We start from the raw sequence: 57,671 nt of genomic DNA on the forward strand, positions 1-57,671 counted from the left end.
GCGCCGCGCAATCCTGATGACCCGCGCGCTGGATGGCTGGACCGATCTGGACACGCTGTTGCAGGACTGGCACGAGCGGCCGGCCACCGAGCGTCTGGCGATTCTGCAGGCGTGCGGGCAACTGGCGCGCACGCTGCACAGGGCCGGTCAGGTGCACGGCTGTTTCTACCCCAAGCATATTTTCATGCGGGCCCGGGGCGGTGAGTACATGGCGCAGCTGATCGACCTTGAGAAGACGCGCAAGTCGATCTTCGGCCAGCGCGACCGGGTCAAGGACATTGAGCCTCTTCTGCGCCGCGCACCGGTCTGGAACGAAACGGAAATCCGCGAGCTGCTCGCCGCTTACCTTCATGCCCCGGTCGATAGCGGTCTGGTTGACACCTGGTGGCAGCGTGTCGCCAAACGGGGCAGTCACAAGCGCCGTGAGCGGTAAACAGAATTCCGGTTGAAATGCATAATCTGGGCTTGATCAAAGAGGGCGCCGATGCGTTTGTCTGAACTGAAAAACGCCGGTCGCACCCCGGCGCTGCCGATGAACATCGCGCTGGAGGATGCCGCCGGTCCTGCCGAGCTGCAATTGCTCAGCCTGCTGCGCGTCCTGCCCGGTCAACGCTATGTGGGCGCCGGCATCTGGCGTGGGCGCACGGTGCTGGCGAAATTACTGGTCGGTCCCAAAGCCCCTCGGCATTTCCAGCGTGAACGCGACGGCGTACAGGCGCTGGCGAAACAGGGCTTGCCAACGCCGTTGCTGTTGGCTGACGGGCTGCAGGAAGGCGAGGGCGGCTGGCTGTTGTTCGAGTTTCTGGATCAAGCCCAAAGCCTGGGCGATACCTGGAAATCAGTGGAAAACCTGCCACCGCTGGCCGATGAACAGCAGTCAGTGCTCGGCGATGCCCTGGCCGCGGTGGGTCAGATGCACGCCAAAGGCCTGTGGCAGGAAGACCTGCACCTCGACAACCTGCTGCGTCAGGGCTCCACGCTGTATTTGATTGACGGCGCGGGCATTCGCGTCGAAGAAGCCGGCAAGCCGTTGTCGCGGCAAAAGGTGTTGGAAAATCTCGGCGTGTTCTTCGCCCAGTTGCCCAAGTCGCTGGAGCCGTTCACCGAAGAATTGCTGGTCTATTACCTGCTGAGCAACGGCGAGCACGGCTTGCCGGTCGAGGCGCTGCAAAAGCAGATCGACAAGGTGCGCAGTTGGCGCTTGCGGGATTACCTGAACAAGATCGGCCGTGAATGCAGCCTGTTCAGCGTCGAAGACGGGCCGTTTGCCCTGCGTGCGATTCGTCGCGAAGAAGTCGCTGGAATGCTGCCCGTGCTGGAGCAGGCCGACGCGCTGGTGGATGGCGGTCATCTCTACAAGACCGGGGGTGCGGCCAGCGTCGCCAAGGTAGACGTCGCCGGCCGCGAACTGGTGATCAAGCGCTACAACATTAAGAACCTGGCCCACTGGCTCAAGCGTTTCTGGCGACCGTCCCGTGCCTGGCACTCGTGGCGTGAAGGCAATCGGTTGCGGTTTCTCGGCATCGCCACGCCCAAACCGCTGGCGCTGCTGGAAAAACGCTTTTTATGGCTACGCCGCGAGGCGTATCTGGTGACCGAGTTCCTGCCGGGGCCCGACATCATCGAGCGCTTTGCGCCCTACGTGGCTAACGGCGATGCGCCGGAAGCCGAGTTGCAGGCGCTGGATACGCTGTTTGCGCAGTTGATCCGTGAGCGCATCAGCCACGGCGATCTCAAGGGTCACAACGTGTTCTGGCAACAGGATCGCTGGTCGCTCATCGATCTGGACGCCATGTGTCAGCACGGCTCCCAAGCCTCGTTCGCGACGGCGTTCGCCAAAGATCGCGCGCGCTTCATGCGCAACTGGCCGGCGGACAGCGCGCTGCACCAAGTGCTGGAGCAGCGCATTCCGACGGTTTCAAGGACGCCGGACTGACCGTCAGTCCGCGTGCTTGAGGTTGATCTCCACCAGTGCGTCGATCAATGCCTGCACGTTATCGAACGGCTGGCGATGAACCTGCGGCCATGACTCGCGCTCGACGTAGGCTTTGCCAGCGGTATTGAACCGTACCGGCGTGTGCTTGAGGGTGCGGTCCCTTGAGCGATGCACGATCATTGGCCGCAAGGGGGCGGACTCATCGAGCAGGAACATGCCCGGACTGTGCAGTCTGTCGCCGACGGGCGCAGCGAGTTGAGGACGTGGTGGCAGTTCGATCTCCACGCGGAAATCATTCTGCACCAGCACTGGCTCATGACCCAGCCCCGCCGGGACCTGTTCGCCCGGATCGATCATGATGCCGTGGCCTTTGCCCTGCGCCACGTCCATCACCCGCACGCCAATCCCCTGTTCCAGCTCGGCAATGCCCGGGACGCTGTTTTTGAACGTGTTGGCATGGGTTTCACCCACCAGCGCCATCCACTTGTGCGGCCCCATCACCTCTTGGTGCTTGCGTATCGTGCGGGACGCAAAGTAGCTGAGCACCTGCTGGCGCGTTGTGTTGGAGTGGGTCGGCATATGGCGGATGAAGTAACTGGCGGCGCAGTCGATCGCGCGGATTTCAATGCCGTGCCGCCTGGCCTGGACCACCAGCCTTTCGAACGAGTAGAGGCCGGTCGGGTCGGTCCGGAACGTCTGGTCCATGCGCTTGAGGTCGTGCAGCAGACGTTTGCTCATCAGCCCCGTTTCAGCGAAGCGGTCCAGGTCGGCCTGATGGACGTCCGTCAGCAAATGTTCCATGTACAGCGTCTTCACGTCCTGTCGCGCCAGATGCTCCATGTTATCGAGGATGAAGCGCTTGCTGGCGCGTGCCGAATGGGATTCGCCAATGACCACTCCGGACGTGTTTTCGTACAGCTCGATGAACATGCTCAACGGCGTGTCGGCTTTTACCTCGGGCAGAGTCACCCGTTCAGGGAGGGCCAGGTTGAGCACTGAGCGCGCATCTTTCTGCAGCGTGTTCGCCAGTTCGAAGAACTTCTCACGCACCTCCACCAGATGACTTTCGATGAAAAAGTAATCGGGGTTGAGGCCTCTGTGACGGAAGTTGGCCAGGTCGTGAAAGATGCTCCGCATGTCGGCAGGCATCTGGTAGCGGTTGTCGATCAGCGACTGCTGAATGGCGCCCAGGGGGTAGTCGTTGCTCCAGGTCGCGGCATCGGCGCGGGTCCAGTAGCCGGCCGGGTTCCATTCGAAACCGTGATCACCGACGTAGGGGTTCACCTCGCTCCGGCGGTGGGAAACGATGGCGCGGCGATTAGGGTCCAGACCCCACTCCATGGGTGAACGTCGTTCGAAAAAGCCATACAGCGCATCGTCCATTGATGTGTCGGATGGACTGACGGGCGAGGCTGCGCCGGCCCCGTTATCGATATTCGGGTTGCCGATCTGTGCCTTGAAGTCCGCGCGCGACGCCGCGCTGCTGATGACGGCATCGCTGTCCACGGATATCTGGGTCGGCGCGCCCAACGGCACGTCTTCGACGCGCAGGCTGAGTACGCCTTGCAGTTCGCTGATGCCTGGCTGTTGCTGCCAGGTGTTGGCGGTGCGGTGGTCGAGCAGCGCGATCCAGCGCCTGCCCGGGTGCTGCTGCACATCGCCGCTGATCACTTTGTGACCAAAGAAAACCGCCATCTTTTGGGGCGCGAGGGCATCACCTGCAGCGGATGCCACTTCGTTGCCCGCGTAGTCATAGCTGACCGATGAACTGAACGGACGAACGTCGATGCCGTGGCGGTGGGCCGCTTTGATCAGGTGGTAATAGTCGTATTTTTCGCTGCCGTTCTTGAGCGCGCCCTCGTTCACGGTCTCCAGGTAGTGCTTGATCATGTGGGAGCCGCTGCGCGTCTTGCTGCCGAGTGCCTTGTATTTCTGCAGCTTGTGCGTGTGCTGGTCGGTCTGCAGATGCTCGATGTACAGCACCTCGACCTTGCGCTCCGCCAGCAACGGCATGTTGTCGATCAGCAGTTGTTTGCTGGCGATGGACGTCGGAGCTTCGCCAATCACCAGTCCGTTGGATTTTTTCAGTGCGGCGTCGAAAAACGCTTGAGTCGTCATGTCATCGGCCAGCACCGGCAACTCGGGTTTACCCGGAAGGGGGGGCTGCTCGAAGAATGCTTTTGCATCGCGGTACAGATTCTGGCGCAACGTCTTGTAGGTCGAACGACCGCCCTGGAAAATGTCGTCGAAAAACTCATGCAGACCAAACGGGCCTTCCTCAAAATGTTCAGCCTGCCTTGGGCTGACGATCCCGAAGACGTAGGGCTGCAGCGATTCCGGCATTTCGTAATCGCTTAAGTCGCCCACCGCCGTGGCGGGGCCTGCGGGGGTTTCGTCCAGTCGGCTGAACGAAGGCAGAACGCCGCCTCGCAAGCGCGCAGGCTCAAGCAGCTGCCACTGGCCCTGGCGGTTGAGGCGCACCGTCTGGCGGCCAAAAAAGGCGAACGGGTTGCGCGGGTCGACGATCTGCCAGACGGCCAGCCTGGCGTCGTACTGGACTTGGTACGTCTGGCCCTGCATGGCGATGTAAAAGTTGCCACGAACGACGCTGACACCTTGCCCGTGCGGGCGGCTCAGGGGGAGCGCGTCTGTCAGCGATACATCTACCGCGTGCAGCGGAGGTGAGACGGTATTTGCGACCCGCACCGGCGGGGTGTCCTGCTGCAATGCCCTCCATACGCCGGTCACATCGGTTTGCGCATAACGCCCGGTGGGCTGAAGGGTTTCGGGGATCAGCGCGTGGGTCCGGTACAGCGGGACATGGCGGTTGGCAGACTGAGGCGCGGCCCAGAAGAGTTCGTTCTCCACCGCGACCGGCTGCAGCGTCTCATCGGTGGCATGGGCAACCGAGCGGGCGTACCTGCCGGCGGTTTTTTGTCCGGTCAGATCCTTCAAAATGCCGCCGAGCCCTTTCATTCCCGAGTGCAGATCGCCCGCAGCGCCCGCCGTGTTGAGCCAGGCGCTGAGCACGTAGAAGCTGGCGGTGGCGTGATCCCGCTCGTCGAGTGCTCGCAGCGCGCGATAACCATCAGCGCTCGCGATGATCATGCCGACGGCAAAGCTGGCAGGCGGGAAGGGCAAGGTCACGGCGGTCGCGATCAGCTCGAGGCTGCTCCAGACCTGTCGGCAGAGCATGTCTGCACGGCCGATCGTGGTGTCCTCGACATCCTGGATCTTGCGCTCGATCACTTGGTTGAAACACACGTCATACAGGTTGCTGAACGGCGCCCTCGGCAGCACCGGTTTGCGACCACCGCCTTTCTTCAGTTCAGCCAGGGCGAATGCCAGCGGCATGCCGGCCTTCACCCGGGCGCGGCTCAGGTAGTAATCGCCCATGCCTTCGCTCAGCAGCGTGTTGCCGAACGCGCTAAGTGGTCGGAAGGCGCGGCCGTCCGGTGCCTGCGGCGTATACAGCAGAACCTGCTCCAGCGTGCTCGCCTCAGGCGGCGTGAGCAGGAAGCAGCCGTGAATGACCTCTGCACGAGACGCGATAGCCATCACGTCCACGCTCAATTGCAGTGGATAGACCCGATAGCGCAGGCGGTCTGCCGCGCTGCTCTGATGCATGTTGACGATGGAGAGGGTGAGCCAGTGCAGCTGGGTGGCGTCGATGTGGCCTTCGAGAAAGCTGCGCAAGGCGTCGGCGCGCATTTGCAATTGCGTCAGCAACAGGCTCTGTTGACGGCGCCAGTCGTAGCCCTCGCTGGCAGGCGCCAGCAGTTGCCCGCGAATCATCGCGATGTACTGATCGGCGACCCATTGACCGCGAACCGAGCCGGCGACCTTCTCCGGGCTCAGTGGTGTGAGATCGACGCCCTCGGGGCCGCTGAAAGTGGCGGTGGTATCGGCCGCCGGGTTGAGCAGGCCAAGGGTGTCGTCGTAACCGTCACGCAGCATCTGGGTGTAGGACAGGGTTTCGCGGGGCGTGTGAATGATGATCCGGTCAGGGTCCACCGTTTCCGGCGGCAGACCCAGCAGCGCGTTGATCTTGCGGCTGGCAGTCCGATGAACGTAGGCGTTGAAGTCGGTCACCCGAGTGTGTGGGGCGGCTTGGTAGATTTCACCCGCCGCCACGATCGTATCCTCCAGTGCCACCATTTGCTGACGCTGCTCGGCGGATGCCCGCAGGATCCAGTCCGGGGTATGCAGCCGTTGCTCCGAGAGCATTACCTGCACGCGCGCCGACACCAGCGCACGCACACCGCTGTTGTAATCGGGGAGGGTGGCGTAGCTGATCCAGTCCTGGGCAGGCGCTGGCTTTTCACTCAAATCATGCAGCTGGTCTTTCAGGGCGGCTCTTCTGCCGGCGGTGATCTGCGCCAGCAGGAAGTGGTTCATGTCGGCGGACCGGCTCCAGCTCACCAGCTCACCGAGCAACTGACGCTCGTTGTCGAAGCGTTGGAAGTGCCGGGCGCGCGGGTTGTCCGGGGTGAACATCAGCAACCCGTCCGACTGCCCCGAAGCGTCGAGCTTGCGCAACAGCAGCACGCTGCTCAATACGTCGTGACCGTTCAGCTTGACCTGCTGCAAGGCCACGGCGGGATTTCGCGGCGCGGCGGTGTCCGGATTCAGCGACTCGATCAGGCTCAGGTCGGAAGGCAGGATATGCCCCTGCAGTTCAGCGCCAAGGGCCTGGGCGATGAGCTGATGATGCATCGCTTCGCCCATCAGGCGCTGGATGGTCGGCGAGCCGAGCGCTTGGCGTTGCGCGGGGCCGAAACGCGTTCGCAGGTCTTGCTCGTTGATGACGTCGGCGAGGTAGGCCAGCGTCATGTCGCTGTACTCAGGCTCAAGCGGCAGGCCGTTGTGAGTGATTCGGCTATGGGTCTGGAAGGCCGAATCTGGCGCTGTGTCGCCGGGATGCAGGCCGTAAAGTGCCAGATGCGTCAGCGTTCGGCGGACGGAGAAGGTTTCACTGGTGATGGGCTGCGTCCGTTCGGTGCTGATCAGGACCTCGTCCGGATCGAGATCAATACCCAGATCATTGGCCAGTCGCGCGCGCAGACGGCTTCGCGCGAATTGCTGCGGGGACGCGGCGCCGTCCATGACGCTCATCAACGCATTGCGCGATCGCTCGTAATTCATCAGGCCCGAGGCGTAGCGCTCACGTTGCTCGGTGCTGGCCATCTCCAGCCAGTCGGGGCGTGCGCGGCGCTCATCTCGCTGGGCGCGACGATCCTGCGCAGCGGCTATGGCGCCGCCCGGGCCCCAGGATTTCGGCTGGTGGAGCAGGTCTTGGAGTCGGGCCTGAAGGGTCTGAGGCGACAGGTTGTGGGCGTTACCGAACAGCTTGTCAATGTCCACACGCTGCCTGGCCAGCAGGCGATCAAAGGCATGGTCGTAGGGCGATCCCTTGATCGGCTGCAGTTGAAAGTCCGAAGGGTGGGTGGGCTCAAGAAATACATCACCGCCGGAGGCAATCTCGAGCCAGGCGTCGCGCGTGCTGTCCTGCATAAGACGCAAGAGTGGCAGGCGCAGGAGTGGGTGATTGATGCGGCGGGCGAGTGCTTGCTGCAATGCCTCGTTCGACACGAAGCCTTCGACGGCCTGGCCGGGCAACCAGAGCAAGGTCTGCCCCGGCTGGGCGGTTGCGACCAGCGCCCCGGCCAGCTCAATGCGACGTTCCGCATCAAGTTGCAGCTCGAGCGCGCTGAACACCACATGCTCCTGGGCGTCCATGCCCGGCAGGCAGCGCGCATAGTCGCGGTGCAGCTCGCCTTCTTCGATGTTCAGCAGCAGGTCGTCACGCAGGGTCAATTCGATGCAGGTCACGAAGAGCTCGCGGCGTGAAATATCACGCGCACTGGCTTCGGCCCAGAAGCGAGTGATGGCCGAGTGCAGCAGCGTTTTCTGCTCCGGGCTCACTGGCAGCGGCGGGGTGTTGAGGCAGGCCTTGGCATCCGGAAGATGCTGAAGCTCGGCGTCAAGTACAGAAGCCAGCGTGGTCAGCCGATCAAGCGCAGGCGGGTTGGGTGAAAAGGTTTCCATGGCGTACAGCATTCCTGAGTGATCTCCGCGCAATGAGCTTGCGCAAGAGCCGGGCAAGCAGCCCGATGATTCGTCGAGCGATCAATCAATCAGAACGCCGGGGCGCGTGGTGCTAAATAGTTAACGCACGAGGTGAGGCGCAAACGTGTAGGACCGGCTTCAGCCGGGAAGGCGTCATTCGCAACGCCGCAGGATTGAGGGCGCTGACACTGGCCTCTTCCCGGCTGAAGCCGGTCCCACCGAGGCATCGCGGGGCAGTTCATTCCCTGCGACCACTTCCAGAGCCATTACGCTATAATCCCGCCCTTTAGCTGTCTGCCGCCGTGGCGCCAGACACACCTTATTTGTCAGGCGCGTGATGCCTGCATGCAGACTTAAGAGGCTAGACCCTAGTGGCATTGACGATCCTTGGCCTGTCCGGCGCCCTTAGCCATGATCCTTCCGCAGCCCTGTACATCGACGGCAAGCTGGTTGCTGCGGCCGAAGAAGAGCGTTTCGTTCGCGACAAGCATGCCAAGAACCGCATGCCCTACGAATCAGCGAAGTTCTGCCTCGAACAAGCGGGCATCAAGCCTTCCGACGTCGACGTCGTGGCCATTCCTTTCGCGCCCATCAGCCTGTTCGGCGAAGCGCGCTGGCACTACGCCAAACGTTACTGGTATGCCCCGGACCGCGCCCTCGACGCGATTCTGATGGGCAACCGCCGCTACAAGCGCTATCGCAACAAAATCGTCTGGTGCCTGGAACAACTGGGTTTTGATCCGAAAAAGATCAAGATCGAGCCCGTCGAGCACCACCTTGCCCACGCTTCCAGCGCCTACCACTGCTCCGGCTTCCAGGAGAAAACCGCGATCCTCGGGATCGACGGCAAGGGTGAGTACGCCACCACGTTCTTCGGCTACGGCGAAAACGGCAAGATCCACAAGATCAAAGAATTCTACGACCCGGATTCCCTCGGCGGGCTGTATGGCGCGATCACCGAATTCCTCGGCTTCGAGATGCTCGACGGCGAATTCAAAGTCATGGGCATGGCGCCGTACGGCGATGCGACCAAATACGATTTCTCGCGCCTGGCCACCTTTGAAAACGGCGAACTGGTGATCAACACCGAATACGCCAACGTCATCGGCCTGCGTCGTTACAAAGAGAAGGGCAAAGGCTTCTACTTCTCGCCGAAACTGATCGAGTGGCTGGGCCCCAAGCGCGAAGGCGACATCGCCGACGAGCCGTACATCCATTACGCCGCCAGCATGCAGGCGCTGTTCGAGAAGCTGTCGCTGCAGATGATCGACCACTATCTGGGTGACATCCTCAAGGAAACGGGCAAGCTCGCTTTCGCCGGTGGCTGCGCGCTGAACGTCAAACTGAACCAGAAAATCATCGCGCGCCCTGACGTCAAAGAGCTGTTCGTTCAGCCAGCGTCGGGTGATGCCGGCACTGCCGTCGGCGCTGCCGCCTACGTTTCCCACGCCCGCGGCGTGCCGGTCGAGAAGATGGAACACGTCTACCTCGGCCCGTCCTACAGCAACGAAGACGTTATCGCCGCCTGTGCCCGCCACCCGAGCAAGCCGGCCTGGCGCCAGATCGACAACACCCCCGAGCGCATCGCCAAAATCATGGTCGCGGGCAACCCGGTCGCCTGGTTCCAGGGCCGTATGGAATTCGGTCCTCGTGCCCTCGGTGGTCGTTCGATCATCGGCTGCCCGAGCATTGCCGGCGTCGCCGATCGCATCAACCATCAGATCAAGTTCCGCGAGCGCTGGAGGCCTTTCTGCCCGTCGATGCTCGACACCGTCGCCCCGCAGATGATCAAGATCGATCACCCGGCGCCGTTCATGACTTTCACGTTCGAAGTGGCGGAAGAGTGGAAAACCCGTGTGCCGGAAGTCGTCCACGAAGACGGCACCTCCCGCGCCCAGGTGCTCAAGCGCGAATACAACCCGCGCTACTACGACATGATGAAGGCGCTGGAAAACCTGACCGGCAATGGGGTTTCCCTCAATACGTCGCTCAACCGTCGCGGCGAGCCGATGATCTGCTCGCCGACCGATGCGCTGAATATGTTCTTCGGCTCCGATCTGGAGTACCTGATCATGGAAGACATTCTGGTGGTCAAAGACGGCGTGGACACCCATGACACGCTCAGCTGAGCGCCATGTTCTCCAGTTCTGCCACGGCTATGACGGGCCGTTCCTCGACTGCGCCCGTCAATACGCCAGCCTGTTCGTGGGCAGGGGATACCGTGTCACCACGGTATTCCTGACCGGCGCCGCCGATGCCGAGGTTGCAGCCAGTTGCGCGTCGGACGAAGTGCTGTTCATGGAGTACAGCTCCAAGGCCATCGGCGGCATGAAGGTGGGAGCGATCCGCGATCTGCGCAAGATCGCGGCGTCCCGCAGTTTCGAGTTTTGCATCACCCACCGTTTCAAGCCGACCTACATCGCACTGGTCGCGACCCGCTTGCCGGTGATCGGCGTCCATCATGCGTTTGGTGATTACCGGCGCCGCAGCCGCAAGGTGCTGGCGAACCTGTTCCGCTCCCGCCTGAGCCTGCTGGGCGTGTCCGATGCCGTGCGCGATGACATTCGCGCCTGCCTGCCGAAATGGCCGGTCGAACGTATCCAGACCCTCTATAACCGCATCGATGTCGATCAACTGAGCGCCACGCTGTTGTCCCGTGAGGAGGCCCGCGACGCGTTGGGTCTGGCCCAGGAGGCGTGGGTCGTGGGCAATGTTGGGCGGCTGCATCCCGACAAGGATCAGTCGACCCTGCTGCGCGGATTTGCCCAGGCGTTGCCGAACCTGCCCGCCGACAGCCAACTGGTGATTCTCGGTCAGGGTCGGCTGGAACAGGACCTCAGACACCTGGCGGCCGAACTGGGTATCGGCCATGAGGTGATGCTGGCGGGGCAGGTGACTCAAGCCAGCCGCTACTTCAAGGCGTTCGACGTGTTCGCACTGAGCTCCGATCACGAACCCTTCGGCATGGTGCTGCTGGAGGCCATGGTGGCCGGCGTGCCTCTGCTGGCAACCGCCTGTGGCGGCGCGAAGGAAGTGGTTGAAGGCGTGGGCATACTGTTTCCCCTGGGCGGAGCCGAGTCTTTGGCTCAGGGGCTGATCCACCTTTCGCGGATGGACGCCGAGCTGCGGCAGTCCTGCGCGGATGCGATGCTGCAACGGCTGCACGACCGTTTCAGCGATGAGGCGGTAAAAGCAGTTTTCTGGCAGCTGCCGCAAGTCGTCGCGCTCACCTCGGAAACCTGATTTCATTCGAACCGCTGGCAGCCATTGGCCTCTGATAGCAATGAACACCCGGCTGCATAGCACAGGATATGGATTGGAATGGTTGTAAAAAATTTGCCGGCACGTGCGGGGTACATCGCAGGTTTACTGCTTGCGGTGGTGATGCTGATCATATTTCTCGGGCCGTTCTGGTGGCCCGGTGAGTCAAGTTCCTGGGCTGCGTTCATTCGCGCGGCGCTGGTCGTTGCCTTGCTTTGCGCAGCGCCGGCGCTGAGTAGGCGATCATTTTCAGTCAGCCCGCTGACCTACACCGTCCTGCTGCTGTTCGCCTATCTGCTGATCAACAGCTTGATGTCAGACGACGACATGAAATCCCTTCGTCGGCTTCTGCTCATCCTTGTGTTTTTCATCGGCGTTGGCGTGATTAGGGCGAGGGGCACATTCGATTGGGAAAAAATCCTCAAGCTGTCGGTCGTGGTGGTTGCGCTGTTCGCCACATTTTCCATGCTCAATCTCGCCATCCACGGTGCGTTCGTCCTCGGCTATCGGCAGATGTCACTGGCTGGCTCGGGCGTAACCGATGTGGCCGACTTTGGCAACACCATCGTTGCCGGCATGAACTACGGCTTGTTTCTGCTGGCCGGGATCTGGCTGACGTTACGCTCAAGGCGCCGTGCCGAAATCGGCCTCTGGCTGCTGTGCTGCGCCCTTGTCGCCACGTACATCTACTTCACTTTCGCGCGCAGCGCCTGGCTGGCTTCATCGGTCGGCGGGCTGGTGCTGCTTGGCACGATGACCAGTGGCAAGCTGCGTCGCAATATCCTGATTCCTGCGGCCATCGTCGTCGCGCTTGTGCTCATTTTCGGCTTCAGCGAGCTCGCTTACGAAGTGCAGACCCGTGGCGTGACCGGGCGCAACGAAGTCTGGCTCGCGGTATTCGAGCGCCTGGCCGGCCACTGGTGGTTCGGGGTTGGCGCGGGTACGCCACTGGGCGAAGTTCACCTATCGACCGGGCAAATCGTGCGCAACACCCACGGCCTGTATTTCGAGGTGCTTTATCAGTTCGGCATCGTCGGTCTGGCGCTGCTGCTGGCGACGATGCTGCATGCTGGCGCGTGTCTGGCCCGAGCGCGCAAGACCTCGGAGATCGCTCGGCTCTGGCTGGCGATCCTCTGCGCCGGTGGCGTGGTCATGACCGTGGAACTGCACACCTTCGTTGGGTCACCCAATCTGGTGTGGGAATGGCTCTGGCTGCCCCTCGCTGGCGCGGTCGCCATCTCGCGGGAGGCGCGGCGTGCTGAGGATTGAAGCGCGGGGCGAGCAACGCTGGCTGGTAGGGCATGATCTGGAAGTGTGCCTGCAGGACTTTGCGCAATCCCGCGGTTCTGTTACAGGTCCGGTATTGCTGCTGGCGTCCGGCCCCTCGGCGAACGAGTTTCCGCTGCACAATTACCGGAGCCTGCCGGTCGTCGCCATGAACGGCTCGATCGTGCGCTGCGTCGACGAGGGCATCCGGCCTTTCTACTACCTGTGCGACGATCCGAATTTCGTCATCGGCCGGCCAGCGCTGGCACTGATGGGGGTTCGCCACGGCGAGCATCTGGCGATGAGTCTGGATGTACTTCAGGCGATTCATTCGGCCTACGCCACTGCGCTGAACGGCAAGAAGATCTATCTGCTGGAGCGGGTCAATCGCCAGGAAGGCAAGGCCGTCATGTCGGATCGAGCCTACGCGTGGTCAATCCGCAACGACGACGAGCTGATCTCCAACTTCTCCCTGCTGCGTCGCAAGCCCAACCGCATTGGCTTCAGCCTGAACCTCAAACGCGGCTATTTCGGCAGTCGAACCATTCCCTTCGGCGCCTTGCAGCTGGTCTGCCATCTGGGGTTTCGTCAGGTGTTCGTGGTCGGGATGGACCTGCGTCAGGGCGGGGGGCGTTTTTACGAGAAGGGCGAAGCGGCTTTGCCCAGCAGCCTGGACGAGGATTTCGAGCAATACATCCTGCCAAGCTTCACGTTGATGACTCGCAAGATCCTGCCGCGAACTGGCATGCAGGTGTTCAATCTATCCAGTGTCAGTCGCATGCCGGAGCGGGTCATTCCCAAAATCACCCTGCAGCGCCTCGACGAGCTGCTGGGCGTTCAACCCGACCCTTCTACGCAAACAGCGCCTTCAACCGCGCAGTGAAGTGGGCGCTCCGGCCTTGGGTGTAAGCTGAAATAAAGGCCGTGCCCCCATCGCTTTCCACCAGCCACGCGCGATCTTCCTTATACCTGAGCAGGTGCTGGAAATTGCGCAGCCGCTTCGAATCGCTCAGCGCGCGACGCTGGCACTTCATGTCAGAGATATCGATGAGCCCCAGTTTCGCCTCCGGGGTGAGGATCACATTGCCCATGTGCAGCGAGCGAAAGTAGACGCCGCGATCATGCAGGTGGGCGATAAACGTACCCAGTTCAGCCCGCAGTGGCGCGCTTTCACCGTGCTCTTTCAACACCTGGCGGATGGTCAGGCCGGGCAACGGCGTGTAACGCACGGCATCGCGGCTGATGCTGGCAATTCGGTAGGTGGCGATGACGTCGGGGCAGGGAATGCCGCGTTTTTTGAGGGCGTCGATGTTGTCGGCGAAGCGTTGCGCGTAGGGAAACAGCAAGGCCGAGCTGATCAGGCGCTTGCGGCGGAACAGTTTGAGAATGGTGCCGTCCTCAAGCAACAGAACCTTGTCCCCGGATCCGTCCGCTTCGAGCACGGTGGCGTTTTCTCGCAAGGCCAGATAGGCGCTGTGTTCCATTGGGTGCATCGGCATACTTACCTGAACAAATGCGGCATGTTACCCGAGTCGGCCCCGCTTGGGTCGCGGCAGGGGTCGACAAATATGGGTTGTGCTACCATGCCCGCCTAATTTTTTCGTGCGGATTCCCATGAGCAGTCCTGATCCTCAAGCTAAAACGACCCTGGCGATTTACTTTCGTCTATTGACCTATGTGCGGCCGTACATCGGCCTTTTCTGCTTGAGCATTGTCGGCTTTCTTATCTTTGCGTCCACCCAGCCGATGCTCGCCTACATCCTCAAATACTTCGTCGATGGCCTGGCCAATCCCGAAGCCAGCCTGTTCCCCGGCAACCCTTATATTGGTCACCTGCAATTGCTGCAGGCGGTGCCGCTGATGATCGTTCTGATCGCGGCCTGGCAGGGCGCCGGCTCTTATTTAGGCAACTTCTTCCTGGCCCGCGTTTCCCTCGGGCTGGTGCACGACCTGCGCGTCGTGCTGTTCAACAAATTGCTCACGCTGCCCAACCGCTTCTTCGACAACAGCAACTCAGGGCACCTGATCTCGCGCATTACCTTCAACGTGACCATGGTCACCGGCGCTGCCACCGACGCAATCAAGGTGGTGATTCGCGAAGGCATGACGGTTATCTTTCTGTTTGGCGCGCTGCTGTGGATGAACTGGAAACTGACCCTGGTGATGCTGGCGATACTGCCGCTCATTGCGGTCATGGTGAACAGCACCAGCAAGAAGTTTCGCAAGCAGAGCAAGAAGATTCAGGTGGCCATGGGCGACGTGACCCACGTGGCGTCCGAGACAATCCACGGCTATCGCGTGGTCCGCAGCTTTGGCGGCGAAGACTACGAAAAGGCCCGCTTCGAAAAGGCCAGCCGCAGCAATACCAAAAAGCAGTTGGCGATGACCAAGACCGGCGCGGTTTACACGCCGATGCTGCAATTGGTGACCTACAGCGGCATGGCCATCGTGATGTTCCTTGTCCTTTACCTGCGCGGCGACTCGTCGGCGGGTGATCTGGTGGCCTACATCACCATGGCCGGCCTGCTGCCCAAGCCGATCCGTCAGTTGTCCGAAGTCAGTTCCACCATCCAGAAAGGCGTCGCCGGTGCGGAGAGCATCTTCGAGCAACTGGATGAGCAGACCGAGCAGGACTTGGGCACCGTAGAGCGCGACAAGGTTTCAGGCCGTCTGGAGGTCAAAAACCTCACGTTCACCTACCCAGGCACGGAAAAGCGCGTGCTCAATGACGTGAGTTTTGTCGCCGAAGCCGGCCAGATGGTCGCGCTGGTGGGCCGCTCCGGCAGCGGCAAATCCACGTTGGCGAGCCTGATTCCGCGCTTCTACGATCACGTGCAGGGCCAGATTCTTCTCGATGGCGTCGAGACTCAGGACTACACCCTGCGCAGCCTGCGTCGTCAGATCGCGCTGGTGAACCAGAACGTCACGCTGTTCAACGACACCATCGCCAACAACATCGCGTATGGCGATCTGGCGGGCGTGCCGCTGGAAGAGATCAAGAAAGCCTCGGCCGATGCCTACTCGGACGAGTTCATCGACAAGTTGCCTCAGCAGTACCAGACCCTCGTCGGCGAGAACGGCGTGCTGCTGTCCGGGGGCCAGCGCCAGCGTTTGGCGATTGCCCGTGCGCTGCTGAAAAACGCGCCGCTGCTGATTCTCGACGAAGCGACCTCGGCGCTGGATACCGAGTCCGAGCGCCATATCCAGAAAGCCCTGGAGAAGGTCATGCAGGGCCGCACCACGCTGGTGATCGCCCACCGCCTGACCACCATCGAAAAAGCCGACGTCATTCTGGTCATGGACGAAGGCCGCATTGTCGAGCGCGGCTCCCATGCCGAGCTGCTGGCGCAGAACGGCTACTACACGCGCCTGCATGCCAAACAGTTCGAAGAAGACGAGCCAGTCGAAATCGATCGGGCAGTCGATGCATGCTGAGTCACTTGCGCGCATGGCGTGAGCGAGGCTGGACCCCGATTGATGCGACCACCTACGCCACCGCGTGGCAGCAGTTCGGCGGCAGCGTTGCCACGCACCCGCATGTGATCGAGCGCCTGGCCGGGCTGGCTGACATTCCGGTTCGGTATCTGGGTTGGCTGCAAGACGGCAACATCGTTGGTGCGGTGGCCTGCTGGGGCCGGGAGCTGGCGCTGGCCAAGAAGGTACTCAAGCAGCGTAATCGGCGGGTGTTCGATCTGGGCAATGCAGAGATCATTCTGCCGATTGCGCCCGGCGTGACAGTGCCGGTACGCCAGCGCATGAGTTACGTGTCGGAGTTGAACGCCGGTCAGATCGACACCCTCAAGCCGCAAGCCGAGAGCCTGGCCATCGCCCGCGCGCCTGAGGACTATTCCAAGAAATTCCGCTACAACCAGCGCCGTGAACAGCGTTTGCTTGAGGAGGCGGGCGGGGTCGTGCAGCCGATGCTGGATTTCACGTCCGAGGAACAAGCCCGCATTTACTCCAGCCTGTTTCATGCGCGCTGGGGCTTCGACGTGCCGGGCAAGGATCATCTGGCCAAGGTGTTCGAGCTGATGCGCGAGTTCATGACCGGCTCGATGATCCTGCTGGAAGGCAAACCCATTGCCGCTCAGGTGCTGTACAGGGTCGAATCGCCACACTGGGTGTCGGTGGAATACATCAACGGCGGTGTCGATCCGGCCCATCAGGCGTTGAGCGCCGGCAGCGTGCTGAGCTTCGTCAACACCCAGAACGCCTGGGCTGATGCGAGGGCGGTGAACAAGCCTTTGCGCTACTCCTTCGGCCGCTCCGATCGCGAATACAAAGACCGCTGGTGCCAGACGGTGCCTGTCTACAAGGTTGGATGACATGTCCGGGCGCAAGCAGCAGCTTCTGAAACGACATCGGCGCAACAAGCGTCTGGCGCTGATCATCGGTCTGGTGCTGCTGATCGGCATTGGCATCTGGGTCGCGTGGTGGCTGGTGCCGTTGCTGATCGTCGCCGCCTGGATCGCCCACGAAGCCTGGTTCTCCGACCATCTGTTTTATTCGCCCAAGAGCGATTACCACTACCAGTTTCCTGACGCGGCCCAGGCGCAGCCTGTTTCTGTCGTCAACGGCATGCTGCAACTGAGCGAGCCTTTGGGCGAAGGCGAAACCCTGCTGCTGGAGCTCGACCTGCGCAGCACCTGGCTCGGTCGCTGGCTGGACCCCTACGTGTTGGCAGGCGACGACCGCCAGGATTTCGAACGAGGCTTTGCCGGGCGTCGCTACGTGAACCTCACCGGGCAGCGGGACGTCGTCGCGGACAGCACGCTGCGCCTCAAAGGCGGCTTCTGCCGCATCGCCAGCGCCGCCCGCTTATACGTATTGAGCAACCCGGATTACCGGCAGCAACGGTTGATGATCCTCGCGCCCCACGCCGACGACGCCGAACTGGCAGCCTTTGGCCTGTACAGCCAGGCGGCGGATTGCAGCATCGTTACGGTGACCCAGGGCGAAATCGAGGCCGAACGCTACGAACAACTGGGGCTGAACCGCGCCGATGCTGCCCGGCTCAAGGGGCGTCTGCGTACCTGGGACAGCCTGGCGATTCCGCTGTGGGGCGGTGTGCCCCAGAGCCAGTGCGTGCAACTGGGCTATTACTGCCTGCAACTGCCGGCCATGGCCCAGTCGCCGGATCAGCCGTTTGGTTCTCGCGACTCCTCAGAGACCGACATCCGCAGTGCGCGGCAGCACAATCCTTTGCCGTTGCCGGGTGATCAGGACGGCGCGCCGACCTGGAACAATCTCGTGGCCGATCTTGCGGCGCTGCTCGATGCTTACCGGCCGGACGTCATTGTCATGCCGCACCCGGAACTCGACCCCCACGCTGACCACATCGCCACGACTCAAGCGTTATACCAGGCGGTGGGCAGAAGCGCGCACACGCCCGAGGTGGCGCTGTTCTACGCCAACCACCTGCACGACAACGACCGCTGGCCCATGGGGCTGGCCGGTAAAGGCGTCGCGCTGCCGCCGTTTGTAGAGGCGCCTTCAGTGGATCAGCTCTGGAGTACGTCGCTCAGTTCGGACGTGCAACTGGATAAGGCCATGGCTCTGGCGATGCAGCATGACCTCCAGGGAGCGCCACCCCTGAAGAAGCGCCTGCGCCGACAGATTCAACGCTGGCTGGCCGGTCGTGAATGGCCGCTGACGGGAGACGACGAATTCTTCCGCAAGGCCGTGCGCCGTCACGAGGTGTTCTGGGTTCGCCGCTTTCCGCGCCCATAGCTGCAACAGTCGATGCGCCATTCGTTGCACCAGTTAAAGCGCCACCTGAAGCGCTGTTTGAAGCACTAAGGGATTCGAGGCCAACCGGCCAGCCAGCGCTGATCGCTGTGCTAAGATTCCGTCCTTGTCCATTTCTGCCACGGGTTGTTCGATGAAGTTGTCCATGCCGCGTTTTGATCAGGCTCAAGTGTTAGTTGTCGGCGATGTCATGCTCGACCGCTACTGGCACGGTGGCACTTCCAGAATCTCCCCTGAAGCACCGGTGCCGGTGGTCAAAGTCGACCAGATCGAAGACCGTCCGGGCGGTGCCGCCAACGTGGCGTTGAACATTGCTGCGCTGGGCGCCAAGGCGTCCCTGGTCGGCGTGACCGGCACCGACGAAGCCGCCGACAGCCTGAGCAACAGCCTCAAGGCCGCCGGCGTGATCGCCAGCTTCCAGCGCATCGCCCATCAGCCCACCATCGTCAAATTGCGCGTCATGAGCCGGCACCAGCAGCTCCTGCGCATCGACTTCGAAGAACCCTTTGCCACTGACCCCGAGGCCCTGAGCCGCGAGGTCGATGCCCTGCTCGACGGTATCAAGGTGCTGGTCCTGTCCGACTACGGCAAAGGCGCGCTGAAGAATCATCAAGTGCTGATCAAGGCAGCCCGGGACCGTGGCATTCCCGTGCTCGCCGACCCCAAGGGTAAAGACTTCGCGATCTACCGTGGCGCCAGCCTGATTACCCCCAATCTCAGTGAATTTGAAGCCATCGTCGGCCATTGCGTCGACGAGGCAGAGCTGGTCGCCAAAGGCGCGGCGCTGATGAAGGACCTCGATCTGGGTGCGTTGCTGGTCACCCGTGGCGAACACGGCATGACCCTGCTGCGCCCGGACCAACCGACGCTGCACCTTCCGGCCCGCGCGCGGGAAGTCTTCGATGTGACGGGTGCTGGCGATACGGTCATCTCCACGCTGGCAGCGGCCATTGCGGCCGGCGAGGAATTGCCTCACGCCGTCGCGCTGGCGAACCTTGCGGCGGGCATCGTCGTGGGCAAGCTTGGCACTGCCGCGATCAGCGCGCCCGAGTTGCGTCGCGCCATCCAGCGCGGTGAAGGTTCCGAGCGCGGCGTGCTGACCCTCGATCAGCTGCTGCTGGCCATCGACGACGCCCGTGCCCACAACGAAACCATCGTATTCACCAATGGCTGTTTCGACATTCTGCACGCAGGCCATGTCACCTACCTGGAACAGGCCCGCGGCCAGGGCGATCGGCTGATCGTGGCGGTCAACGATGACGCGTCGGTGAGTCGCCTGAAAGGCCCGGGCCGCCCGATCAACAGCGTTGATCGACGCATGGCCGTGCTGGCCGGTCTGGGTGCGGTGGACTGGGTCATCAGCTTCCCCGAAGGCACCCCGGAAAACCTGCTGACCCATGTGCGTCCGGACGTGCTGGTGAAGGGCGGGGACTACTCGGTTGACCAAGTCGTCGGCGCCGACATCGTCGGCTCTTATGGCGGCACCGTGAAAGTGCTGGGACTGGTTGCCAACAGCTCGACGACAGCCATCGTCGACAAGATCCGCAGTCAGGACTGATCCGACGCCCGCAGCGCAGAGTGGCACCCCTTGCCGCTGCCATTTTTGTATTCGCAGTTCGGTATATGAACGTATGAAAGTCATGTTACTGGTGATGGATGAACAGCGCGTCATACTGGACGGTTTGTACGACACCGTGCGGCAGCATTGTGACGACTGCGTCATCTTTCGCCTGAGCAAGCAACAGCAGCTGAATCTTGGGCCGTTTCTGGCCTCGGTCGACTATCAGCGCTACGACCGGGTGGTGATTTTCTCCCGGGTCAAACGGCTTGCTCGCCAGCGCGCGGTGCTCAAGTGCATTCCGGGGCTGATCTTTCTTGAGCACGATGCGTATCAGAACTACATGAGCGCCAGCAAATACCACGGCATGTATTCACGCTTGTACCGGCAGCTGCCGTGGAGTCGCGCACTGGTTTCCGGTGCGGTGGTTGCGCGGCGCATGCGCGGCGAAGGCCTTGATGCGGTGTTCGTGTCCAAGGGCTACGACCAGGAAATGCTGCGCAATCTCGGTCAACCCCGAGACATTCCGGTGGGTTTTCTGGGCAGCCTGAAAAGCCGCGAGTATTCCCAGCGCAAGCAACTGGTGGAAAACCTCGCGCAGCGCGCCGGCATGCTGGTGACGCGCACGGCCTCTGGCGCCGAATACCTTGAAATGCTTAATCGCATCAGGATTTTCGTCAGTGCCGACATCGGCATGGGCGAGTTCATGATTAAGAATTTCGAAGCCATGGCCTGCGGCTGCGTGCTGCTCGCATGGAGCCAGGGTGAAGAGGACGAGCTGCTGGGGTTCGAAGAGGGGCGAAATGTCATGTTCTACCGCTCCGAAGACGAAGCCGTCGAGAAGATCCGCCTGCTGCAGAGTGATCCCGAGCTTGCCGCGCGCATCGCCAGCGAAGGCCAAAAATTCGCCGAAGCACGCTATGCCTTTGCCCGCGTGGGCCGCGATCTGGCCGATGAAATTCAGCGGCCGATGCGCCCGTGGCAACGTCCGTCGGCGCTGACCCGTGCCTGGGTCAAGTGGCGCCATGGCATGCAGGTGCCGGCCTGATGACGTTGCCGTCGAACCACGACAGCACCGCGCCGAGTGAACCCCTTGTATTGCCGGGCGCCGATCAGGACGTATTCGGCGCGCTTCCCGCTGCGCTGCGCCAGTGCCTGGCTAACGCTGCACGGGTCATCCTGATCGCCAACAATCCAGCCATCACCCCAGCCGATTTCGATGCCTTGGGCGTGGGTGCCGACGATGTGGTGGTCAGCTTCAATCTGTGCATCAAGGCCGCCCTGCTAAAGCCTGAAAGCGTCAACCTGTTTGTCCACGGCTTCAACGCGCCCGACTGTTATTTCTTTGGCCTGCCTTCAACCGCTGACGTACAGAAGTTCACTGCCCAACCGGGCTCGCGTTGCTTCACGCTGCTGGTGGGATGCGCCGTGCCGCTGTGCCCGCTGCCTGAGGTTGCGCTGTATTGGGACCGCATTCCGTTGCCGGCCCTGGCCGAGCATTACCCTGTTGATCGTCCCAACGGCAAGCGCTTCGTCGGTCCGTCCACAGGTTTCAACGTGCTGGTGCTGCTCGACTGGCTGCGCGCCCATGCCGGTTACCGCTACAAGCTCATGACCCTCGGTTTTTCCAATGAAGCCGGCAAGCTCTGGGGCGGCCACGCCTGGGACTATGAGCGCAACTGGCTGCTCGACGCCGACGTCGAAGTGATCGCCCTCAAGCCCCGGAGTTGGTGGCGCACGCTGTTGTTTCGTAAATGAACGAGGCCGTCCGCCGCTTGAGCGCGCATGTCCAGGCGCATCGCCATCGATCACGGAGAGTTTGTCAGTGCTGAACATTGCGGTCGCGTTTTTTGGTATCCCGCGCAACTCGGAAATCTGTTTTCCTTCCATTGAGGAAAACGTCCTTGGCCAGTTGCCCAAGGGCACCAACGTCAAATGCTTCTACCACCTCTACAAGATCGACGAAGTGCATAACCAGCGCTCGGCGGAGAAGGGTGAGCTGAAGGCGCAGAACTACGACGTTTTCCAGTCGATGACGGGGGTTCTCGAGTCCACGGACGGCGTGCTGGATCGCTGGGATTTCGAGCGGGTCAAGGCGATGGGCGACACCTGGGGCGACGAGCATGTCTCCCTGCGCAACCTGATCTATCAGCTCAATTCCCTGCACACGGTCACGGGCATGATGGAGTCGTTCGATCCGGACTTCGTGGTGTTCGTGCGGCCGGACAATTTCTTCCATTCGCCGCTGCCAGGTTATGTCTTTCATTCGCCGCAGGCACGGCGGCTGAACGCCTATATTCCGGACTGGCAGTGGTGGGGCGGGCTGAACGATCGTTTCGCCATTTGCGGCCGCGACGTCTACCGCGCCTATGGCAAACGGGTGGAGCGCATCTTCGAGTTCTGCGAGGTGACGGGCCGCAAGCTGCACTCGGAGCGTTTGCTCAAGTACGCCCTGCTTGAGGCTGACGCCCGCGTTTGCACGCTGCCAACCACCGCCTCGCGAGTGCGCATCACCGGCGCCTTCGCTGAAGAGTCGTTCTCACCGAAGCGCGGGATGGGCAAGCGTGAGAACCGCTATTTCCACTTCTTCGCCCGGCTGCGCACCTGGCGTGACAAACGCCTCACTGAAAAGAGCTGAGTGGCGGCCTACTTGTGCAGGCCGCTGCGCACCAGCCTGACCAGCCGCCTCGCTTTGATCCGCAGCTTGGTCAGACCTGATTTGGGCTTTTTCTTCGGCGTCAGGCCCTGCTGCACCAGCCAGTCCTTCCAGCGAATCCGCTCCTCGCGTACCACCCAGCCTTCTTGTGGGGCGAAGCTCTCGGCCAGATAAAGGCCGCGCGTACCGGCGGGCGAAAGCTTGTCTTTCTTCAGGGTGTACAGCTCGGGCAGGGGCGAGCCGTTTTCCAGCGGCATCAGGTACAGATCCGGCTTGCTGCGATTGAGGCGCGCCACCAGCTCGTTGTTCTCCAGGCTTTCATCGACGTGAAACAGACTCAGCGGGCGAGCCTCTTTCGGCACTTCCAGGCGCATGTCGTAGATCAGTTGCAACGACGCCGTCGGCAAATGCACGTAAGCGCGGGGCCGCTCAATCAGGGGCAGGCTGCCGCAACGTACAGGGCGTGCCGCGCCGGAAAGCGGCGTGAGGCGAAAGGGCATCGCTTCGCGGTAATGCAACGCTGCCGCGTAGGGCGCTGGCAGCCAAGTGTCGTTGAAACGTCCGCCGAGCCAGCCTTGGGGCGTCTCGATCAGGCATTCCTCGGCGACTTCCTGCACCGCCGTGTGCAACGGCAGGTTGAGTTCGTGGGCGGGAACGTAGCCGGAGATCAGCTTGAGCACCACATCGCCACGGTCCTGACGACGCTGGCGAACCAGCACCCAGTAATCGCGGTTCTGCCAGCGCAGGGTCAGGCGCACCGAGACACCGAGATTGGCCAGTTCGGTGGAAAACCGTTCGCTGTCCTCCACGTCGATCTTGCGACGCCGTGCCAGGGTCTGGGTGAAATTCAGCGGCATCCCTATGCTCTGGTAGGTCAGGCTTTCCGGGGTGGCTTCGACAAATAACGGCAGGGTCTTGAAGTTGCTGGGGTTCTTTCGGATCAGGGTTCGCGGCATATCGGCTCCTTCTTGCGTTGGGGTCGGCCGTTTGTCTCAGGGCTGACGACGGATGACGGCAGCGGCGGTTGCCACGTTATGGGCCAGATGCAGCGGATTGATGGTGCCGACGATAGCACCGGTGACGCCGGGATGTTCAAACAGCAGCTCGAAACTGGCCCTCACAGGATCGACACCGGGGCTCAGGCAAACGTGCCCGCTGGCCAGCGCTTTTTTGACCAGCACCCCTTTGCCGTGTGCAGCAGCGTAGTCGAGGACCGGCTTTTCGCCCTGTTCGTTGAGGTTGTACGTGACCATCGCGCAGTCGCCGTCCTCCAGCGCCAGCAGACCGCCTTCGACGGTCTTGCCGGAGAAGCCGAACCCGCGAATCTTGCCCTCGCGCTTGAGCTCCGTCAGCGTTTGATAGACATCGCATTCATTCAGTACGTGCAGATCGTTGCCGTCGGAATGCACCAGCACCAGATCGATGAAGTCGGTTTCCAGGCGCTGCAGGCTGCGCTCCACGGACAGGCGCGTGTGGGCGGCGCTGAAATCGTGCCGTGACTGGCCCGCGTCGAATTCTTCGCCGACCTTGCTGACGATCACCCAGTCCTTGCGTTGCCCGCGCAGCAGCGGGCCGAGGCGCTCTTCGCTGCGACCGTACGCCGGGGCGGTGTCGATCAGGTTGATGCCCAGATCCCGCGCCAGCTTCAGCAACATCTGCGCTTCGACGTCGTCGGGAATGGTGAAGCCGTTGGGGTACTTCACGCCCTGATCGCGGCCCAGCTTTACCGTGCCCAGGCCCAAGGGTGAGACGTTGATGCCGAGGCTGCCGAGCGGCCGATGCAGATCGTGCAGGGTCTTCATGGCAGCAGTTGATCCCAGACAGGAATGGCGAGTGGCGGCTTGGGGAAGTCGGTGTGCGGTGGTTGCGGGGTCGGGTGAATGTCATCCCGGGACAGCGAGGCCAGCACGCGATCGGCGAAGTCGGGGGCCAGCGCCAGTTTGGTGGGCCAGCCGACCAGCAAGCGCCCCTGCACGTCGACAAAGGCGTTGTCCGGGCGCACCAGACCGCTTTGCTGTGGCTCGGCGCGGTCCACGCGCAAGGTGGCGAACTGCGCCTGGCTGAGATCCACCCAGGGCAGCAGATTGGCGAGCTCTTTTTTCGCGGCGGCGATCTGCTCGGCGGGGGTGCGGGCCACGCCTTCGGCTTCGGCAATGTCGCCGCCCAGGTACCAGACCCACTGGCCGTCCGCCGCCGGATGCGTCGTGACGGTGATGCGCGGTTTCGGCCCGCCGCCCAGGCAGTGGGCGTACAGCGGTTTGAGCGTCGGGCCTTTGACCAGCACCATGTGTAGCGGGCGGCGTTGCATGGCCGGCTGGCTGACGTTCAGCGCCTTGAGCAGATCAGCCATGCCTTCACCGGCGCTGAGCACCACTCGCTGGGCGTGGATGTCGCGGCCGTCGACGCGCAGCCCGACCAGTTCGCCGTCGCGGCGCAGCGGCTGGATGTCCTGCCCCGCCAGCAGGCTGTCGCCCGCCAGCTCCGCCAGTTTTTTCACCAGACTGGGGATGTCGATGACCAGCTCGGCCAGACGGTACACCTTGCCTTTGAAGCGCGGATCCTGAAGCGCAGGGGGCAGGTCGCTGCCCTTGACCTGATCAACACGCCCGCGCACGGCCTTGCTGGCGAAGAAGCTGGTGAGGTTGCCGGCGAGGGTGCCGGGCGACCACAGGTAATGGGCTTCCGACAGCAGGCGTACGCCTGAGAGGTTCAGCTCGCCTTTGCCGGCGAGCGCTTCGCGCCAGCGACGGGGCATGTCGGCGATCGCTTCCGATGCGCCAGACAGTGCGCCGTGCAGGGCGTATTTAGCGCCGCCGTGAATGATCCCCTGGGATTTGAGTGTCTGGCCGCCACCCAGGCTGGCCTTTTCCACCACCACCGTTGAAAAGCCCTGATGCCGCAGCCGCGCATTGAGCCAGAGACCGGCAACGCCCGCGCCGACAATCAGGACGTCAGTGGAAATAGCAGATGACATGGGCACCTCAAATGGCGAAACGAATGCCGGCATTATAGGGGAAGGCACTTTTCAGTAACCCCCTTAATGACCGGCCGTCTTCGAGAACAGCTGGATGACCACGACGCCCGCGACGATCAGGCCCATGCCGGCGATGGCGGGCAAGTCCAGTTTCTGGCCGTAAATAAACAGCGCCGCGATGCTGACCATGACGATGCCCATGCCCGCCCACACGGCGTATGCCACGCCGACCGGGATGGTGCGCACCACCAGCGTGAGCATCCAGAACGCAATGGCGTAGCCGACGATTACCAACAGCAGTGGAATCGGCGTGCTCAGGCCTTTGACGGCTTTCATGGACACAGTGCCGATGACCTCGGCACAGATGGCGATGGCCAGCAGGTAGTACGCAGACATGGTGTAGCTCCTTTTCAATGGCCGTCATTAAAGCGGCTTACCCGGTACTGAACAACCGGCGCCTTTCGGGCTGGCGGGCTGGCGGGAGGGCGGCTGGCGAAATGCGCCGGGCAAGATATGTGCGAAGCTCCATGGATATCTGACAGCGTTTGGCTGATAAACTCCGCGCCCATGAATAGAACCCTCTACAGCATCCTGTTCCACCTCGGCCTCCCATTGATCGCCCTGCGCTTGTGGCTGCGTTCGCGCAAGGCGCCGGCCTACGCGAAACGGGTCGGCGAGCGCTTCGCCATGGGCTTGCCCGCCATGCAGCGCGGCGGTATCTGGGTGCATGCCGTGTCGGTGGGCGAGAGCATCGCCGCCGCGCCGATGATTCGCGCCTTGCTGGCCCGCTATCCGCAATTGCCGATCACCATCACCTGCATGACGCCGACCGGCTCGGAGCGCATTCAGTCGCTGTTCGCCAACGAGCCGCGCGTTCAGCATTGCTATTTGCCCTATGACTTTCCGTGGGCAGCCGGGCGTTTTCTCGATCACATCCAGCCGAAGATCGGCGTGATCATGGAAACCGAGCTGTGGCCCAATCACATTCATCAGTGTGTGAAGCGCGGCATTGCGACGGTGCTGGCGAACGCGCGGTTGTCAGAGCGTTCCGCTCGCGGCTACGGACGCTTCGCCGGGCTGACTCGGCCGATGCTGGCAGAGATGAGCCTGATTGCCGTGCAGACCGAAACCGAGGCCCAGCGCTTTCGTGACCTGGGCGCTCGGCCCGAGTGCGTCACCGTGACGGGCTCGATCAAGTTCGACCTGACCATTAATCCGCAATTGCTGGAGCGTGCCGCTCAGCAGCGTGAGCAATGGCAGACCTTGCAGCGTCCGGTGTGGATTGCCGCCAGTACCCACGCGGGCGAAGACGAGGTGGTGTTGGCGGCCCATCGCACGGTAATGGAAACCCATCCCGGCGCGCTGTTGATCCTCGTGCCCCGTCACCCCGAGCGGTTCAATGGCGTGTTTGAGCTGAGTCAGCAGCAAGGATTCGCCAGCGTTCGTCGTTCGACGGCCGAGCCGGTAACGCCGGAGACCTCGGTTCTGGTGGGCGACACCATGGGGGAGCTGCTGTTTCTGTATGCGCTGGCCGACATCGCCTTTGTCGGCGGCAGCCTGGTGCCCAACGGTGGCCATAACCTGCTGGAGCCTGCGGCGCTGGATAAGCCCGTTCTCAGCGGCCCGCACCTGTTCAACTTCCTCGAAATCGCCGCGATGCTGCGTAATGCCGGCGCGTTGGAGGAAGTCAGTGACGTGGCCGGACTGGCCGCTGCAGTGCGAGGGTTGATTGAGCATCCCGAGAAAGCAAAGGCGATGACCGATGCCGGATTGGCCGTGATGAAGGCCAATCAGGGGGCGCTGAAGAAGTTGCTGGACGGGATTGGGCGGTTGTTGGGCTGATGTTGGCGAGCAAGCGGTCATCTTGAGGGCTTGCGCATAATGACAATCGTGCGTTCCGCGCAAATCCAATGCATGAGCGCGCTTGCCCGGGACTTGGCGCGAAGCGGAAGCAGAGTGGTTGAGCGGGACATGAAGGTGCTACCGGTAAGCCTCCCGACGATTGCCCAGTTCGATGACCAAAATGGTTAGCTCGCCGTTTTGGATATCGCAGATTACTCGTAGATCCCCAATTCGATAGCGCCACAGCCCGCCCTCGGGACCTGTTAGCGCCTTCCCCACGCTGCAAGGGTCGTCTCTGACAGCCACCCGTTCGTCCATGAAGTCAAGCACGCGCCGGGCGGTTTGCTTGTCGAGCTTCTTGAGCTGTTTCTTTGCCGTCTCGGTGTACTTAATCGTCCAGGCCAAGCTCTTTTCTTGCATCGCTGGATGAATAAGTGGCTTCCTTGCCCTTTCGGACGCGTTCGAGTACGTCCGCTGCCAGGTAATACTCTTCAAGCTCAGGTAAACCTTGCTCGATAATTTCACGCAAATAAAAGGCTTTGGTCCGGCCGGTGCTAGCCGCGAGAACGTCGAGACGTGCTTCAGTCTCGGGGGTGAGGCGAATTGAGGTAGGCATGCGACTTCTCCGCAATACATGTATTCACTGTATCGCGCGGATGCTACTCGGGTCGCCGGAACCTTTCAATCGGCCTGTCACCGCTCCGTCGGCCGCTCGAAGTTCTTCGCCGCTTCTTTCGCCAGATCAGGCGGCAGGAAGTCTTTGTCGGGGTTGTAGTCGGCTTTCAGAAAGCGTGACAGATCCTGCAGATCCCCCGGGCTCAGCGTGCCGGCAGCCTGCTTTAGGCGCAGGTTGTCGAGGATGTAGTCGTAACGAGTGTTGTTGTAGTCGCGGACCGACGCGTACAGCTGGCGCTGTGCATCGAGCACGTCGACGATGTTGCGCGTCCCCACTTGATAACCGATTTCCGTGGCTTCCAGCGCGCTCTGGTTGGAGATGATCGACTGCTTGCGCGCCTGCACCTGCTCGACATCGGTGTTCACCGCGCGGTGCAGGTTGCGGGTGTTTTCCACCACTTGCCGACGCAGGCCTTCACGCTGCTGCTCGCTCTGACCGAGACGAGCGTAAGCCTCGCGGACCTGGGAACTGGTCAGGCCGCCGCTGTAAATCGGTATGTTCACCTGCAGGCCGATGGTGCGTTGCTCGACGCTGCCGTGGAAACTCTGGCCGGTGTAATTGGGGTTGGTGAAACCCAGCGGGTCGTTGTCGCCTTTCTCGTACTGCGCTACCGCATCGACCGTGGGTGCGTGGCCCGCCTTGCGCTGACGCAAAGTCTCTTCAGCGGCGCTGACGGCGTAGTTGCTGGCCAGCAAATTCAGGTTTTGCTGGGTTGCCGTGTCGACCCAGGCTTTCGCATCGTTGGGCGTCGGTGCGAGCACTGGCAGGGTGTGCACGATGCCTTCAATGGAGTTGTAGTCGCGGTTGGTCAGGGTGATCAGCGCCTGAAAGGCATCGTCCACCTGGCGCTTGGCAACGATCCGCGCAGCGCGGGCGGTGTCGTAACTGGCTTGGGCCTGCAGCACGTCGGTCTTGTCCGACAGGCCGACGTCGAAGCGTTCATTGGCCTGATCGAGCTGGCGCTTGAACGCCGCTTCCTCTGCCTTGGTCGAGGCCAGATTGTCCTGTGCGCGGAGCACCGCAAAATAGTCTTCGGCGCTTTGCAGAATCAGGTTCTGCTCGGTGGCCGAGAGCTGCAGGATCGCCTGCTCGTTGACGTCCTTCGCGGCCTTGAGCTGGAACCAGCGGTCCGCGCGGAAGATCGGCTGACTCAAGGTCGCGCGATAGACCGTGCCACTGCGGCTGATGACGGCAGAGGGCTGGTCAATCGAGGTGCGGGTGTCATTGATGTCGGCGCCGCCGGAGATGTTCGGCAACAGACCGGCGCGTGCCTGGGGCACGATTTCCTTCTGCGCGTCGTAGCTGGCGCGGGCTGCCGCAAGGTCGGCGTTATTGTTGACCGCTTCCTGATACACACTGACCAAACCGGTCCTGGTCGGCAGCGGCATGTCTGCTGCCCCGGCCATCGCATTCGAAGCACACGACACGGCAATGGCCAGTGAAAGTTTGCGCAGCATAGACATTCCCTAGTAATTCAAGCGGTATGAAGACGGTGACGTTGCGTCTGATCCAGATGGCTTTGGCGACGCGTAGCGAGTGTAGTTCCAGCGGGTAGGGACAACAATCGGGCAAATCAGCCATTTAACGCGCGTTTGAATTCCGCGCTTGGCGTTTGGCCTGCGCCGCGACTAGACTGACGCCGTTCTTGTCGGGGTGCCTTGATATGAGGCTGAGATCGGATAATCCGGATCCCGTTGAACCTGATCAGGTTAGCGCCTGCGTAGGGAACAAGATTTCTCGTCTCCCGGCGAGTCCTCTTGAGTGTCGTCCGGGGTCGTCTTTGTTCATTTTCTGAACAGTCCGCGCCTTTCGATTCTCAGCATCCATGCCGTCTCAGGGTGCATCCGTCCGTGTTCATCAGGCTCAAGCTCCGACAATTCATTCCGCTGCTGGATGATGTCCTGGAGAGCCCGTGATGAGTACAACACTAAAAAACGCCAATCTGAGTGAATCCGCCCAAGTCGACTCGGGGTCGGTTCAACCGTTTACCCGCTCGCAGAAAATCTACGTTCAGGGCTCGCGTCCGGACATCCGCGTGCCCATGCGTGAGATCAGCCTGGACGTCACGCCGACGGCCTTCTCTGAAACAAAGAGCTCTGGAACAAACAGCGGCGGCGAGATCAACGCACCGGTCTGCGTGTACGACACCTCCGGCCCGTACACCGACCCCAACGTCATCATCGACGTGCGCAAGGGCCTGGCGGATGTGCGTTCGCCGTGGATCGAGTCCCGCGCTGACACCGAACGCCTTCCAGGGCTGACCTCGAACTTCGGTCAGCAGCGCCTGGCCGATGCCGAACTGACCCGGCTGCGTTTCGCCCATGTGCGCAATCCGCGTCGGGCAAAGGCGGGCGCCAACGTCAGCCAGATGCACTACGCGCGTCAGGGCATCATCACCGCCGAGATGGAATACGTCGCCATCCGCGAGAACATGAAGCTGCAGGAAGCCCGCGCCGCTGGTCTGCTCACCCAGCAGCACCCCGGCCACAGCTTCGGTGCGAGCATTCCGAAAGAGATCACCCCTGAGTTCGTGCGCGAGGAAATCGCCCGCGGTCGCGCGATCATCCCCGCCAACATCAACCACGTTGAGCTCGAGCCGATGATTATCGGGCGCAACTTTCTGGTGAAGATCAACGGCAACATCGGCAACAGCGCGCTGGGTTCGTCCATCGAAGAAGAAGTGGCGAAACTGACCTGGGGCATTCGCTGGGGTTCGGACACGGTCATGGACCTGTCCACCGGCAAGCACATTCACGAAACCCGCGAGTGGATCATCCGCAATTCGCCGGTGCCCATCGGCACCGTGCCGATCTATCAGGCGCTGGAAAAGGTCGGTGGCGCGGCCGAAGACCTGACGTGGGAGCTGTTCTGCGACACGCTGATCGAGCAGGCGGAGCAGGGCGTCGACTATTTCACCATTCACGCCGGTGTACTGCTGCGTTACGTGCCGCTGACCGCCAAGCGCGTGACCGGGATCGTCAGCCGTGGCGGTTCGATCATGGCCAAGTGGTGTCTGGCCCATCACAAGGAAAACTTCCTCTACACCCACTTCGACGACATCTGCGAAATCATGAAGGCCTATGACGTTAGCTTCTCTCTGGGCGACGGCCTGCGCCCGGGCTCGATTGCCGACGCTAACGACGAAGCGCAGTTCGGTGAGCTGGAGACCCTCGGCGAGCTGACCAAGATCGCCTGGAAACACGATGTGCAATGCATGATCGAAGGCCCGGGCCACGTGCCGATGCAGTTGATCAAAGAGAACATGGACAAGCAGCTGGAGTGCTGCGACGAGGCGCCTTTCTATACGCTCGGCCCGCTGACCACCGACATCGCACCGGGTTACGACCACATCACGTCGGGCATCGGCGCGGCCATGATCGGCTGGTTTGGCTGCGCGATGCTCTGCTACGTCACGCCCAAGGAACACTTGGGATTGCCGAACAAGGATGACGTCAAGACCGGGATCATTACCTACAAGATCGCCGCCCACGCAGCGGACCTCGCCAAAGGACATCCCGGTGCGCAGATTCGTGACAACGCTCTGAGCAAGGCGCGGTTTGAATTCCGCTGGGAAGACCAGTTCAACCTCGGTCTGGACCCGGACACCGCGCGTGCTTACCACGACGAGACGCTGCCGAAAGACTCAGCCAAGGTCGCGCATTTCTGCTCCATGTGCGGGCCGAAATTCTGCTCGATGAAGATCACCCAGGAAGTGCGCGAGTACGCCGCCAACCAGAAGATCAGCGCGGTGGACGTGTCGGTGGACGAAGGCATGCGCGAACAGGCCGAGCGGTTCAGGCAGGAAGGCAGTCAGCTTTATAAGAAAGTCTGAGCGGCAAGCGGCAAGTCACAAGCTGCAAGGAAAAGCAGGCCGCGATCGTTCCCACGCTCTGCGTGGTAATGCCGCCCCTGACGCTCTTCGTCACTCAGGACGCAGAGCATCCAGGTATGCGTGCCCACGCAGAGCATGGGTACGATCAACCATAAGTTTCAGCGAGACACAAAAGTGAACACACCCGGCACCTATTCACCCGACGCCCCCGTGCCCGCTGCCAAGCGGGTTTTTGGCGGGCGCGATCTGTTCTCTCTGTGGTTTTCCCTCGGCATCGGCCTCATGGTCCTGCAGACCGGCGCGTTGCTTGCGCCGGGATTGGGCATGTCCGGCTCGATGCTGGCGATCCTGCTCGGCACACTGGTGGGCGTTTTGCTGCTCGCCGCGGTTGGCGTGATTGGCAGTGACACCGGCCTGTCATCGATGGCGGCGCTCAAGCTCAGCCTCGGCAGCAAAGGCGCAGGCGTTCCGGCGATTCTCAATCTGCTGCAACTGGTGGGCTGGGGCTCGTTCGAAATCATCGTCATGCGCGACGCCGCCAGCCTGTTGGGCGCGGGCGCCTTTTCCGAAGGCAGCCTCTGGGCCAGCCCGATGCTCTGGACAATCGTCTTCGGTGCCCTCGCGACCTTGCTGGCGGTGAGTGGCCCTTTGGCCTTCGTTCGGCAAATCCTGCGCAAATGGGGCATCTGGCTGCTCTTGGCCGCGTGCGCCTGGCTGACGTTCAATCTGTTCAGCAAGGCTGATTTGACGGCCCTGTGGTCGCGGACGGGAGATGGCTCGATGCCGTTTGCCGTGGGTTTCGATATTGCCATCGCCATGCCGCTGTCGTGGCTGCCGCTGATTGCGGACTATTCCCGGTTCGGCAAGCGCGCAACCGGGGTGTTCGGCGGCACAGCGCTGGGCTTCTTCATCGGCAATTTCTGGCTGATGTCCCTTGGCGTGGCGTACACCCTGGCCTTCGCGCCGAGTGGTGAAGCCAATGCGCTGCTGCTGGCGCTCGCGGGTGCGGGGATGGGCATTCCGTTGTTGCTGATCCTGCTGGACGAATCGGAAAACGCGTTCGCCGACATTCACAGTGCAGCCGTGTCGAGCGGCCTTCTGCTGAAGGCCAAAGTCGAGCACCTGGCGCTGGGCATCGGCGTCATCTGCACACTGATCGCCTGCTTCGCGCCGCTGGCGCAGTACCAGAACTTCCTGCTGATGATCGCTTCCGTGTTCGCGCCGCTGTTCGGCGTAGTGCTGGTGGATCACTTCATCCTGCGTCGCCGCCGTCAGGGCACCGTAACGAAGGGCCTGAGCTGGACGGCATTACTGGCGTGGATCGGCGGGATCTGCACCTACCATCTGCTGGCGAATCTGTATCCAGACATCGGTGCAACGCTGCCAGCGCTTATTGTCGCTGGCGTGTTGCAGCTGATACTCAATAAAGCGATCAGCTCCGACCCGGAAACAGCTCAGGCTTGATGATGCCGTTCAGTTGCGGATACGGGATCTTCAGCTCGATGTGGCCCATGGCGTAGGGGGCGATGGTTGTCACCGGGTACTTGAGGATCACCGCACCGTACGTCAGAGCAATGTTGGAAGTTTGCTTGAAAGGCCACATGTTCTGGAACTCGGTGTCCTTGTCCAGCTTGCTGCTGATCAGCCAGGCCTGATGAGCCAGGCGGGCCTTGTCCCAGAATGCAGCTTCCTGACCCGGGACCAGCATGTCCGCCAGGGTCAGCACGCGCTGCTGCTGGCGCGAATAGTTGATGAACGCGCGGCCCGGATTACCCTGACCAGTGCCTGAGTCAACGTAGCTGGACAGCTCGACGACCACGATTCCGTCATGCTGCTCACGTACTTTGGCCTGCAGGTAGCTGCTGTTGCGCGCCGGCGCGCGGCTCAGGTATTGCTCTTGATACGCCTTCAGCGTTGGCGGCACCGGGCCGTCTGTGTCGCTGCGGGTCAGTTGCAACAGCGTGCGCTGGACGATCTCGTCCAGTTTCGGCTCATCGGGGAAATGCACGGTGTCGATGTTCACCAGCGGGCAATCATCGGTGGTGCAGCCGGGCTTGATCAGCTCGGAGGCGTCACGCTGAACCGTCAGCGGACTGCGCAGGTTGGGTTGGAACAGGCTTTGGCAGGCGCCCAAAATCAGGGCCACGCAGGCCAGTGAAATGATCTTCAGAAAAGACATGTTGATCCTTGGCATCGGCATAGGGGGCGTCACGTGGGAGGTAACGGCAACGTCCTTCGACTGTAGGTGGCGCAATCAGTTCGCCATCGGGCGGATTAGAGTGCTTTCCCCGGCAGTCGTCTACCCTGGCGACCGGTTTTGCGAACTCAAAGGGCTGCATCCCGCACAACAGCGCGTTAGGATGGGCCCGGACACAGTGCTCAAGCAGTGAGAAATCTATGACGGATAGCAACAGATCGACGCCGACGAATTACGAAATTAAACACCGTGAGACCTGCTTCAAAGGGTTTTACCAGCTCGACCGTCTTCAGTTGCGCCACGAATTGTTCGCGGGCGGCATGGGCCCGGAAATCAAGCGCGAACTGTTCGTTCGCCACGATGCGGTCTGCGTGCTGCCCTACGACGCCAAACGCGATGAAGTCGTGCTCATCGAGCAGTTCCGCGTCGGCGTCATCGGCAAGCATGAAAACCCCTGGCTTATCGAAATGGTCGCCGGCCTGATCGATAAAAAAGAGGAGCCCGAGGAGGTTGCTCACCGCGAGGGACAAGAGGAAGCTGGGCTCACGTTCAACGCCCTTTGGCCGATCACCAAATACTTTCCATCGCCGGGCGGCAGCAACGAGTTCGTGCACTTGTACCTGGGCAAATGCGACAGCGAGGGGGCAGGTGGGCTGCACGGGCTGGTAGAAGAAGCCGAGGACATCCGGGTTTCGGTCTGGTCATTCGACGACGCGATGCAAGCCGTCAAAGACGGGCGCATCGTTAACGCCGCAACTATTATTGCAATGCAATGGCTGGCGCTCAATCGCGCCGAAGTAAGGGGGCTATGGTCGTGAATCTTCTGCGCGAGCGCTACCGTGTCGACCTCGCCGGGCTGCAAGCCGCCTGCGAGGCGAACTACGCGCGCTTGATGCGTTTGCTGCCCGATATGCGCAATCAACAACGCTCACGCCGGGTCGCCGTGACCCAAGGCGACCAGATGCTGGGCGTGCTGGCGGTCGAGGTCATCCTCGATTGCCCGTACACCACCACGCTGCAAGTGCGCCAGGAACACAGCCTGCCGTGGCTGCCGGTGCCCGTGCTCGAAGTGCAGGTCTACCACGACGCACGCATGGCCGAAGTCATCGGCGCCGAACATGCGCGCCGCTTTCAGGGCATCTATCCCTATCCCAACGCCGACATGCACCAGCCCGATGAAAAGGCCCAGCTCAACGTGTTTCTGGGTGAATGGCTGAGCCATTGCCTGGCCTGCGGGCATGAGTTTGAGGCGATTCGCTGAGACGGCGCGACGCTGCGGCCGGACGTTCTGTGCGCAGATGAGAACCAGGCCCTCTTTCCAGGTTTGCCGCCGCACCGATCTCACACCATAATCCGGCCACATCCGCTCAAGGAGATGGCCATTGTCGAGCGCATCCTCTCATTCCTCATCCGTGTTGGTCGTTCAACTGACCGACAGTCATCTGTTCGTCGAAGCCGACGGCGCGCTGCTGGGCATGCCCACGCGGGCCAGTCTGGATGCGGTGGTCGAACTGGTGCTGAGCGAGCAGCCGGCGATCGATCTGGTGCTGGCTACCGGTGACTTGTCTCAGGACGGCACGGTCGAGTCGTATCAGGCGTTTCGCGACGCGAGTGACCGCCTGAATGCGCCCGCGCGCTGGATTCCGGGGAATCACGACGAGCTGAGGGAGATGGCGATTGCTGCGCAGAACAGCGACTTTCTCGAACCTGTCGTCGATGTCGGTCACTGGCGGATCACTTTGCTTGATTCTGCTGTTTCAGGGTCTGTCCCCGGCTATCTGCAAGACGGTCAGCTTCAATTGCTCGCTCAGGCCTTGAGCGAAGCGCCGGAGCGGCATCATCTGGTGTGCCTGCATCATCATCCGGTACCCATCGGGGCGGCATGGATGGCGCCCATCGGTTTGCGCAATCCCGAGGCGCTTTTTTCGGTGCTGGATCGGTTTCCTCAGGTGCGTGCGGTGCTCTGGGGGCATGTGCATCAGGAGTTCGATCAGCTTCGCGACGGCGTGCGGCTAATGGCTTCGCCTTCAACCTGCATCCAGTTCGCGCCGAACAGCGTGGATTTCGGGCTCGACGACCTTGCGCCCGGCTATCGCTGGCTGCGTCTTCACAATGATGGCCGGATCGAAACCGGTGTTTCACGCATCGCCCCCGACCTGTTCGACGTCGACATCAACGGCGCGGGCTATTGAAAGACATTTCCTTGATGTGCAGCGATTCATCAACAGGCGAGTCTTTACGCAGTTGACCCTGTAAACTGCGTGGCTTTGCCCTGATGAGCGCCGACAGGCCAGCCCGTCCGGGATGTATCGATTGCCGTTTGGGAGGCAACTGCGTGGACCAGGATCAATCGACGCTTCTTTATATTCACGGCTTGAACAGCTCGGCCAAGTCGCAGAAAGCCACACAGCTGACGACGCTGATGGCACGTTTGGGTTTGAGCGAATACGTGCGCGTGCCCGAGCTGCATCATCATCCGCGGCAGGCACTGGTTCAGTTGGAGGCCGCGATCGAGGAGCTCGGCCGGCCGCTGCTGGTCGGCAGCTCGCTCGGCGGCTACTATGCGACTCACTTGGCTGAGCGCTACGGCCTCAAGGCTGTGCTGATCAACCCGGCGGTCAATCCGCATCAGCTCTTCGATGGTTTTCTCGGCACCCAACAAAACCTTTATACCGGCGAGAGCTGGGAGCTGACGCACGACCACGTGACGGCGCTGGCCGAGCTGGAAGTGCCTGCTCCACAGGATCCGCAGCGTATTCAGGTGTGGCTGCAAACGGGCGACGAAACGCTGGATTACCGCCGCGCCCAGATCTTCTATCGGGCCTGTGCATTGCGCATCGAAGCAGGCGGCGATCATGGCTTTCAGGGCTTCGCTGCAAAAATACCAGCGCTGTTGAGCTTTGCCGGGTTCGCTCCCGCCTTGCTCCAGGGCGTTGATTTGAGCGGGCTCTGACCTGAGCCATTGCTGCAACAAATATGTAGAACAGTCTTGTAAAACCAGTGCTACTCCGAAATTTCATGAACGACTTGATGACGAGACCCCATGGCCAATCCCAGCGCTAGCTCTTATAACGCAGACGCCATCGAAGTCCTCTCGGGCCTCGACCCGGTCCGCAAACGGCCGGGCATGTACACCGACACCTCACGGCCCAACCACCTGGCGCAGGAAGTCATCGACAACAGTGTCGACGAAGCGCTGGCAGGCCACGCCCGATCCGTGCAGGTCATTCTGCACGCCGACAACTCGCTGGAAGTCTCCGACGATGGTCGCGGCATGCCCGTGGACATCCACCCGGAAGAGGGCGTGTCGGGCGTCGAGCTGATCCTCACCAAGCTCCACGCCGGCGGCAAGTTCTCCAACAAGAACTACCAGTTCTCAGGCGGTCTGCACGGCGTCGGGATTTCCGTGGTCAACGCGCTTTCTACCCAGGTTCGGGTGCGGGTCAAGCGCGATGGCAACGAATATGAAATGTCCTTCGCTGACGGTTACAAGGCCAGCGAACTGGCCATGGTTGGCACCGTCGGCAAGCGCAACACCGGCACCAGCGTGTACTTCGCGCCGGACCCCAAATACTTCGACACCCCGAAATTCTCGGTCAGCCGCCTCAAGCACGTGCTCAAGGCCAAGGCCGTTCTGTGCCCGGGCCTGCTGGTCAGTTTCGAAGACAAAGGCACCGGCGAGAAAGTCGAGTGGCATTACGAGGACGGCCTGCGTTCGTACCTGCAGGATTCGGTGTCTGACTTTCTGCGCCTGCCCGATGAGCCGTTCTGCGGCGTGTTCGCGGGCAACAAAGAGGCCGTCGACTGGGCGCTGCTGTGGTTGCCCGAGGGTGGCGACAGCGTTCAGGAAAGCTACGTCAACCTGATCCCCACCGCCCAGGGCGGCACCCACGTCAACGGGCTGCGTCAGGGCCTGCTGGACGCGATGCGTGACTTCTGTGAGTTCCGTAATCTGCTGCCGCGCGGCGTGAAGCTGGCACCCGAAGACGTCTGGGAGCGCATCGCTTTCGTGCTGTCGATGAAGATGCAGGAGCCACAGTTCTCCGGCCAGACCAAAGAGCGGCTGTCGTCCCGCGAGGCGGCAGCGTTCGTCTCCGGTGTGGTCAAGGATGCCTTCAGCCTGTGGCTCAACGCACACCCTGAAATGGGCATGCAACTGGCTGAACTGGCGATCAGCAATGCCGGTCGTCGTCTCAAGGCGAGCAAGAAGGTCGAGCGCAAACGCATCACGTCAGGCCCGGCACTGCCGGGCAAGCTGGCGGATTGCGCGGGTCAGGATCCGATGCGCTCCGAGCTGTTCCTGGTCGAAGGTGACTCCGCTGGCGGCTCCGCCAAACAGGCGCGGGACAAGGAATTTCAGGCCATCCTGCCGTTGCGCGGGAAGATCCTGAACACTTGGGAAGTCGACGGCGGCGAAGTGCTTGCCAGCCAGGAAGTGCACAACATCGCCGTGGCGATCGGGGTCGACCCGGGGGCTGCAGACATCAGCCAGCTGCGGTACGGCAAAATCTGCATTCTGGCCGACGCCGACTCCGACGGCCTGCACATCGCGACGCTGCTGTGTGCCTTGTTCGTCCAGCATTTCCGTCCGCTGGTGGATGCCGGTCACGTCTACGTTGCCATGCCGCCGCTGTACCGCATCGATCTGGGCAAAGACATTTATTACGCACTGGACGAAGCCGAACGCGACGGCATTCTCGACCGACTCGTGGCCGAGAAGAAGCGCGGCAAGCCGCAGGTCACCCGATTCAAAGGCCTGGGTGAGATGAACCCGCCGCAGTTGCGCGAAACCACCATGGACCCGAACACCCGTCGACTGGTGCAGTTGACCCTGGATGACTTCACAGCCACGTCGGAAATGATGGACATGCTGCTGGCCAAGAAACGCGCGGGCGACCGCAAGAGCTGGCTCGAATCCAAAGGCAATCTAGCCGAGGTGCTGGTCTGATGCGGGGCTGGTTTGCAGCGCTGTTGTTGGTCGTCACGCCTGTTTTCGCTGCGCCACTGCCCGAGCTCAAGCTGCTGTCGGAGCATCCGGTGGATGACATGATCGGCGGCAACCTGTCCGGCCTTGCGTCCTGCAACGGCGTGCTGTGGACCGTTTCGGACCGCGACGACACCCTGCTTTATAGCCTCGACACCTCGGCAACGGTCTGGAAAGCCAAGGCACAGACACTGGAAATCCCGCCGATCCCGGACAGCGGCTTGTCCGCTACCCTGCGCAGCATGGCCAAAGCCTCGGCGCTGATTCGTGGCGGCGATCTGGACTTTGAAGGTGTGAGTTGCGACGCGGCGGGCAACCGTTACCTCGTCAGCGAAGCCTATGCCGCCGTGCTGAAGGTGCCAGTCAAAGGCGCGCCGGTCTGGCTGGATCTGCCCAAAAAGGTCGTCGAGGAAGCGCAGTCGGCCGGGATGCTGCAGCATTTCAACGCCATCTTCGAAGGCATCGCGGTCAACCCGGCAGGCGATCAACTATGGCTCGCCGCCGAACGTGACAAGCGTGGCCTGCTGACCGCCAGGCTTGGCAAGGACGGCTGGGCCTGTGATGCCAGTTGCATCCTGAGAGTTGACTCGGGCAATGACATTTTGCCGCCTGAGCTGGGTGGCAAGGCGGTCTCCAAGGACTATTCCGACATCTCGCTGTACAAGGGCAAGCTGTACACCCTGGAGCGCGCGGCTTATCGCATCTGCCGCCGGACGCTGGCGACAGGTCAGCTGGAAACCTGTTGGTCGTTCGCCAAAGAGGCGCTGCAGCCCAACCGGCTGTACGACCAGAAATACGGCCTGACCGAAGCGCTGATCGTTGACGAGAAAGGCGCGTGGGTCGGTACGGACAACAACTTTGGTGCCCGCGCCGATGGCGAAAAACGTCCCGTCGTCTGGCGCTTTGCCGCGCCCGAGGGTGGCTGGAGCGGCAAGCCTTGACCCAGGCACTTCCCGGCAAACGCGCCGGGCGGCTGATGATGATCATCGCCTGGGCGGCGGCGCTGTTTCTGGCGACGCGTTTTTTTGGCGAGTGGGAGCAGCGGCAGGAAAATCCGAATACCATCGTCGCCTCCGAACATGGGGACGGCTATCTCGAGGTGACACTGGCGAGCAATCGTGACGGGCATTTCGTCATGACCGGGCAGATCAATACCCGCCCCGTGCAGTTCATGCTCGACACCGGCGCGACCAATGTCGCCGTGCCGGAGAGCGTCGCGCAGACGCTGCGCCTTGAGCGCGGCGAGCGCGTTCAGGTGAGCACGGCCAACGGACGCACAGACGCGTTCCGGACCACCCTGCAACGGTTGCAGATTGGCGACATCGTCCTGAACAACGTGCGCGCCCTGGTGGTGCCCGGTCTGGACGGTGAACAGGTGCTGCTGGGCATGAGCGCCGTGAAACAACTCGAATTCACACAGCGCGGCGGCACATTGTTGCTGCGCCAGACGACAAAATGATGAGGCCCGCATGAGCGACTCCCTTGACCTCAGCCTGGATGGCGTAGAACGCCGATCGCTGGCTGACTTCACCGAACAGGCCTATCTCAACTATTCCATGTACGTGATCATGGACCGGGCGTTGCCGCACATCGGTGATGGCCTGAAGCCTGTGCAGCGACGCATCGTCTACGCGATGAGCGAGCTGGGCCTGGATGCTGACGCCAAGCACAAGAAGTCGGCACGCACCGTCGGTGACGTGCTCGGCAAGTTTCACCCCCACGGCGACTCGGCCTGCTACGAAGCCATGGTGCTGATGGCGCAGCCCTTCAGCTATCGCTACACGTTGGTCGACGGCCAGGGTAACTGGGGTGCGCCGGACGATCCCAAGTCATTCGCGGCCATGCGCTACACCGAAGCGCGTCTGTCGCGTTACTCCGAAGTGCTGCTTTCCGAACTGGGGCAGGGCACCGCGGACTGGGTGCCGAACTTTGACGGCACGCTGGAAGAACCCGCTGTTTTGCCCGCGCGCCTGCCGAACATTCTGCTCAATGGCACCACTGGCATCGCCGTGGGCATGGCCACCGACGTACCGCCGCACAACCTGCGTGAAGTCGCGACAGCCTGCGTGCGTTTGCTCGATGAGCCCAAGGCAACGGTCGAACAGCTCTGTGAGCACATCCAGGGCCCGGACTACCCGACCGAAGCGGAAATCATCACGCCCCGCGCCGACCTGCTGAAAATGTACGAAACCGGCAAGGGCTCGGTGCGTATGCGCGCCGTGTACCACATCGAAGACGGCGACATCATCGTCACCGCGCTGCCGCATCAGGTGTCCGGTGCCAAGGTGCTGGAGCAGATCGCGGCGATGATGCAGGCCAAGCCGTCCAAGGCCCCGCAGATCGCTGACCTGCGTGACGAGTCCGACCACGAAAACCCGTGCCGGATCGTGATCATCCCGGGCGCCCGCAAGCATTTCGACCACGATGCGCTGATGCAGCACCTGTTCGCCAGCACCGACCTGGAGTCGAGCTACAGGGTCAACATCAACATCATTGGCCTGGACGGCAAGCCGCAGCTGAAAAACCTGCGCGCCCTGCTGGTCGAATGGTTGGAGTTCCGGGTACAGACCGTGCGTCGCCGCCTGCAATTCCGCCTCGACAAGGTTGAGCGTCGCTTGCACCTGTTGGATGGTTTGTTGATCGCTTACCTCAACCTGGATGAAGTGATTCACATCATCCGCACCGAGGAACACCCGAAAGCCGCGCTGATCGCGCGTTTCGCCCTGAGCGAAATCCAGGCTGATTACATTCTCGACACCCGTTTGCGTCAGTTGGCGCGACTGGAAGAAATGAAGTTGCGTGCCGAGCAGGATGAATTGCTCAAGGAACAAGCCAAGCTGCAAGCCCTGTTGGGCAGCGAGGCCAAGCTGAAGAAACTGGTACGCACCGAGCTGATCAAGGATGCCGAAACCTATGGCGACGACCGTCGTTCGCCTATCGTCGAGCGTACCGAAGCCAAAGCCCTGACCGAACACGATCTGCTGCCGAACGAGAAGGTTACGGTCGTGCTGTCGGAAAAAGGCTGGGTTCGCTCCGCCAAAGGTCATGAAATCGACGCCACCGGGCTCTCTTACAAGGCCGGGGATGGCTTCAAGGCCCTGGCGCCGGGTCGTTCCAACCAGTTTGCGGTGTTTATCGACTCCACCGGTCGCAGTTATTCGGTGCCGTCGCACACCTTGCCATCGGCCCGTGGCCAAGGCGAACCGCTGACCGGTCGTTTGACGCCGCCGCCCGGTGCGACTTTCGAATGTGTGCTGATGCCGGAAGACGATTCGCTGTATGTGGTGGCGTCCGACGCCGGCTACGGTTTCGTGGTCAAGGGCGAAGACCTGCAGGCCAAGAACAAGGCCGGCAAGGCGTTGCTGAGTTTGCCGGCCGGGGCGAAGGTGATCCTGCCGCGTCCAGTGCCCGATCGCGAGCAGAACTGGCTCGCCGCCGTGACCACCGAAGGCCGTTTGCTGGTGTTCAAAATCAGCGATCTGCCGCAGCTGGGCAAGGGCAAAGGCAACAAGATCATTGGCATTCCGGGCGAGCGCGTTGCCAGTCGGGAAGAGTACGTGACTGATCTGGCCGTAGTTCCCGACGGCGCCACGTTGGTGCTGCAGGCGGGCAAGCGCAATCTGTCGCTCAGGCCCGACGATCTGGAGCACTACAAAGGTGAACGTGGACGACGGGGCAACAAACTGCCCCGTGGTTTCCAGCGCGTCGATGCGCTGTTGGTGGAAACCGCGGGCTAAAGCGGTTGGTTCGGCGGTCGCTCTTCGTTTCGTCACGAGAGCGACGCAGAATCGCTGGAGTCAACGCGCATATTCACGGATGATATGACGTCCTCTGGCGCCGCCATGGCGGAATGCCTTCATGTTTTAAAGTATTTAACAGCGTGGACGCGTTACACGGCGTTCACTTGGAAGGGATGATGAATTTTCTACGTGTTCCCTGTGTGCTGTTGTTGACCGGCGTTCTGGGTTTGGCCGGTTGCAGCGTTCATCAGCCCACGTCGCTCTATCAACTGGACAGCGGCGATCCTGGGCAACCGAAACATACCGGCGGGGTCGCCGTTTTACTGGGCCCTGTGGCGATTGCTGACTATCTGCAACGTGAAACATTATTACAGCGGCAACCGGATGGCAGCCTCAAGGCTTCCACCGACGGTCGCTGGGCGGGCAGTCTGTCTGCCGATATCGATCAACTGCTGCTGCGCCAGCTCGCCTGGAAGCTCGACAGTCAACGCGTGGTGATGGCGCCGGCCGCTGCCAACTTCACGCCGGATGTCCAGGTGGTGTTGTCCATCACCCGCCTGGATTCAGGCGAGAAGCAGCCGGCGGTACTGGATGCCCAGTGGCGCTTGCTCGACCGCCGCGGCAATGTGCGCGACAGCAAGCTGGTTCACCTGGAAGAACCCCATGCAGGCTCTTCAGCTGCGCAGGTCAAGGCTCAAGGGATTCTGCTGCAACGCCTGGCGGACAAGCTGAGCGTCGCGGTCAAGCCCATCGCTAGCCAGCCGTATGTGGCAGACGTGCCGAAGAAGGCCGCAGCGCCGGCAAAAACCCGGACTGATCAGGACAAGCCAAAGATCCCGATGGCATCACCGATTCGCACCGATCTGGAAGTGTTCCGCTTCTAGACTCAGCGCCCACAAAAAAGCCCGCAGCGATGCGGGCTTTTTTTGTGGCTGACGCTTAGACCTTGCGCGCCTCGTGCATGCGCGCCAGTTGGCGCTCCAGCATTGACGGATACGGCTCCATCAGACGCTCCACGCAGCTGGCACCTTCGGGGCTCGCAATCGGGCGAATGCGCGCGCGCTGGCGGATGGTCGGGTCTTCGCTGATCTTGCGCTCCACCAGCAGCAGGTTGCGGCTGTGTTGCGACAGGGCCAGGGCATCCTGGGCGGTTTCGGTCAGCAGCAGATCGATCTGGTTCATGCCGTGCAAGCCTTCGCCCAGTGTCAGGCCCAGCTGCAATTGCAGGGTGATGCCGCTGTCGGCGACTTCGATCTGCAAGGCATGGCTCAATGCACGCAGCAACTCGCCACAGCAGATCGCGTTGGTCAGGTAGTCATCGCCGCTGTCCTGGGTGCTGAACACCATCAGCGAACTGCCGTCGTTCAGGGTGTGTAGCTCGCTGTCGTAGAGCGAAGCGGCTTGATCAATGCAGTCACGGTAGCGCTCGAGCAGCTCGGTCAGACGCGTGCGCGGCAGGCGGCGAAGTTGCTCCTGCGAACCCAGCTGCACGGCCAGCACAGCGCTGTACTGCGGCTGCGATGGAACGACCGGAAGGATCGGACGCGGCGCAGGTTTTGGCGCGGCGGGAGAGTGATCGCGAAGGTCCGCGAACGGATCCTCCTCGTCGTCTTCATCTTCCTCGGCGACGATACGTCGAGCCGGGATCACCGTCGCGCGTGGCTTTGGCGCGTCGTCGAAGTCAGGGTCGTTCAGGTCGCTGCTGTCAAACTCGGGGGAGGCTTCGTCTTCTTCCTCGACCTGTGCAGGCTCGGGAATGGGAGCCGGTTCCGGTTCTGGCGGCGCGTAGGAAGTCTTCAGCTGGCGCGCCAGATCGCCGATCTCGTCCTGACGATCAGTGGCCGGCGTGTACGGATCGATGTAGCGCAGCCACATGCGCAGTTGCAGCATCGGCGTGGAGATATGGCGCCCCAGGCGCAAGCTCAAGGCCAGCGCCAGTGCCAGCAGGATCCCGGCCAGAATCGCCATGCTCTGGAGGCTGATGGTCAGCGGCTGTTGAAACTGAGCCATGTCCAGGCTGATGCGCAGCGTGCCGGCGACCACGTCCTGGAAGGTGATCTTGATCTCGTAGAGACCTTCCGCCTCGCCCAGCAAGCCGTTTTTCGGACGCTGACCGGCTTCGGCAAGAATGCGGTTGTCGGGGCTATAAATAGCCGCGTGGGCCACCAGCGGGTTTTTCACCAGATTGCCCAGCAGCACGTTGAGGCTGAGGATGTCGTTGGACACCAGCAGTTCAGTGGCGGACGTGGCGGTCTGCGTGGTCAGGGCTTGCCCCAATGCGTCGGCCTGTTCGTGCATGGCTTGCTTGAATTGCAAACCCATGACGCAGGCGTAGATCACCAGAGCCAGCGCGACGAGGATCACGTTATGGCTGGCGATGCGCAAAGCAATCGGTACACGTCGGTGACGCAATGCCCGGAAGATCAGCAAGAAGAAATTATCGGTTTTTACTGGCGTGGGCCGGTTCACTGAGCACGGCTCTCTTGGTGAAGTTGGGGCGCAGTATAGCGAGCGACCCTGTGGCGGCAAAGCGCTGGCTGTGCCCGGCGGTCACTGAAAGTGCGTAGAATGCGGTTTTTTTCCACTGCGGGGGTGCGCCTTGCGCGAAATCGTCCTGATAAACATCACCGGTGAAGACCGTCCGGGTCTCACTGCGGCCATCACCGGTGTGCTGGCCCAAGGCGGCGTGAACATTCTCGACATCGGTCAGGCGGTGATTCACGACGCTCTGTCGTTCGGCCTCCTGGTCGAAATCCCCGACACCGAGGCAGGCGCGGCAGTGCGCCAGAACGTGCAGGCGACAGTCGACGAACTGGGGCAGCAAGTCCGTTTCACCCGCATGTCCGAAGCTGACTATCAGCACTGGGTCGACGGTCAGGGCAAGGCGCGGCACATCGTGACGCTGCTGACCCGTAAGGTCACCGCCGAGCAACTGCAGACGGTCAGCGCGATCACTGCCAAGTATGGCTTGAACATCGACCGCATCGACCGCCTTTCCGGGCGTATGCCACTGGACATGCCTAGCGAGAAGAGCAAGGGTTGCATCGAGTTTTCCGTGCGCGGCGAGCCAGTCGATCCCCAGCAAATGCAGGCCGAATTCCTTCACGTTGCCCAGGAGCTGAACGTTGATATCGCGTTCCAGCAGGATTCATTGTTCCGCCGCAACCGGCGTCTGGCAGTGTTCGACATGGATTCGACGCTGATCGAGGCCGAGGTCATCGACGAACTGGCCAAGGCCCACGGCGTCGGCGAGCGCGTTTCCGAGATCACCGAGCGCGCCATGCGTGGCGAACTGGACTTCCGCGCCAGTTTCAAAGAGCGACTGGCGCTGCTCAAAGGCCTGGATGTGAAGGTGCTGGACGAGATCGGCGCCTCGTTGCGTTTGACCGAAGGCGCAGAAACGCTATTCGCCGAACTCAAACGGCTGGGTTACAAGACCGCGATCCTGTCAGGCGGTTTTACCTACTTCGCTCGCCAGTTGCAGGCCAAACTGGGCATCGACTACATCTTCGCCAATGAGCTGGAAGTGGTGGACGGCAAGTGCACGGGCAACGCGATCGAGCCGATCGTCGACGCCCAGCGCAAGGCCGATCTGCTGCGCGAACTCGCGGGCAAAGAAGGGTTGAGTCTGGAGCAGACCATCGCAGTGGGCGATGGCGCCAATGACCTGCCGATGCTCGCCATCGCCGGCCTGGGTGTGGCGTTCCGCGCCAAGCCGCTGGTCAAGCAGTCAGCGAAACAGGCTATCTCGACGCTAGGCCTGGACGGCGTGCTGTATTTGCTGGGGTTCCGCGACCGGGAAGGGAGCAGCGCTTAACAAGCGTGGAGGTTGAGGCATCTGCAACGGATGCCTCGATGGCTCAGAGCACCGTCCACAGCGAATCGAATTCCTGCTCCGGGCCGCCGGCGTCTGGCGTCGCAACCTTCTTCGGTCCTTCAAGAATCTGATACTCAAACTGGTTGTAGCTGCCCGTCGTCGCACGACGATTGCTCAGGCTCGCGCGTCGCTGTTCGCCACTGGTATTGATCAGCACCTTGGAGCCGTCCTCGAACGGCAGGCGCGGAGCGATGACCGTCGCTGGCACGTCGATGGCGCGAACTTCCGGCAACAGCAACGCGCGCAAAAACTGACTGCTCTGCTCGGCACGGGTCAGTTGCATGCCACATGCCTGAGCGAAAGGGGCTATGAGTTCGACACCCATCTGCATGCCACCGCCACGGACCTGCCGCACCCAGCGGACCACCGCGATGCTCCAGCCGTGCCCATGGTCCTGAATGCCGATCATCTCACCGGCCTGCAACTGGTCCGGGACTTCCTTCGGCCAGGCCAGGCAGTAGCCGCCCGGACTGTGATTGACGATGTGCAGCGTGTACGTTGGAAAACTCTTTTGCCCGTCGGACGCCGCATTGCCTTCAGCGTCATCACGTTTGTATTCGATTTCCTCGAACGGCAACATGCTGTCGGACGTGCCATTGCGTTGCGCGTCCGCCGTCTCCGCCCACGGATCATGCTTGGCCGGCTTCAAAGGCTGCAACGTGTATTCGGCGACTTTGGACAGGGTCGACATTTGCAGCAGGTCGCTGAAAGACTGCTGGCCGCCGACGTAATAATGCAGAGCGCTCATGCCCACGCAGACGGTGAGGGTGCCTTGCCCCGGGGTGCGTTGAAACGCACGTTCTGACACATCACCCCAAGCAGCGGCAAGGTGCTGGAGGACGTCGATGGACAACCCCGGTGGCACTTTCAGTGCGGATTTCGAGCGTTCTTCAACAGGCGTTTCGGTGTAGCGTTCCAGAGCAGCCGACAGGGGACGGGGGTCGATGCCGAGCAGGTTCGGCCGCTGATCATCGTCGTAAAGCGCGGCATAGCGCGGCGCCGTGTCCGTGCCCGGCGACACCGCGTACAGGCTGTGGCTGTCCAGCGGCTGCTGCAGCGTGACCATCGCGCTCCACGCATCCAGCGCCTCTGCCAGCTTGCCGATGTTGTGCTGGCGCATCTGATTACAGCGCGAGCAGCCCATCAGCAGCGCGACGACGTAAGTCTGTTCAACGGTCATCGCCTGGGTGTTGTGGGCGAGGCTGTCGGCGACGGGCACGTTGTGCAACTGATGCTGGCGGGCGATCTGATAGATCTGGTGCAGCTCAAGCCACAGGCCGTCCTGCACCGGGCAGTAAAGCTGATTGGCGCGGATCAGCGGGCCGTTCAGGCAGCTGAGCGCGCGCTGAAGGGCGGTGGTCAGCAGGCCGATGCGGTCTTTGCTGAGCTTGACGGCCACCCGCGCGATGATCTGTTTGTAGCCAATGGCGAGGTGGTTTTGCAGGGCCTGGCACAGATTGGCGACCTTGCGCGGACGCTCTTCGAGAACCACGGACTGGTTCAGGAAGTGACGCTCCAGATGCTTGCACACGAAAAAAACTTCCGGGCGAAGCAGTTCAAGGAGCTGCATGCGGTTGTCGCTGGGGGTGAGCAACTGGTTCAGCTCGCCGAGCCCTTGATAGAGCTGGCGGGCCATTTCACCGAGATTGGCCTTGGGCAGCGTAGCGATCCAGCGCTTCAAGTCTTTGGGCGTCGCGTCACAGAACGACAGGCTCGACTGCGTCGGCACAGGTGCGCGCAACAACAGTGGAAGACTTAAATTACTCATGTGACCGGCAAACTCCAACGACGACAGGACTGAACGGCGGCGTCCAACTCCGGGGGCAAGCACCCTCGCCGAGCGAAAAGAGCACGTTTACGTCCACTGAAAGCGAAGTTTCCTACAGCGCTGACAACTGGACTTTAGCAGCATCCTGCAACGGTCGCAGCCTGGGCACATTGTCCTGCGCCCAGCCCCGGCAATCCCTGGTTAAGCGTGATGTGGCGCGACGGCTTAAAGCAGTTCGCGCCAGAAAAACAGCATCACGCCTCTCGGGTAAGAGTTAAGGCAAGAATCAGGCCTGCAATGGCAGCGCGATGCCCTGACCCATCTGAACGGCAGAACCGGCCGCCAGCAGCTCGGACCACTTCACCTGATTGGGCCCGAACAGCACGATGGCCGTAGAACCCAGTTTAAAGCGACCCAGCTCGGCGCCTTTTTCCAGATGAATGGGTGCGCGCGCGGCTTCGTCGTAACGGAAAGTCTTGAGCTCGCGTTTCGGCGGCGTGACCAGACCGGCCCAGACGGTTTCGATCGAGGCAACGATCATGGCACCGACCAGCACGACGGCCATCGGTCCGCGTTCGGTGTCGAACAGGCACACGACGCGTTCGTTACGGGCGAACAGCTCCGGTACGTTTTCCGCCGTGGTCTGGTTTACCGAGAACAGCCGGCCGGGCACATAGACCATCTCGCGCAGGGTGCCGGCGAGCGGCATGTGAACACGGTGATAGTCCTTCGGCGACAGGTAAACGGTGGCGAATTCGCCACCCATGAACGGCGTGGACAGGCGCGCATCGCCGCCGAGCAGTTCCAGTACGCTGTAGCTATGGCCTTTGGCCTGGAAGATGCGGCCGTGTTCAATTGGGCCCAGTTGGCTGACCGCGCCATCGGCGGGAGAAAGGATCGCGCCCGGCGTTGGGTCCAGTGGACGCGCGGCCGGTTTGAGGGCGCGGGTGAAGAAGTCGTTGAAGTGCGGGTACCCGGTGATGTCCTCGACCTGAGCCTGGGACATGTCGACCTGGTAGCGTCGCGCAAACCATTGGGTGAAGGCATTTTTGAACCAGCGCACGCGGCATTCGGCCACGCAGCCCGCCAGTTGCGACAGCAGATGATGGGGAAGCAGATACTGGAAAAGGATAAACAGACGCTGTTTCATCAAGATTCCTAAAACGTTTGAAAAAGGGAATACGGATTTATGCCACGTCGGGCGCCGATTATTTCTCGACAGGGGTGTCCGGATGGTTGCCCCACTCGCCCCATGAGCCTGCGTAGCCCTTGACCCTCGGGTAACCCAGCGCCTTGGCCACCAGATAGGTGAAGCCCGAACGATGATGGGTCTGGCAGTGGGTAATGATTTCTTTCTCCGGGGTAATGCCCAGGTCTTTGAGGATCTGCGGCATGTCCTTGCGGATGCGCAGGTGGCGTGCCTGGTCCATGCCGGCAGTCCATTCAAAGTTCACGGCGCCGGGAATATGACCCCCCTTGGCGGCGACGACTTTCTCGCCGGAATATTCAGTTGGCGCGCGAGCGTCCCAGATCGCCAGGTCATCGGCGCCGAGGCGGCTTTGCAGGTATTCGCGGCTGGCCGTGGGCTCGTCGTGCAAGGTGAGCGAGACCGGACCGCCGACTGCCTGTGGCACCTCTGACGACAGCGGCAGACCTTCGGCCTGCCAGGCGAGCAGGCCACCGTCGATATAGTGATACTTTTTGTGTCCGATGACGTCTAGCAGCCAGATGAAGCGGCCGGCCCAACCGCCGCCTTCGTCGTCGTAGACCACGTACACCGCCTCGGGGTTGTGGCCCAGCTCGCCGAACAACGCTTCAAGATGGGTGTGCGAGGGCAGCAGTCCCGGCGCAGGTGGCAGGCCCAGTTGCGTGCGTTTCGGATCGACGAATCGCGCGCCGGGAATGTGGCCGGCCTCGTAGCGGGCCGGGCTGGTCAGGTCGACCAGAATCAGCTCTGGCGCGCTGAGGCGTGCTTGCAGGTCTGCGGGCTCGATGACCAGCGGCAGGCTTGAAAAGGCAGACATCTAGCGTCTCCGGATCGCGAAAAGGTTGCGAATTGTAGCTCAGCCGTCAGCCATTGCGATGGCTAAAGGTGGTCAGCGCTTTCTCGATGCACTGACCGGTTTTTCCGAACGCCTGGACGGACACTTCGGAAAACGGCCCCCCGCCCTGATCAGCCACCACCATCATCACCACACGGCCATTGCTGGCCAGTGAGCGAATCAGCAGGTTTTCGCCGCTGAACAGATTGCGCAGCTGCGGCGGCAGCAGCGCCGAGAACTGAGCGTTGTTGGCCGGTGTCAGGCGCAATTGCGTGGGTTGGGCGAGCAGGCGTTGCAGCACGGTGCTGTCTTTGTAGGGCACCAGCAACGCAGCGGCCGACTTGTCCACGCCCGCGATCTGATGCACGCGCAGGCTGTCGGTCTTGCGATCGGTCATCAGCAACACCACTCGTTGCATGCCTGCGGCTACCAATGCATCCCGGGCGCAGGTGGTCAGGTGTATCGCGTTGATGAAAATGCCGGGCTCTTTCAACAGATCGGCGCAGTGCTTGCGCCACAGCTGCAAGGCGTCGGGCGAGGGGGGCGGGGCAGGCAGCAAGCCTTTATGTACTCGTCGTGCACTCCACGGCCAAAGCAAAGCCTGCGCCGGGTGCCAGATATCCAGGCCGGAATGCTGGCGAGCGCTGGCCGCCGCATTCTGGTGAACCTGCTGCTGGAGATGATCCAGTGACTGTTGCAGATACAGGCTGGTCAGCAATTGCCAGCGCAGGTTATGCGGCGTTTCCCAGGCCTGGTGCGCCGACAGCGCGAGGCCGTTGGCCAGCAGAATTGTATTGGCGGGCTGGTTAAGCCAGCGCCGCAGCGGCAGATCGGCGTCGAGTTGCTGTTGCTGCTTGAGTGGGTCGTTGTTGCTATGGGCGATGCGCAACACTTTCACCAGATTGCGTTGCTGGGAGGTCAGCAGTTCGTAGCCCTGGGTCACCCAGATCGGCAAGCGCCAGTGCTGCGCCAGCCCCTGACACAAACGCACCAGCCGCACGCCAAACAGTGCCTGCTCCACGGTCTTGGCAGATTCGCCCTTGTGGATAACCCGCAATTCCCATTCTTCCAGCAGTTTGGGGTGGGCCAGCGCCAACGGCCAGAGGGGCGAGAGAAACAGCAGGCTGCCCAGATGGATGTCCTGCCACAGCCGGGCCAGTTGATTGGCGAACAGGCCGTAAGCCTGTTGCATGGCGTGCTGACTGATCAGTTGTATCTGGCGCAGCGCCATGGGGATATCCCGTGCATCGACACTCGGCAACCGCGCCAGCAGCGCCTCGGTACGCGCCAGACCCAGGCGGTTGATGGCGACTTCAAGACTCTCCGCAGGCTGAGCCGTGGCGGGGCTGTTCAGGTTGGCTTCGCGCAAAACGTTGAGCACCAGCGCCGGGCTGTCCTGCATGAGATCGGCAATATCGCGCAGCGAGCGGCGGCTGTCGGTCAATGCCGCCTGCACGCGCTGATACGCCACCGCTGGCACCGGCAAGGCGATGCTGTCGAGCTGCTTTATCCAGGTATCGAGGGTGCGCGGAACAGGGAGCGAAGTAGCTTTATCTGATTGCATTCACAACACCCGTACGGCTGGGAGGTTTTGATCAATGTCGGGTACTGGCATCATGCTGGCCCTCATGGACGCAACGTCCTGCGCCACGCATCGGTCAGCATTTTCCTGTGATCTGACTATAGTCTGGCGCATTCATGCCGATAAGCAGGACAAGAGTTTCAAGCGCTTCTCGCACAATGACCATGAACCCGACTCAGTAAGTATTCTCTACCTATGGCAAAAATTATCGGCATCATCGTCGTTTTCGCGAGCGTTCTCGGCGGATACGTACTGTCCCACGGTCAGATCGCTGCGTTGATCCAGCCTTTCGAGGTCATGATCATCGGCGGTGCGGCGCTGGGCGCATTCCTGCAAGCCAACCCGGGCTATATGACCATGCTGGTCATCAAGAAGTCCTTGAAGATGTTCAGCACCCGGTTCACCCACGGCTACTACCTCGAAGTGCTGGGCCTGGTCTACGAGATCCTCAACAAGAGTCGCCGCGAAGGCATGATGGCCATCGAAGGCGACATTGAAGAGCCCGAGAACAGCCCGATTTTCGCCAAATACCCTGGCGTGCTCAAAGACACCCGCATGATCGCTTTCATCTGCGATTACCTGCGCATCATGTCTTCCGGCAACATGGCGCCCCACGAGCTGGAAGGCTTGTTCGACATGGAACTGCTGAGCATGAAAGAAGAGCTCGAGCATCCTTCCCACGCAGTGACCGGTGTCGCCGACGCCATGCCGGGTTTCGGTATCGTTGCTGCGGTACTGGGTATCGTTGTGACCATGGCCTCCCTGGGCTCCGGCGACAAAGCGGCGATCGGTATGCACGTCGGTGCGGCGCTGGTCGGTACGTTCTTCGGTATTCTCGCGGCGTACGGTTTCTTCGGTCCGTTGGCCACTTCCCTGGCCCACGATGCCAAGGAAGAAATGAACGTCTATGAATCGATCAAGGCTTCGCTCGTAGCGTCAGCGTCCGGCGTGCCGCCTTCGCTGGCCGTGGAGTTCGGTCGCAAGGTTCTGTATCCGGCCCATCGCCCCAGCTTCAGCGAGCTGGAACAAGCTGTCCGCGGTCGTTGATCCATGGAAAATAATCAGCCGATTATCATAAAGCGCGTCAAGCGCTACGGCGGGGGGCATCACGGCGGCGCCTGGAAAATCGCCTTTGCCGACTTCGCGACGGCGATGATGGCGTTCTTCCTGGTGCTGTGGCTGATGTCGTCGGCCACCCCCGAGCAACTGCTCGCCATCGCCGGTTACTTCAAGGACCCGGTCGGTTTTTCCGACAGCGGCTCGCCCTATGTGATTGACCTGGGCGGTTCGCCGGAAATGTCCCCTAACCAGACGCTCAACCCGGAAGTGCAATCCACGCCTGCGCCGGATCGCGTGCCCGTTGATGCAGACCAACAGGATGCCGCCGCCGAGCAGGTCGAGCAGGACCGTCTGGAGATGTTGCTGCAAGAGTTGCAGACCAAGATCAACGAGAATCCGCAACTGGCGAAGTTCAAGGACCAGATTCTGTTCGAGATCACTCAGGACGGTTTGCGCGTCCAGATCATGGACGCCGAAAACCGCCCGATGTTTGACATCGGCAGCGCGAAGCTCAAACCGTATTTCGAAGACATCTTGCTGGCCATGGCCGACACCATCAAAGCCGTGCCGAACAAAGTCAGCATCAGCGGACACACCGACGCGACGCCCTTTGTTGGTAACAATGGCTTCGGTAACTGGGAGCTGTCCTCCGGTCGAGCGAATGCCGCACGCCGGGCGCTCGTCGCGGGAGGATATCCGGATCAGCAGGTGGCGCGCGTAGTGGGTTATGCGTCTTCGGCACTGTATGACAAGGAGCACCCGCAAAACCCGATCAACCGTCGCATCGACATTGTGGTGATGACCAAGAAAGCGCAGCAGCGGATCGAAGGCGCGCAGAATTCAGGCGAAGCACCGCAAACCCCGGATGCACCAGGAGCTCCTGCGCCATCGCCTGTACCTGGCGCTGCAGCGCCGGCCAATCAGCCGGGGGCGTCCACTTCCACACCTGCCGTTGACCCACAGGCTTATGCCCAGCCCCACGAGATCCGGCAGAAACTGAACATCTTCGATCAGGGCCAGTTGAAGATCGACGACACCAAGAATTGATACTGGGTTGCAGACACAAAAACGCCGCGATGATCGCGGCGTTTTTGTGTGCGCGTTTCATTCAACGGGCCCGCAGTCAGTAGGAGCGGCTTCAGCCGGGAAGGCCTGAATCGGATTGGCCACTACCGCTGAATCAATAACTGCTTTCCGGCAAGCTCGCGATGATCGAGCGATAGCTGTTCATGCGCTGCTGCTGCACGCGTCCGTCTGCAAGGCCCTGCAACAACGCACAACCGGGTTCGCGGTCGTGTTTGCAGTCGCGGAAGCGGCATCGGCCGAGCAGGTCGTTGAACTCGATAAAGCCCGCTTCGACGTCGGCACGGCTGACGTGGCCCAGGCCGAATTCACGAATACCCGGTGAGTCGATCAGGTCGCCGCCGCGCGGGAAGTGGAAAAGGCGCGCGGTGGTCGTGGTATGCGTGCCTTGACCCGAATACTCCGACAACGGCCCGACGCGGGTGCCGACTTCCGGCAGCAGGCTGTTGACCAGCGAGGATTTGCCGACGCCGGACTGGCCGACGAACACACTGATGTGGCCATCCAACTGGTCCTGCAATTGCTGCATGCCGTCGCCGTGGTGGGCCGACACTTCCAGCACCGGGTAACCCAGCGTGCGATAAACGGCCAGCAGCGCATTGAGCGCCGGGGCGTTCTGATCGTCGATCAAGTCAAACTTGTTCAACAGCAACAGCGGGCGAATCCCCGCGTGCTCGGCAGCCACCAGGTAACGATCGATCAGGTTGGCATGGGGTTCGGGCATCGGTGCGAAAACGATGACGATCAGGTCAACGTTGGCGGCGACCGGCTTGAGCTGGCCCCGGCTGTCCGGGCGGCTCAGTTCTGTATCGCGGGGCAGTTGCGCAACGATCACGCCGATGCCCTGATTGCCCGCGCGCCAGACAACTCGGTCGCCGGTCACCAGTGCTGGAAGGTTGGCGCGCAAGTGGCAGCGGAAAACCTGACCCTGCAGCTCGCCTTCCTGCGCTTCGACTTCTACCTGCACGCCAAAATGCGCGATGACCAGCCCCGTTTGTTCGGGACCGAGATCGCCGCCTTCCAGCGTTTCGAGAGCGGTTGATTCACGTTTTGCGGCACGCGCTGCGCGTTCGCCCTGAATCTTTTCGATGCGCCAGTTCTGGCGGCGATTGAGTTGGCGTTTGGCCATGGGTGTTCAGTGTTCCGTTTGAAGACGCATAAAGGTGCTTATTTGATAAAGCGCGAGCGAGTCTAGCACGCCCGGGTGGGCTAAACTGCGCGCCAACGCTGAGGAGCCGACATATGCAGAACAAACAGAATCTGATCTGGATCGACCTGGAAATGACCGGTCTGGACCCTGATAACGACGTCATCATCGAGATGGCAACGATCATCACCGACAGCGAACTCAACACCCTGGCCGAAGGCCCGGTCATCGCGGTTCACCAGAGCGATGAGCTGCTGAACGGCATGGACGAGTGGAACACCCGCCAGCACGGTGGCTCCGGTCTGACCCAGCGCGTGCGCGAAAGCAAGATTTCCAACGACGAAGCCGAGGCCATGACGCTTGAGTTCATCAAGCAGTGGGTTCCCGAGCGCAGTTCGCCCATCTGCGGCAACAGCATCTGCCAGGATCGTCGCTTCCTGTACAAGCGCATGCCGACGCTGGAAAACTACTTTCACTACCGCAACCTCGACGTCTCGACGCTTAAGGAGCTGGCCGCACGTTGGTCGCCTGATCTCAAGTTCAAGAAGGGCAGCACTCACCTGGCGCTGGACGATATCCGTGAGTCGATCGCCGAGCTGCGTTTCTATCGCGAGCACTTCATCAAGTCCTGATGAGAGGGCGCCGGCGGCCAAGCGCGGTCGCCTGGAGAGGACGCAAAGCTAAACGCTCTCTTTTGGTGCCCCGGTCGAGTGGTTAGACTGCGCCCCTTTCTCGCAGGGACTGCCGCCATGTTGTTGATGCTCTACCTGATCGCTATTACGGCCGAGGCCATGACCGGCGCGCTGTCCGCAGGCCGTCGCGGCATGGACTGGTTCGGCGTGGTGCTGATCGCGTGCATCACGGCATTGGGCGGCGGTTCGGTTCGCGACGTGCTGCTGGGGCATTACCCGCTGACGTGGGTCAAGCACCCTGAATATCTGATCCTCACCAGCGTCGCGGCGCTGGTGACGATTTTCATCGCACCGCTGATGCGCCATCTGCGCTCGCTGTTTCTGGTGCTCGATGCGCTGGGGTTGGTGGCGTTCACATTGATCGGCTGCATGACCGCGCTGGACATGGGCTTGAGCATGACCGTCGCCGCCGTGAGCGGGGTGATTACGGGCGTGTTTGGCGGGATTTTGCGGGATATTTTCTGCAACGACATCCCTCTCATCTTCCGCCGCGAGCTGTATGCCAGCGTGTCGTTCGCCGCCGCGTGGTGCTTTTTACTGTGTCAGTACGCCGGCTTGCCGGTGGAGCAGGGCACGCTGATTACTCTGTTTGGCGGGCTGTTGCTGCGGCTGCTGGCGATCAGGTTTCGCTGGGAAATGCCGAAGTTTGTTTACAAGGATGGGCATTGAGTCAGCGCGTTATTACAGCAAGCGTCCTGGGGCCCTGGCTTCATGCTGCCGCAACGCCCATTCCACATGCTCGCGCACCATCTCTGACGGATGCTCCCGCCGCGCTTTCAGCGCTTCGATCACAGGGATGCTAGACGGCGCGTTACCCAGCCCCACGGCCAGATTTCTGAGCCACCGCTCATACCCGGCGCGCCGCAACGGTGAGCCTTCGGTGTTGCTCAGGAAGGTCGTTTCATCCCACAAAAAAAGCGTCGTCAATTCGGCGTTATCCAGGCCGTGGCGCGGCTTGAAGTCTGTCTGATCGGTGGGCCGGGCGAAGCGATTCCACGGGCAGACGATCTGGCAGTCATCGCAGCCAAACACCCGATTGCCGATCAGTGAGCGCAAGTCTTCGGGGATCGACGTCTTTAGCTCGATGGTCAGGTAGGAAATGCACTTGCGCGCATCCAGTACGTAGGGCCCGACGAACGCATTGGTCGGGCAGACGTCCAGGCACGCCGTGCAGCGCCCGCAATGCTCGGTAGCGTGTGGCGCGTCTACCGGCAGCGGCAGGTCGACGAACAGTTCGCTGAGGAAAAAATAACTACCGGCCTTGCGATTGAGTACCAGGGTGTTCTTGCCGATCCAGCCCAGCCCGGCCTGTTCGGCGATGGCCTTCTCCAGCACCGGTGCGCTGTCAACGAACGCGCGAAACCCGAACGGACCGATCGCCTGTTGAATACGCTCCGCCAGTTGCTGCACGCGCTTGCGGATCAGTTTGTGGTAATCACGGCCCAGCGCGTAACGGGAAACGTAGGCTTTCTCGGGCTGCCCCAGCAACTGAGCCATCTGCGTGTCGCCGGGAAGATAGTCCATGCGCAACGACACCACGCGCAGGGTTCCTGGCACCAGCTCGTCCGGATGCGAACGTTTGCTGCCATGCGCTGCCATGTAGTCCATCTCGCCGTGGTACCCGGCGTCGAGCCATCGCTCCAAGTGCTGCTCGTGCTCAGCCAGGTCCAGCCCCGAGATCC

At 61.6% G+C, this 57,671-nt stretch carries 46 protein-coding genes, 2 pseudogenes and 1 riboswitch (2 of these 49 running past the window's edge); of the genes and pseudogenes, 30 read left to right on the top strand and 18 right to left on the bottom strand.

What is annotated here, in order from left to right:
- Window positions 1-433, top strand: partial view of a lipopolysaccharide kinase InaA family protein gene (locus AC07VF_RS10840; protein WP_495008551.1) — the 3' portion only. Its footprint begins 323 nt before the window's first position; the window shows 433 of its 756 coding nt (coding positions 324-756); its start codon lies beyond the left edge, outside the window; the stop codon is at window positions 431-433.
- A gap of 51 nt (window positions 434-484) precedes the next feature.
- Window positions 485-1,936 carry a lipopolysaccharide kinase InaA family protein gene (locus AC07VF_RS10845; protein ID WP_495008550.1) on the top strand — a complete coding sequence of 484 codons (1,452 nt, stop codon included), beginning with the start codon at window positions 485-487 and terminating at the stop codon, window positions 1,934-1,936.
- Between the two features lie 3 nt (window positions 1,937-1,939).
- On the opposite strand, the gene AC07VF_RS10850 is transcribed toward AC07VF_RS10845, so the two are convergent.
- Window positions 1,940-7,984, bottom strand: coding sequence for a dermonecrotic toxin domain-containing protein (locus AC07VF_RS10850; RefSeq protein WP_495008549.1), 6,045 nt, complete (start codon window positions 7,982-7,984; stop codon window positions 1,940-1,942).
- Between the two features lie 392 nt (window positions 7,985-8,376).
- Between AC07VF_RS10850 and AC07VF_RS10855 the strand changes: the two genes are divergently transcribed.
- The 4 genes from AC07VF_RS10855 to AC07VF_RS10870 all read left to right on the top strand — a co-directional run bounded on the left by AC07VF_RS10855 (window position 8,377) and on the right by AC07VF_RS10870 (window position 13,415).
- On the top strand, window positions 8,377-10,134 hold the full coding sequence (locus AC07VF_RS10855; RefSeq protein ID WP_192171135.1) for a carbamoyltransferase family protein: 1,758 nt from the start codon (window positions 8,377-8,379) through the stop codon (window positions 10,132-10,134).
- The gene (locus AC07VF_RS10860) at window positions 10,118-11,248 is read left to right on the top strand and encodes a glycosyltransferase (protein WP_122625597.1); all 1,131 of its coding nucleotides are present in this window, start codon (window positions 10,118-10,120) and stop codon (window positions 11,246-11,248) included. Before AC07VF_RS10855 ends, AC07VF_RS10860 begins: the two co-directional genes overlap by 17 nt.
- 78 nt (window positions 11,249-11,326) lie before the next feature.
- A complete protein-coding gene (locus AC07VF_RS10865) occupies window positions 11,327-12,535 on the top strand; it encodes an O-antigen ligase family protein (RefSeq protein ID WP_495008548.1) in 1,209 nt (402 codons plus the stop codon).
- Window positions 12,522-13,415: a WaaZ-like lipopolysaccharide core biosynthesis protein gene (locus AC07VF_RS10870; protein ID WP_495008547.1), complete on the top strand. Its 894-nt coding sequence runs from the start codon at window positions 12,522-12,524 to the stop codon at window positions 13,413-13,415. The genes AC07VF_RS10865 and AC07VF_RS10870 overlap by 14 nt, the downstream gene beginning before the upstream one ends.
- Here the strand turns inward: AC07VF_RS10870 and AC07VF_RS10875 are convergent.
- Window positions 13,384-14,025, bottom strand: a complete 642-nt coding sequence (locus tag AC07VF_RS10875) for a lipopolysaccharide kinase InaA family protein (RefSeq protein ID WP_346626861.1) — start codon at window positions 14,023-14,025, stop codon at window positions 13,384-13,386. The two genes, AC07VF_RS10870 and AC07VF_RS10875, sit on opposite strands and share 32 nt — an antisense overlap.
- 121 nt (window positions 14,026-14,146) lie before the next feature.
- Between AC07VF_RS10875 and msbA the strand changes: the two genes are divergently transcribed.
- From msbA to AC07VF_RS10910, 7 genes are all read left to right on the top strand, one after another.
- On the top strand, window positions 14,147-15,967 hold the full coding sequence (gene msbA, locus AC07VF_RS10880) for a lipid A export permease/ATP-binding protein MsbA (protein ID WP_192171131.1): 1,821 nt from the start codon (window positions 14,147-14,149) through the stop codon (window positions 15,965-15,967).
- Window positions 15,961-16,857: a GNAT family N-acetyltransferase gene (locus tag AC07VF_RS10885; protein WP_192171130.1), complete on the top strand. Its 897-nt coding sequence runs from the start codon at window positions 15,961-15,963 to the stop codon at window positions 16,855-16,857. Before msbA ends, AC07VF_RS10885 begins: the two co-directional genes overlap by 7 nt.
- Before the next feature lies 1 nt (window position 16,858).
- Window positions 16,859-18,262, top strand: a complete 1,404-nt coding sequence (locus AC07VF_RS10890) for a PIG-L deacetylase family protein (protein WP_192171129.1) — start codon at window positions 16,859-16,861, stop codon at window positions 18,260-18,262.
- A 151-nt stretch (window positions 18,263-18,413) separates the two neighbouring features.
- Window positions 18,414-19,838 (top strand): bifunctional D-glycero-beta-D-manno-heptose-7-phosphate kinase/D-glycero-beta-D-manno-heptose 1-phosphate adenylyltransferase HldE, encoded by a 1,425-nt coding sequence (hldE, locus tag AC07VF_RS10895; RefSeq protein ID WP_495008546.1) that lies wholly within the window; start codon window positions 18,414-18,416, stop codon window positions 19,836-19,838.
- A gap of 73 nt (window positions 19,839-19,911) precedes the next feature.
- Window positions 19,912-20,886 carry a glycosyltransferase family protein gene (locus AC07VF_RS10900; protein WP_495008545.1) on the top strand — a complete coding sequence of 325 codons (975 nt, stop codon included), beginning with the start codon at window positions 19,912-19,914 and terminating at the stop codon, window positions 20,884-20,886.
- Window positions 20,886-21,596 (top strand): protein kinase family protein, encoded by a 711-nt coding sequence (locus AC07VF_RS10905; RefSeq protein ID WP_346626858.1) that lies wholly within the window; start codon window positions 20,886-20,888, stop codon window positions 21,594-21,596. Before AC07VF_RS10900 ends, AC07VF_RS10905 begins: the two co-directional genes overlap by 1 nt.
- A 67-nt stretch (window positions 21,597-21,663) precedes the next feature.
- Entirely contained in the window at window positions 21,664-22,476 is an 813-nt protein-coding gene (locus tag AC07VF_RS10910) for a hypothetical protein (protein WP_495008544.1), read from the top strand.
- An 8-nt stretch (window positions 22,477-22,484) separates the two neighbouring features.
- On the opposite strand, the gene AC07VF_RS10915 is transcribed toward AC07VF_RS10910, so the two are convergent.
- The 4 genes from AC07VF_RS10915 to AC07VF_RS10930 form a co-directional block, all read right to left on the bottom strand.
- Window positions 22,485-23,450 carry a metal ABC transporter ATPase gene (locus AC07VF_RS10915; protein WP_495008543.1) on the bottom strand — a complete coding sequence of 322 codons (966 nt, stop codon included), beginning with the start codon at window positions 23,448-23,450 and terminating at the stop codon, window positions 22,485-22,487.
- A 36-nt stretch (window positions 23,451-23,486) separates the two neighbouring features.
- The gene (locus AC07VF_RS10920) at window positions 23,487-24,296 is read right to left on the bottom strand and encodes an aldo/keto reductase (RefSeq protein WP_495008542.1); all 810 of its coding nucleotides are present in this window, start codon (window positions 24,294-24,296) and stop codon (window positions 23,487-23,489) included.
- The gene (locus tag AC07VF_RS10925; protein WP_495008541.1) at window positions 24,293-25,468 is read right to left on the bottom strand and encodes an NAD(P)/FAD-dependent oxidoreductase; all 1,176 of its coding nucleotides are present in this window, start codon (window positions 25,466-25,468) and stop codon (window positions 24,293-24,295) included. Before AC07VF_RS10925 ends, AC07VF_RS10920 begins: the two co-directional genes overlap by 4 nt.
- A gap of 63 nt (window positions 25,469-25,531) precedes the next feature.
- Window positions 25,532-25,864 carry a DMT family transporter gene (locus AC07VF_RS10930; protein WP_133774590.1) on the bottom strand — a complete coding sequence of 111 codons (333 nt, stop codon included), beginning with the start codon at window positions 25,862-25,864 and terminating at the stop codon, window positions 25,532-25,534.
- Between the two features lie 171 nt (window positions 25,865-26,035).
- Between AC07VF_RS10930 and waaA the strand changes: the two genes are divergently transcribed.
- The gene (waaA, locus tag AC07VF_RS10935) at window positions 26,036-27,310 is read left to right on the top strand and encodes a lipid IV(A) 3-deoxy-D-manno-octulosonic acid transferase (RefSeq protein ID WP_495008540.1); all 1,275 of its coding nucleotides are present in this window, start codon (window positions 26,036-26,038) and stop codon (window positions 27,308-27,310) included.
- A gap of 138 nt (window positions 27,311-27,448) precedes the next feature.
- Here waaA and AC07VF_RS10940 read toward each other — a convergent pair whose 3' ends face one another.
- From AC07VF_RS10940 to AC07VF_RS10950, 3 genes are all read right to left on the bottom strand, one after another.
- A complete protein-coding gene (locus AC07VF_RS10940) occupies window positions 27,449-27,715 on the bottom strand; it encodes a type II toxin-antitoxin system RelE family toxin (RefSeq protein ID WP_495008539.1) in 267 nt (88 codons plus the stop codon).
- Window positions 27,699-27,926 carry a type II toxin-antitoxin system RelB family antitoxin gene (gene relB, locus AC07VF_RS10945; RefSeq protein ID WP_495008538.1) on the bottom strand — a complete coding sequence of 76 codons (228 nt, stop codon included), beginning with the start codon at window positions 27,924-27,926 and terminating at the stop codon, window positions 27,699-27,701. Before relB ends, AC07VF_RS10940 begins: the two co-directional genes overlap by 17 nt.
- 77 nt (window positions 27,927-28,003) lie before the next feature.
- Window positions 28,004-29,443 carry a TolC family outer membrane protein gene (locus AC07VF_RS10950; protein WP_192171120.1) on the bottom strand — a complete coding sequence of 480 codons (1,440 nt, stop codon included), beginning with the start codon at window positions 29,441-29,443 and terminating at the stop codon, window positions 28,004-28,006.
- A 182-nt stretch (window positions 29,444-29,625) separates the two neighbouring features.
- A riboswitch (TPP riboswitch) is annotated at window positions 29,626-29,730 on the top strand.
- 171 nt (window positions 29,731-29,901) lie between these two features.
- Between AC07VF_RS10950 and thiC the strand changes: the two genes are divergently transcribed.
- On the top strand, window positions 29,902-31,818 hold the full coding sequence (gene thiC / locus AC07VF_RS10955) for a phosphomethylpyrimidine synthase ThiC (RefSeq protein ID WP_495008537.1): 1,917 nt from the start codon (window positions 29,902-29,904) through the stop codon (window positions 31,816-31,818).
- 174 nt (window positions 31,819-31,992) lie between these two features.
- On the top strand, window positions 31,993-33,282 hold the full coding sequence (gene cytX / locus AC07VF_RS10960) for a putative hydroxymethylpyrimidine transporter CytX (RefSeq protein ID WP_495008536.1): 1,290 nt from the start codon (window positions 31,993-31,995) through the stop codon (window positions 33,280-33,282).
- On the opposite strand, the gene AC07VF_RS10965 is transcribed toward cytX, so the two are convergent.
- Window positions 33,251-33,997, bottom strand: a complete 747-nt coding sequence (locus AC07VF_RS10965) for an RsiV family protein (protein WP_495008535.1) — start codon at window positions 33,995-33,997, stop codon at window positions 33,251-33,253. The two genes, cytX and AC07VF_RS10965, sit on opposite strands and share 32 nt — an antisense overlap.
- A 218-nt stretch (window positions 33,998-34,215) precedes the next feature.
- On the opposite strand from AC07VF_RS10965, the gene AC07VF_RS10970 reads away from it, so the two are divergent.
- The 9 genes from AC07VF_RS10970 to AC07VF_RS11010 all read left to right on the top strand — a co-directional run bounded on the left by AC07VF_RS10970 (window position 34,216) and on the right by AC07VF_RS11010 (window position 43,623).
- Window positions 34,216-34,833, top strand: a complete 618-nt coding sequence (locus tag AC07VF_RS10970; RefSeq protein ID WP_192171113.1) for an NUDIX domain-containing protein — start codon at window positions 34,216-34,218, stop codon at window positions 34,831-34,833.
- A complete protein-coding gene (locus AC07VF_RS10975) occupies window positions 34,824-35,276 on the top strand; it encodes a DUF1249 domain-containing protein (RefSeq protein ID WP_495008534.1) in 453 nt (150 codons plus the stop codon). The genes AC07VF_RS10970 and AC07VF_RS10975 overlap by 10 nt, the downstream gene beginning before the upstream one ends.
- A 121-nt stretch (window positions 35,277-35,397) precedes the next feature.
- Entirely contained in the window at window positions 35,398-36,207 is an 810-nt protein-coding gene (gene cpdA / locus AC07VF_RS10980) for a 3',5'-cyclic-AMP phosphodiesterase (protein WP_495008533.1), read from the top strand.
- 143 nt (window positions 36,208-36,350) lie between these two features.
- Window positions 36,351-36,968: a YqiA/YcfP family alpha/beta fold hydrolase gene (locus tag AC07VF_RS10985; protein ID WP_495008532.1), complete on the top strand. Its 618-nt coding sequence runs from the start codon at window positions 36,351-36,353 to the stop codon at window positions 36,966-36,968.
- A 90-nt stretch (window positions 36,969-37,058) separates the two neighbouring features.
- Window positions 37,059-38,963 carry a DNA topoisomerase IV subunit B gene (gene parE, locus AC07VF_RS10990; RefSeq protein WP_495008531.1) on the top strand — a complete coding sequence of 635 codons (1,905 nt, stop codon included), beginning with the start codon at window positions 37,059-37,061 and terminating at the stop codon, window positions 38,961-38,963.
- The gene (locus AC07VF_RS10995) at window positions 38,963-39,940 is read left to right on the top strand and encodes an esterase-like activity of phytase family protein (RefSeq protein WP_346626846.1); all 978 of its coding nucleotides are present in this window, start codon (window positions 38,963-38,965) and stop codon (window positions 39,938-39,940) included. The genes parE and AC07VF_RS10995 overlap by 1 nt, the downstream gene beginning before the upstream one ends.
- Before the next feature lie 35 nt (window positions 39,941-39,975).
- Window positions 39,976-40,458 (top strand): retropepsin-like aspartic protease family protein, encoded by a 483-nt coding sequence (locus tag AC07VF_RS11000; protein ID WP_346626944.1) that lies wholly within the window; start codon window positions 39,976-39,978, stop codon window positions 40,456-40,458.
- A 10-nt stretch (window positions 40,459-40,468) separates the two neighbouring features.
- Window positions 40,469-42,736, top strand: a complete 2,268-nt coding sequence (gene parC / locus AC07VF_RS11005) for a DNA topoisomerase IV subunit A (protein ID WP_495008530.1) — start codon at window positions 40,469-40,471, stop codon at window positions 42,734-42,736.
- Between the two features lie 179 nt (window positions 42,737-42,915).
- Window positions 42,916-43,623: a PqiC family protein gene (locus tag AC07VF_RS11010; protein ID WP_495008529.1), complete on the top strand. Its 708-nt coding sequence runs from the start codon at window positions 42,916-42,918 to the stop codon at window positions 43,621-43,623.
- A 55-nt stretch (window positions 43,624-43,678) separates the two neighbouring features.
- Here AC07VF_RS11010 and AC07VF_RS11015 read toward each other — a convergent pair.
- Window positions 43,679-44,383, bottom strand: a pseudogene (locus AC07VF_RS11015) (histidine kinase); the annotation flags it as partial.
- Between the two features lie 95 nt (window positions 44,384-44,478).
- A pseudogene (locus AC07VF_RS11020) lies at window positions 44,479-45,208 on the bottom strand (AhpA/YtjB family protein); the annotation flags it as partial.
- Between the two features lie 130 nt (window positions 45,209-45,338).
- Between AC07VF_RS11020 and serB the strand changes: the two are divergent.
- Complete coding sequence (gene serB / locus AC07VF_RS11025; protein ID WP_495008528.1) at window positions 45,339-46,556, top strand: phosphoserine phosphatase SerB; 1,218 nt, start codon at window positions 45,339-45,341, stop codon at window positions 46,554-46,556.
- Window positions 46,557-46,599: 43 nt separating this feature from the next.
- On the opposite strand, the gene AC07VF_RS11030 is transcribed toward serB, so the two are convergent.
- The 4 genes from AC07VF_RS11030 to AC07VF_RS11045 form a co-directional block, all read right to left on the bottom strand.
- Window positions 46,600-48,384, bottom strand: coding sequence for a cyclic-di-GMP receptor FimW-related protein (locus AC07VF_RS11030; RefSeq protein WP_495008527.1), 1,785 nt, complete (start codon window positions 48,382-48,384; stop codon window positions 46,600-46,602).
- 286 nt (window positions 48,385-48,670) lie between these two features.
- On the bottom strand, window positions 48,671-49,540 hold the full coding sequence (gene asd / locus AC07VF_RS11035; RefSeq protein WP_495008613.1) for an archaetidylserine decarboxylase: 870 nt from the start codon (window positions 49,538-49,540) through the stop codon (window positions 48,671-48,673).
- Window positions 49,541-49,592: 52 nt separating this feature from the next.
- Window positions 49,593-50,408, bottom strand: coding sequence for a rhodanese-like domain-containing protein (locus AC07VF_RS11040; RefSeq protein ID WP_495008526.1), 816 nt, complete (start codon window positions 50,406-50,408; stop codon window positions 49,593-49,595).
- A 46-nt stretch (window positions 50,409-50,454) separates the two neighbouring features.
- Complete coding sequence (locus AC07VF_RS11045) at window positions 50,455-51,990, bottom strand: HDOD domain-containing protein (RefSeq protein ID WP_495008525.1); 1,536 nt, start codon at window positions 51,988-51,990, stop codon at window positions 50,455-50,457.
- A gap of 213 nt (window positions 51,991-52,203) precedes the next feature.
- Between AC07VF_RS11045 and motA the strand changes: the two genes are divergently transcribed.
- Window positions 52,204-53,055, top strand: coding sequence for a flagellar motor stator protein MotA (gene motA, locus AC07VF_RS11050; protein ID WP_037015764.1), 852 nt, complete (start codon window positions 52,204-52,206; stop codon window positions 53,053-53,055).
- 3 nt (window positions 53,056-53,058) lie between these two features.
- Window positions 53,059-54,114, top strand: coding sequence for a flagellar motor protein MotB (motB, locus tag AC07VF_RS11055; protein ID WP_495008524.1), 1,056 nt, complete (start codon window positions 53,059-53,061; stop codon window positions 54,112-54,114).
- Between the two features lie 133 nt (window positions 54,115-54,247).
- Here the strand turns inward: motB and rsgA are convergent, their stop codons facing one another.
- Complete coding sequence (rsgA, locus tag AC07VF_RS11060) at window positions 54,248-55,279, bottom strand: small ribosomal subunit biogenesis GTPase RsgA (protein WP_192171099.1); 1,032 nt, start codon at window positions 55,277-55,279, stop codon at window positions 54,248-54,250.
- Between the two features lie 113 nt (window positions 55,280-55,392).
- Here rsgA and orn point away from each other — a divergent pair, with 113 nt between their 5' ends.
- Both orn and AC07VF_RS11070 read left to right on the top strand, forming a co-directional pair.
- Window positions 55,393-55,929, top strand: a complete 537-nt coding sequence (gene orn / locus AC07VF_RS11065) for an oligoribonuclease (protein WP_065987811.1) — start codon at window positions 55,393-55,395, stop codon at window positions 55,927-55,929.
- A 117-nt stretch (window positions 55,930-56,046) separates the two neighbouring features.
- Complete coding sequence (locus tag AC07VF_RS11070) at window positions 56,047-56,658, top strand: trimeric intracellular cation channel family protein (protein WP_122533826.1); 612 nt, start codon at window positions 56,047-56,049, stop codon at window positions 56,656-56,658.
- Window positions 56,659-56,670: 12 nt separating this feature from the next.
- Here AC07VF_RS11070 and queG read toward each other — a convergent pair whose 3' ends face one another.
- Window positions 56,671-57,671 carry the 3' portion of a tRNA epoxyqueuosine(34) reductase QueG gene (gene queG, locus AC07VF_RS11075; RefSeq protein ID WP_495008523.1) on the bottom strand. It continues 118 nt past the right edge of the window, so the window shows 1,001 of its 1,119 coding nt (coding positions 119-1,119); the start codon falls outside the window, past its right edge; it ends in the stop codon at window positions 56,671-56,673.

This window comes from Pseudomonas sp. GW821-FHT02H06, assembly GCF_059421525.1.

Bases quoted from the DNA above. Each gene is read 5' to 3' on its own strand.
- AC07VF_RS10845 (WP_495008550.1), top strand. From the start codon at position 485: ATGCGTTTGTCTGAACTGAAAAACGCCGGTCGCACCCCGGCGCTGCCG.
- AC07VF_RS10850 (WP_495008549.1), bottom strand. From the start codon at position 7,984: ATGGAAACCTTTTCACCCAACCCGCCTGCGCTTGATCGGCTGACCACG.
- AC07VF_RS10860 (WP_122625597.1), top strand. From the start codon at position 10,118: ATGACACGCTCAGCTGAGCGCCATGTTCTCCAGTTCTGCCACGGCTAT.
- AC07VF_RS10865 (WP_495008548.1), top strand. From the start codon at position 11,327: ATGGTTGTAAAAAATTTGCCGGCACGTGCGGGGTACATCGCAGGTTTA.
- AC07VF_RS10875 (WP_346626861.1), bottom strand. From the start codon at position 14,025: ATGCACCCAATGGAACACAGCGCCTATCTGGCCTTGCGAGAAAACGCC.
- msbA (WP_192171131.1), top strand. From the start codon at position 14,147: ATGAGCAGTCCTGATCCTCAAGCTAAAACGACCCTGGCGATTTACTTT.
- AC07VF_RS10885 (WP_192171130.1), top strand. From the start codon at position 15,961: ATGCTGAGTCACTTGCGCGCATGGCGTGAGCGAGGCTGGACCCCGATT.
- AC07VF_RS10890 (WP_192171129.1), top strand. From the start codon at position 16,859: ATGTCCGGGCGCAAGCAGCAGCTTCTGAAACGACATCGGCGCAACAAG.
- hldE (WP_495008546.1), top strand. From the start codon at position 18,414: ATGAAGTTGTCCATGCCGCGTTTTGATCAGGCTCAAGTGTTAGTTGTC.
- AC07VF_RS10900 (WP_495008545.1), top strand. From the start codon at position 19,912: ATGAAAGTCATGTTACTGGTGATGGATGAACAGCGCGTCATACTGGAC.
- AC07VF_RS10905 (WP_346626858.1), top strand. From the start codon at position 20,886: ATGACGTTGCCGTCGAACCACGACAGCACCGCGCCGAGTGAACCCCTT.
- AC07VF_RS10915 (WP_495008543.1), bottom strand. From the start codon at position 23,450: ATGCCGCGAACCCTGATCCGAAAGAACCCCAGCAACTTCAAGACCCTG.
- AC07VF_RS10920 (WP_495008542.1), bottom strand. From the start codon at position 24,296: ATGAAGACCCTGCACGATCTGCATCGGCCGCTCGGCAGCCTCGGCATC.
- AC07VF_RS10925 (WP_495008541.1), bottom strand. From the start codon at position 25,468: ATGTCATCTGCTATTTCCACTGACGTCCTGATTGTCGGCGCGGGCGTT.
- AC07VF_RS10930 (WP_133774590.1), bottom strand. From the start codon at position 25,864: ATGTCTGCGTACTACCTGCTGGCCATCGCCATCTGTGCCGAGGTCATC.
- waaA (WP_495008540.1), top strand. From the start codon at position 26,036: ATGAATAGAACCCTCTACAGCATCCTGTTCCACCTCGGCCTCCCATTG.
- relB (WP_495008538.1), bottom strand. From the start codon at position 27,926: ATGCCTACCTCAATTCGCCTCACCCCCGAGACTGAAGCACGTCTCGAC.
- AC07VF_RS10950 (WP_192171120.1), bottom strand. From the start codon at position 29,443: ATGCTGCGCAAACTTTCACTGGCCATTGCCGTGTCGTGTGCTTCGAAT.
- thiC (WP_495008537.1), top strand. From the start codon at position 29,902: ATGAGTACAACACTAAAAAACGCCAATCTGAGTGAATCCGCCCAAGTC.
- AC07VF_RS10965 (WP_495008535.1), bottom strand. From the start codon at position 33,997: ATGTCTTTTCTGAAGATCATTTCACTGGCCTGCGTGGCCCTGATTTTG.
- AC07VF_RS10970 (WP_192171113.1), top strand. From the start codon at position 34,216: ATGACGGATAGCAACAGATCGACGCCGACGAATTACGAAATTAAACAC.
- AC07VF_RS10975 (WP_495008534.1), top strand. From the start codon at position 34,824: ATGGTCGTGAATCTTCTGCGCGAGCGCTACCGTGTCGACCTCGCCGGG.
- parE (WP_495008531.1), top strand. From the start codon at position 37,059: ATGGCCAATCCCAGCGCTAGCTCTTATAACGCAGACGCCATCGAAGTC.
- AC07VF_RS10995 (WP_346626846.1), top strand. From the start codon at position 38,963: ATGCGGGGCTGGTTTGCAGCGCTGTTGTTGGTCGTCACGCCTGTTTTC.
- AC07VF_RS11000 (WP_346626944.1), top strand. From the start codon at position 39,976: ATGATGATCATCGCCTGGGCGGCGGCGCTGTTTCTGGCGACGCGTTTT.
- parC (WP_495008530.1), top strand. From the start codon at position 40,469: ATGAGCGACTCCCTTGACCTCAGCCTGGATGGCGTAGAACGCCGATCG.
- AC07VF_RS11010 (WP_495008529.1), top strand. From the start codon at position 42,916: ATGAATTTTCTACGTGTTCCCTGTGTGCTGTTGTTGACCGGCGTTCTG.
- AC07VF_RS11030 (WP_495008527.1), bottom strand. From the start codon at position 48,384: ATGAGTAATTTAAGTCTTCCACTGTTGTTGCGCGCACCTGTGCCGACG.
- AC07VF_RS11040 (WP_495008526.1), bottom strand. From the start codon at position 50,408: ATGTCTGCCTTTTCAAGCCTGCCGCTGGTCATCGAGCCCGCAGACCTG.
- AC07VF_RS11045 (WP_495008525.1), bottom strand. From the start codon at position 51,990: ATGCAATCAGATAAAGCTACTTCGCTCCCTGTTCCGCGCACCCTCGAT.
- motA (WP_037015764.1), top strand. From the start codon at position 52,204: ATGGCAAAAATTATCGGCATCATCGTCGTTTTCGCGAGCGTTCTCGGC.
- motB (WP_495008524.1), top strand. From the start codon at position 53,059: ATGGAAAATAATCAGCCGATTATCATAAAGCGCGTCAAGCGCTACGGC.
- rsgA (WP_192171099.1), bottom strand. From the start codon at position 55,279: ATGGCCAAACGCCAACTCAATCGCCGCCAGAACTGGCGCATCGAAAAG.
- orn (WP_065987811.1), top strand. From the start codon at position 55,393: ATGCAGAACAAACAGAATCTGATCTGGATCGACCTGGAAATGACCGGT.
- AC07VF_RS11070 (WP_122533826.1), top strand. From the start codon at position 56,047: ATGTTGTTGATGCTCTACCTGATCGCTATTACGGCCGAGGCCATGACC.